This window comes from Pseudomonas sp. PWP3-1b2 (assembly GCF_049896045.1).
Taxonomy (GTDB): Bacteria; Pseudomonadota; Gammaproteobacteria; order Pseudomonadales; family Pseudomonadaceae; genus Aquipseudomonas; species Aquipseudomonas antarctica_B.
On sequence record NZ_JAFCTN010000040.1, the window covers coordinates 1 to 51971 of the forward strand.

A 51971-nucleotide genomic window follows, 5' to 3' on the forward strand; every position below is an offset into this window, starting at 1 on the left:
CGAATACGGTGTGTCAGTACCAGATAGGTTGACTGACGCACCGCATTCGCGAGCAAGCCCGCTCCCACATTGGAGGTGCAGTGTTTATGAGACCTCCATAAAAAATGCCCGACCTTCGCAGGCCGGGCATTTTTTTACGCCCTGAAAAAATCAGGACTGACTGGAGGACGTCGGGGTTACCGGCGTTGCAGTCGGGGTGGTAGCAGCGTGGCTGGGTGCGGACACCGAGTTGGCTGTCGAAGCGCTTGGCGCAGGGGTTGCAGGCTTGGCGGCAGCTGCCTTTGGAGCAGCCGGCTTCTTGGCAGCCGCAGGCTTTTTCGCCGCAGCCGGTTTGGCGGCTGGCTTGGCAGCAGGTTTCGCGGCAGCGGTTTTAGCCGCTGGTTTGGCCGCTGATTTTGCAGCAGGCTTGGCAGCAGTTTTAGCGGCCACGGGTTTCGCGGCAGGCTTGGCGGCTGGTTTTGCCGCTGCAGTTTTCGCAGCAGGCTTGGCGGCAGGTTTTGCAGCCGCTTTGGCTGGAGCTTTGGCCGCGGGTTTTGCAGCCGGTTTGGCGGCGGCTTTAACCAGAGGCTTGGCTGCGGTTTTGGCAGCCGGTTTGGCAGCAGCGGTTTTAGCGGCTGGCTTGGCAGCAGGTTTGGCCGCTGCTGTTTTAGCCGGGGCCACTTTAGCGCCGGTGAGTTTTTCAATTTGCTTGGTCAGAGTGTCGACCTTGCTGTGCAGCGTCTTCAGCTCTGCCTTGCTCGGCACGCCCAGTCGCGAAATGGCACTGTTGAGGCGTTTGTCGAATGTTTCTTCCAACTTGCCCCACGTGTCAGAAATGCTCGACTTGGCAGAACCGGCAGTTGCCTTGGCCGCTTCAACTTTTTTACCAACCGTGGTTTTGGTCAACTTCTCGGCTTTTTCACCGTCCTTGACCAGGGTCTCGAAGTATTTGCCGCCGTCACTGCTAACCTTCGAGTACACGCCTAAACCAGCAAGCCAGATCTTACGGGAATATTTTTCAACTTCCCCGACCCACGAGCTGCCTTCTTTCTGAGTAGTCTTTTTAACAGCCATCCCGATGTCTCCTTAGTGTTTACGCGCGACACGTTCTAGCAATGTCGTCAGCTCTTCGAGCTTAGCAGAGAGTGTCTCAACGTCATGTTTAGACGCAATGCCGATCCGATTCAAGGCACTGGCAATACGCGCGTCAAAAGCGTTTTCAACTTTATCCAGTTGAAGTTCAACCACACCTTTGACGCTCGAGACATTACTCTTTACTTGGTCAATCTGACTGTTGGCAGCATCAAGTTGTTCAACCACAACTTTTTTGCCTTTGCTTTCAACATGTTGACCACTCTTCACAAGCTCTTTGAAGTACTCGCTGCCTTCACTGCCGACCTTGGCATAGGCGCCAAGCCCTGCCAGCCAGATCTTGCGGGCATAGCTTCTAACGTCACTCAGGGCGGTGGACTGAACGTCGATTTTTTTCTTCAAAATAACTTTGGCCATGGTGCACCTCACGCAAAACAGGGTGGGGGAACGGCCCGCAGAGTTGAGGGCGTGGGCACAAAGTAGGGTGAAAAATTAGAATCGGCACCCTAAGAACTCGCGAATCAGGCCAGCGCCTTATCCAGGGCTTTCTCGATTTCGGATTTGATGGTGCCACTCATGGCCGACATCAACAGGCCGAGTTCCACATCAATGCGCAGTGAATCATCGGCGACTAATACAGTGCCTTTTACCCCCGAACGCTTGAGGTTCAAGGTATCGCCGGACCACGACGGCTCCAGGCCATATTGCTCCTTGAGTTTGCTCGCCAACTTCTCGGCCTTCGCCCGCGCGCCTTCTTTACCCAGGGAATGTGCACGTTCAACGGTAATACGGGCCATTGCTATGACTCCTTTTTATAACGACTGGAACACCCGCCATGCGGCAAAAGGTCTCGGTGACCGCCTATCTTACCTTCAGCCTTGCCAAGACAAAGAGGGTCGTGGGGATTATCATGTCCCGCATTCTCTTTTGGTGACAGCGATATGACTGATCAGCGCAAAGGCAGCGATGCCGAACCCACCACTCACTTCGGCTTCAAGAACGTTCCGGAAAGCCAGAAAGCGGAAAAAGTCGCTGAGGTGTTCCACTCCGTCGCCGCCAAGTACGACTTGATGAACGACGTGCTTTCAGGCGGCATGCACCGCCTGTGGAAGCGCTTCACCATCGAGTTGTCGGGCGTACGCACCGGCAACCGCGTGCTCGACATCGCTGGCGGCACGGGCGACCTGGCAGCCAAGTTCTCCAAGCTCGTTGGCCCTACCGGCCAGGTGGTGCTGGCTGATATCAATGGCTCGATGCTCAAGGTCGGTCGCGACCGCCTGCTGGATAAAGGCGTGGCCGGCAATATCGAATTCGTCCAGGCCGACGCTGAAAAGCTGCCGTTCCCCGACAACCATTTCGACTGCGTGACCATCGCCTTCGGCTTGCGCAACGTGACCCACAAGGAAGACGCGATCCGCTCGATGCTGCGCGTGCTCAAGCCGGGTGGCCGCTTGTTGGTGCTGGAATTTTCCAAGCCGACCAACGCGCTGATGTCCAAGGTCTACGACACCTACTCGTTCGCCTTCATGCCATTGATGGGCAAGCTGATCACCAATGACGCCGAGAGCTATCGCTACCTGGCCGAATCGATCCGCATGCACCCCGACCAGGAAACCCTGAAGTCGATGATGGTAGACGCCGGTTTCGACCGCGTGACCTACCACAACATGACCTCCGGTATCGTCGCCCTGCACCGTGGCATCAAGCCCTGATGCTGCTCAAGGGTCTTCTCGCCAGCGTTGAACACGGCCTCAACCGTGTACTGCGCCTGGACAGCACCGCCATGGCGCGGCTCGCGCACTTGAACGGCAAGGTGATTGCCGTCGACTGCCGCAGCCCTGCCTTGCAGCTGTTTATCCTGCCGAGTGATGAAGGCCTGCTGCTCGCCACCGACTGGGCGGCCGAAGCCGACTGCACCCTGCGTGCGCCGGCTTCGAGCCTGTTGCACCTGGCGGTAAGCCGCAACAAGACCGCCATCCTGCACAGTGCCGATGTGGAGCTGGAAGGCGACAGCGCGGCGCTGATGGACCTGGCCGCCGTGTTGCAAGACCTGGAGCTGGACTGGGAATACGAGCTGTCGCGCTGGATCGGCCCCGTGGCCACCCAGTTGATCAGCGGGCACCTGCGCAGCCGCTCGCGCTGGTACCAGCAGGGGTTTGCCAGCCTCAACCAGAACCTCGCCGAATACCTGAGCGAAGAATCGCGCACCCTGGTCGGAGAACGCGAAGCGCAAGCGCGCTTTCGTGAACTCGACAAGGCCAAAATCGACCTGGAACGCCTTGAGGCACGCTTCGAGCGCCTGAGCCGTTCCCTTGATCCAAGCGATAACGCATGAAGCTGCTCGCCGTCCGCCGTTTGTTTCGTATCCAGCGCGTGGTAATCCGCTACCGCCTCGATGACCTGCTGTTTGCCCTGCCGCTGCCGTGGTTCCTGCTGGCGGTGCGCTACGTGCTGCCGTGGCGCTGGTTCCCGCGCAAACAGCTGGAACTCACCCGTGGCGCGCGCCTGCGCCTGGCGTTGCAGGATCTGGGGCCGATCTTTATCAAGTTCGGGCAAATTCTCTCCACGCGCCGCGACTTGCTGCCGGAGGACATTGCCGACGAGCTGATGCTGTTGCAGGACCGCGTACCGCCGTTCGACTCGCAGCAGTCGATGAAGCTGATCGAAGAGCAACTGGGCAAGAAAATCAGCGAGGTGTTCAGCCGCTTCGACGTCGACCCGCTGGCCTCGGCCTCGGTCGCCCAGGTGCACGCGGCGCAGTTGAAGACCGGCGAAGAAGTGGTGGTGAAAGTGATTCGCCCCGGCCTCAAGCCGATCATCGGCCAGGACCTGGCGTGGCTGTTCATCCTTGCCCGCGCGGCCGAACGCTTCAGCGCCGATGCGCGCCTGCTGCACCCGGTTGATGTGGTCGCCGATTACGAAAAAACCATCTACGACGAACTCGACCTGCTGCGCGAAGCTGCCAACTCCAGCCAGCTCAAGCGCAACTTCGAAGGCTCGCAGCTGCTGTACGTGCCGCAGGTGTATTGGGACTGGTGCCGCCCGAAAGTGTTGGTGATGGAGCGCATCTACGGCGTGCAGGTCACTGACCTCGCCACCCTGGCCGACCAGCGCACCGACATGAAAATGCTCGCCGAGCGCGGCGTGGAGATTTTCTTCACCCAGGTGTTCCGCGACAGCTTCTTCCATGCCGACATGCACCCGGGCAACATCTTCGTCAGCACCGTCAACCCGTGGAGCCCGCAGTACATCGCGATCGACTGCGGCATCGTCGGCAGCCTGACCCCGGAAGACCAGGACTACCTGGCGCGTAACCTGTTTGCCTTTTTCAAGCGCGACTACCGCCGCGTGGCGCAATTGCACATCGATTCGGGCTGGGTGCCGGCGGAAACCAAACTTAACGAATTCGAAGCGGCGATCCGCACCGTGTGCGAGCCGATCTTTGAAAAACCGTTAAAGGATATTTCATTCGGCCAGGTGCTGATGCGCCTGTTCCAGACCGCGCGCCGCTTCAATATGGAAGTGCAGCCGCAGCTGGTATTGCTGCAAAAAACCTTGCTGAACATCGAAGGTTTGGGCCGCCAGCTGTACCCGGACCTGGACCTGTGGAACACCGCCCAGCCGTTTCTGGAACGCTGGATGCGCGAGCGGATGAGCCCGAAAACCATGCTGGGCAACCTGCACAGCCAAATGGAACAGTTGCCGCACCTGGCCAACATGACCCGCGACCTGCTGGAGCGCATGTCCCAGCCCCACGCCAAAGACCCCGCGCCGCCGTGGCAGAAGCGCAGGGACGACTGGTTCCTGCGCCTGCTGGGCGCCGCGCACCTGGTGGGCGGCGTAATGCTGGCGATCGGCGGGCCGTTGAATCAACTGGGCCACTGGCCGGCCGGTATCATGGTCGCCGTGGGCCTTTATCTGATCGTGCGTCGATAGCCAATCCGGTTATACACTGTCGCAAATTGCCGGAGCGGAACATGAAAGACTGGCTGGACGAGATCAAGTGGGACAGTGACGGCCTGGTGCCAGCCATTGCCCAGGACTACAAAACCGGGCGTGTGTTGATGATGGCCTGGATGAACCGCGAGGCCTTGAGCCTGACTGCCGCTGAGCAGCGCGCCATCTACTGGTCACGCTCGCGTGGCAAACTGTGGCGCAAGGGCGAAGAGTCCGGGCACGTGCAAACCCTGCACGAGATGCGCATCGACTGCGACGCCGACGTGGTAATCCTGATGGTCGAGCAAATCGGCGACATCGCCTGCCACACTGGCCGTCACAGCTGCTTCTATCGCGTGTTCGAGAACGGCGCATGGAAAGTCGTCGAGCCGGTGCTCAAAGACCCGCACGCCATCTACTCGGCAGGACACTGATATGAGCGATACCCTGAACCGTGTGGCCCAGGTGCTGGAAGACCGCAAAGGCGCGGACGCCGACAGCTCGTATGTCGCCAGCCTGTACCACAAGGGCTTGAACAAGATTCTGGAAAAGCTCGGCGAAGAATCCGTCGAGACCATCATCGCCGCCAAGGACGCGCAGATCAGCGGCGACTGCAGCGATGTGATCTACGAAACCGCCGATTTGTGGTTCCACAGTCTGGTCATGCTCGCCCAACTGGGGCAGCATCCACAGGCAGTGCTGGATGAACTGGACCGTCGCTTCGGCTTGTCCGGGCATGCCGAAAAGGCCTCGCGCCCGTCCGCCTGAATAACTTTCACAGAGGAATTGCAGCATGGGCATTTTTGACTGGAAACACTGGATCGTCATTCTGGTGGTGGTAGTACTGGTGTTCGGCACCAAGAAACTCAAAAACCTGGGCACCGATGTGGGCGAGTCGATCAAGGGCTTTCGCAAAGCCATGAACGACGATGAAAAGCCTGCCGACCCGGTGGTCAATCCGGTGCCGCCGGTCCAGCCTGTGCATCCGCAGGCCACCCAGCCAATCACCGAACGTCGTACCTTCGACGTACAGGCTGAGAAAGTCGAAGAGCCGACCCGCAAAGACTTGTGAGCACTGACTAATGTTTGGTATCAGCTTCTCTGAACTGCTCCTCGTCGGCCTTGTTGCCTTACTGGTGCTGGGGCCGGAACGCCTGCCCGGTGCCGCACGCACGGCCGGCCTATGGATCGGGCGCCTGAAACGCAGTTTCAACGCCATCAAACAGGAAGTTGAACGGGAAATCGGCGCTGACGAGATCCGCCGGCAACTGCACAACGAACATATTTTGTCGTTGGAGCAGGAAGCGCGGAACATTCTGAACCCGGTGAATGAGTCGGCCAAACCGGTCCAGCCGGTGGCTGAACACAGCATTGCGCCAACCCCCGTGGCCGAAGCCGCACCGGCGGTGGAACACACCCCGCCCGCTCCCGCCCCGACAGAGCATGCGCCGACGCCCGTTGCGTCGCCCGCGCCCCATGACCCTACATTGCCGCCGCGAGCCCCATGAGCGCTGATAAACCGGAAACCGACCAGCACATGCCGCTGGTCTCGCACCTCACCGAGCTGCGTACCCGCCTGCTGCGCTGCGTAGCGGCAATCTTCATCATCTTTGCCGGGTTGTTCGCCTTTACCCAGCAGATCTACACCTTCGTCTCTACGCCCCTGCGCCAGTATTTGCCGGCGGGCGCGACGATGATCGCCACCGATGTGTCGTCACCGTTCCTCACGCCGTTGAAGCTGACCATGATGGTGTCGCTGTTCCTGGCGATCCCGGTGATCCTGCATCAGATCTGGGGCTTTATTGCACCGGGCCTGTACAAGCATGAGAAGCGCATCGCCGTGCCATTGCTGGTATCGAGCATCCTGTTGTTCTACACCGGCATGGCGTTCGCCTACTTCCTGGTGTTCCCGTTGATCTTCAAGTTCTTCGCTGCCGCCACCCCGGCCGGCGTGGAAATGATGACCGACATCACCAGTTACCTCGACTTCGTGATGACCCTGTTTTTTGCCTTCGGCGTGGCCTTCGAAATTCCGGTGGCCGTGGTGCTGCTGGTGTGGATCGGCGTGGTCGACGTCAAATACCTGAAGAAAATACGCCCGTACGTCATCATCGGCTGCTTTGTGGTCGGCATGATTCTGACGCCGCCGGACATCTTCTCCCAGACGCTGCTGGCCGTGCCGATGTGGATGCTGTTCGAGATCGGCATTCTGTTCAGCGGTTTGATCAGCAAGCGTGGCGAACACCCGGATGACCAAACCGCCGACGACGACCAGCCGCCTGCGACCCAGCCGTGAACCTGCTGCTGCTTGAAGAGGCCGATTTTATCGCGCCCGACCGGGTGATCCTGCGTGATCGGCGCCTGGTGCACATGCAGGACGTCCACCGCGCAGCCGTCGGCGACAGCCTGCGCGTCGGGCGAGTCGGCGGGCTGATGGGCAAGGCGCACCTGCTGCGCCTGGAACCCGGTGAAGCCGAACTGCAGGTCGGCTTCGACCAGCCACCGCCAGCCAAATTGCCCCTGACCCTGCTGCTGGCCCTGCCGCGCCCGAAAATGCTGCGCCGGGTGCTGCAAACCGTGGCGGCCATGGGCGTGCCGAAAGTGGTGCTGCTCAACAGTTACCGGGTGGAAAAAAGCTTCTGGCAAACGCCATTCCTGGAACCTGAAGCCGTGCGCGAGCAATTGATCCTCGGCCTGGAACAGGCGCGCGACACCGTGCTGCCCGAGATCATCATCGAAAAGCGCTTCAAGCCCTTCGTCGAAGACCGCCTGCCGGCCATGACCGAAGGCACCCTGGGTTTGATCGGCCACCCCGGCGATTACCCGCCCTGCCCGCGCGGGCTGGAGACGCCGGTGACCCTGGCTATCGGCCCGGAAGGTGGCTGGATTCCCTACGAAGTGGATTTGCTGACAAAGGCCGGCCTGCAACCGGTACAGCTGGGCGCACGAATTCTGCGCGTCGAAACCGCCGTCACCGCCCTGCTCGCCCGCCTGTTCTGACACCACGCCAAACCCTGTGGGAGCCAGCTTGTGTGGGAGCTGGCTTGCCTGCGATGCAGACACCTCAGTATCTCAGGCGAACCCGGTTGATGCCATCGCAGGCAAGCCAGCTCCCACAGTGGATCTGCTTGGCTACAGAATCTTCCTGTGTTGCCGATAGCCTTTGAATAAGTCCAAGCCTTGTTCCAAGGGAGATTGCAGCATGAATCGTCTGTTAGCCGAAAAACTGGGGAATGTGAGCGTCAATCGCAAGCTGAGCCTTGGCTTTGGCCTGGTATTGATCCTGACGCTATTGATCACTTTCACTGGTTGGAAGGGGCTCGACGACGTGACCAGTCGCGGCGATAAGCTCGGCTTTATCTCCAGCCTCAACGGCCTGACCAAAGACCTGCGACTGGCGCGCCTGGATTTCGAAATGCGCCGGGGTGAACAAGGCACTGGCGCGGTCAACGACCTGATCGCGAAACTCGACAGCGGCCTGAAAACCGCCGGCAACCTCATTGAGCAACCCAACGACAAGGCCCTGGTAGAACAGCAGCTCGACGCTTTAGGCCAATACAAAAAGGCTTTCGGCGCCATGGTTCTGGCTGGCCTGAAACGTGAAGGCGCACGCGGCAAGCTTGGCGAAACCGCCGACAACGCGGTGGCCAAGATAAGCCAAATCGAAAAAACGCTGCTGCAAGGTGAGAGCGTCACCCAGTTCAACAGCGTGGTCGACCTGAGCAAGCTGATTCAGCAAGCGCGCTTCCAGGTGCGCGGCTACACCTACAGCGGCAAGCCTGAAGCCGAGCAGCCCGCACTGGATGCCATCGACAACGCGCTGAAGAAAATCACCGAACTGCAAGGCCAGCTGCCAGAGCAGTACCAGGCAAACCTGCAAGAGGCCAGCACCTCGCTGCAAGCCTACCGCGAGGCTGTGAGCCAGTACCGCGATTCGCAAGTGGCTATGGCGGCGGCCCTGAAAGACACCGCTGCACAGGGCGACATCCTGCTGGGCCACAGCGACAAATTGACGATATCCCAGACGGTGGTGCGCGATCACGAAGCGGCACAGGCCAGGCAGCTGTTGTTGCTCGCGGCTGTGCTGGCGCTGATCTTCGGCATCTTCGCCGCCTGGGCCATCACCCGCCAGATCGTCATCCCGATGAATCAGGCCCTCAAAGTCGCCGAGCGTGTGGCCTCCGGTGACCTGAGCCAGAACCTCGATTCCACGCGCAAAGACGAGTTGGGCCAACTGCAACGCGCCATGCAAAGCATGACCGTGGGCCTGCGCGAGCTGATCGGCGGCATCAGCGACGGCGTCACCCAGATCGCCAGCGCCGCCGAGCAACTGTCGGCCGTGACCGAACAGACCAGCGCCGGGGTCAACAGCCAGAAAGTCGAGACCGACCAGGTGGCCACCGCCATGAATGAAATGGCTGCCACCGTGCAAGAAGTGGCGCGCAACGCCGAGGAAGCTTCCGAAGCCGCTGTGGCCGCTGACCAGCAGGCCCGCGAAGGCGACAAGGTCGTCGGCGAAGCCATCGCCCACATCGAACGCCTGGCCACCGAGGTCGGCAATTCCACCGAAGCCATGGGCCACCTCAAGCGTGAAAGCGACAAGATTGGCAGTGTGCTCGATGTGATCAAATCCGTGGCCCAGCAAACCAACCTGTTGGCGCTTAACGCGGCCATCGAAGCGGCACGCGCCGGGGAAGCCGGGCGTGGTTTTGCGGTGGTGGCCGATGAAGTGCGCAGCCTGGCCCAGCGCACCCAAAAGTCCACCGAAGAGATCGAAGAGCTGATCGTCGGCCTGCAAAGCGGCACCCAGCAGGTGGCGACCATCATGGACAACAGCCGTGGCCTCACCGAGAGCAGCGTCGAACTGACCCGCCGCGCCGGTGCGGCGCTGGGCAACATCACTCGTACGGTCTCGACCATCCAGGCGATGAACTCGCAGATCGCTACCGCCGCCGAGCAACAAAGCGCCGTGGCCGAAGAGATCAACCGCAGCGTTCTGAATGTACGTGATGTGTCGGAACAGACCTCCTCGGCCACTGAGGAAACCGCCGCCTCCAGTGCGGAGCTGGCACGTCTGGGGGTTTATTTGCAAACCCTGGTCGGGCGCTTCCGCGTCTGAACCACCTCTACACGGCGGCCTATCGAGGCCGCCGTGCACCGCAATTTGTGAAACTTCCTACGCAATTACCAGCACACTACGACTCCAAATCGATCTAGCGTCTCACCACGTGTTTATCTGATTTGGAGTGCCAACATGTTTTCCCGGCTGCCCTGTTTGCTGGCCAATGCCAGCGTCCGCGTCAAGCTCGCCCTGGGTTTTGGCCAAGTGCTGATCCTCAGCCTCATCATTGCGGTGACCGGCTGGCAGGCTTTAAATACCGCCCTGTTCCGCTCAAGCAACTTGACTGTCCTCGGCGAATTGACGGCTGTCGCCGAAGCAATGCGTGCCGACCGCATCGTGTATCGCACCCTGACCGACACGGCCAGCCTGGGCAAAATGGAGCTGCAGATCGAAAAACTCGACGGCCGCCTCAGCTACTTGTCCAGCCACGTGATCGACCCGATTGACCTGCAACGCCTGAGCGATGCGCAGCAACTGGTGGTGGAGTTCAAGGCCGCTCTCGTGGCATTGCCGCCCTTGACCGAGCAACGCGAGAGCATCCGCCCTGTCCTGCATGACGCCGCCCTGCAGGCCAGCGACACCCTCGCGCAACTGGCCAGTACCCTGCCGGACCGACAGGATCCGCGCGCACTCGACGCCATCAAGAACCTGCGCCAGGCCATGAAGCAGTCCGAGGATCGCGCCCAAAGCCCCGCGTGGGCCGCCGAGTCGTCGCAAGCCTATGCCGAGACGATCGGCAAAACGCTCGACGCCCTGGACATCGCCGAAGCCGCTGTGACGACGTTGCCCGCGGACTCCACCAGGCTTCAAAAAGACCTGGCGGACTATCGCGCGCTGGTGATCAAGCTCAAAGACGCTCAGGTCACCACTGAAACCGCGCAGAACCGCTTTGAGCAGCAACTCAACACCTTGCTCGACCACAGTGAACGGGTGAGCCAGGCCCAGAACTTCAAACTCGACAGAGGGGCGGAGCACACCCGCACGCTGCTGATCAGCGTCACAGGCATCGCGTTGTTGCTGGGCTCTCTGGCAGCGTGGTGGCTGGCCAGGCAGATCGCCACGCCGTTGCGCCAAGCGCTGGTGGCTGCCAACCGCATTGCTGAGGGTGATCTGAGTGAAAGCCCGACGGTGGACCGTCACGATGAACTGGGCCAACTGCAGCAGAGCATCGGAAAAATGACCCGAAACCTGCGAGGCCTGATCGGCGGCATTGGCAACAGCGCCCGGCAAATCGCCAGCGCCGCGACGCAGTTATCGGCCGTGACCGAGCAGAACCGCGCCGGAGTCAATAACCAGAAAGACGAAACCGACCAGGTCGCCACGGCCATGAATGAAATGCTCGCGACCGCGCAAGAGGTGGCGCGTCACGCGGAACAGGCGTCCGTGGCCGCCAACGAGGCGGACCAACAGGCGAGCATGGGTGAACAGGTGGTCACACGGGCGGTTGAGCACATCGGCCATCTGGCCCATGAAATGGGGCGCTCCAGCCAGGCCATGCTGGCGTTGCAGCACCAGAGCCAAAAGATCGGCAGCGTACTGGACGTGATCAAATCAGTGTCCGAGCAGACCAACTTGCTGGCGCTCAACGCCGCCATCGAAGCCGCGCGGGCTGGCAGTGCCGGCCGAGGTTTTGCCGTCGTCGCCGATGAGGTGCGCAGCCTGGCCCAGCGTACGCAGGCCTCGGCAGAAGAAATCGAAGAGCTGATTCTCAGCCTTCACACGGGCACCCAACAGGTGGCAGACATCGTGGACAGCAGCCGCAACCAGACCCAAACCAGCGTTGAACTGACCCGTGATGCCGGTGAAGCACTGGCGGCGATTACCCGCACGGTGTCGGTCATCCAGGAACTGAACCCGCAGATCGCTGCCGCTGCCGAGGAGCAAAGCGCCGTGGCGGAGGAGATCAATCGCAGTGTGTTGAAGGTACGCGATGTGACGGAGCAGACAGCGGCCGCCAGCGAGGAAACCGCAGCGGCCAGCGTGCAGTTGACCAAGTTGAGCCTGGATTTGCAGGGGCTGGTGGGCAAGTTCAGGCTTTGAGTCTGACAGGACTTGCGCGGGGCTTGTTTGTGGGGGCGGGCGGGTTTGCTCGCTCGCCACAACAAGCGCGCCTTCCACAACAAGCTCGCTCGCCACAACAGGCAGGTTTACAGCACCTGACGCAGGAAGGCTTGGGCTCGAGGGTCTTTGGGCGCGTCGAAGAACTCAGCCGGGGAGGCGTCTTCGAGCAGCTTGCCGTGATCGAAGAACAGCACGCGGTCTGCCACTTCGCGGGCGAAGCCCATTTCGTGGGTGACGCAGACCATGGTCATGCCTTCCAGGGCCAGGGTCTTCATCACATCCAGCACTTCACCGACCATCTCCGGGTCGAGGGCCGAGGTGGGCTCATCAAACAGCATCACCTTGGGTTCCATGGCCAACGCGCGGGCAATCGCCACCCGTTGTTGTTGACCACCAGAAAGTCGTGAGGGGAATTCGTTGGCCTTTTGCGCAATACCAACCTTCTCCAGCAGCGCCAGGGCCTTGGCCTCACGCTCTTTCTTACCACGCTTGCGCACCACTTTTTGCGCCAGGCACAGGTTTTCCAGCACGGTCATGTGCGGGAACAGGTTGAAGTGCTGGAACACCATGCCCACTTCGCGCCGGTAGGCGTTCACGTCGGTCTTGGGGTCGGCCAGTTGCAGGCCGTCGATGCTCACCGAGCCCGAATCGAATTCTTCCAGGCCGTTAAGGCAGCGCAGGAAGGTGGATTTACCGGAACCCGACGGGCCGATCACCACCAGCACCTCGCCCCTGGCGACTTGCGTGGTCACGTGGTCCACCGCGCGCACCAGGTGGCCACGGGTGTCGAAGACTTTTACCAGATCGCGGACTTCAATCACTTTGCGCGAGCCTCCGCTCAAGCCGGCTGGCCATTTTCGACAGCGGCAGGTTGATCAGCAGGTACAGGCCTGCCACACAGAACAGGATTTCAAACGGCGAGAACGAGGTGGTGATCACTTCGCGGCCGCTTTTGAGCAGTTCGGTGATCGCGATCACCGAGACCAGCGAGGTGTCTTTGACCAGGCTGATAAATTGCCCGGCCAACGGCGGCAGCACGCGCTTGAAAGCCTGCGGCAGTACTACGTGGCGCATTGACTGGCTGGCACTCAAACCCAAAGAGCGCGCCGCTTCGTTCTGGCCACGGGTGATTGACTGCACACCGGCGCGAACGATTTCCGCCACATACGCGCCGGTGAACAGCGACAGCGCAGCGATGCCAGCGAACTCCCGCGACAGGTTGAGCACCGTGCCGATGAAGAAGTAGAAAATGAAAATCTGCACCAGCAGCGGCGTACCGCGTACCAGCTCGACGTAGATCGTCGACAAATCGCGCAGGGTTGGGTTGTTCGACAGCCGGCACAAACCCGTCGCCAAACCAATCGCCAGCCCCAGAACCCCCGAGATGACCGACAGCCACACGGTGGTCCACAACCCCCACATCAGCGGGCCCAGCGCCCAATGGCGGGTTACACCGACCACGTCGCCTTCGGCCACATCATCACCGCGCGACACTTGCAGGCTGTTGTCGGCAACGGTGAGTTTTTGCTCGGCGCCAGCGTCATTACGCAGGGTGACTTCGGCGATATCGCCTTTGCGCACCAGCTCCACCACGGTGGAGATGTCGGCCGCGCGCTGGGACTCTTCAGCCTGATAGGCGAAGTACTGCGGCACACGATTCCAGCGCCATTCGTAGGACATCAGCGAAGTGGCGTAGTACAACGCGCCGGCCAGGCCGACCAGCACGACCACGGTCAGCAGGTGCCAGGGCCATTGGGCTTTTTTCGGTTTCATTTCACTTTCCGGGATTGATGTCGCCTGTCAGGCCGGCATCGCAGGCAAGCCAGCTCCCACATTTGACTGTGCGTACAGATCAAAAGGTGGGAGCTGGCTTGCCTGCGATGGGAGCGACTCGGTATTCAGCCAGCCTTATTCCATGTCCTTGAGCCACTCGGAGCTCTTGAACCACTTGTCATGGATGCGATCGTAGGTGCCATCGTTGCGGATCTGGTGCAGGAAGTTGTTGATGTAGTTGAGGCTGTCGTAATCGCCTTTTTTCAGGCCGAACGCCAAAGGCTCAAACGTGAAGGGTTGGTCGAGGAACACCAGCTTGCCGTTGCCGACTTTTTTCTCGGCGACCACGTTGTACGGCGCGTCATACACAAAGGCATCCGCCTTGCCATTGACCACGTCCAGCACGCCTTCCTGCTCGTTGTCATAGCCGTGGTACTTGGCTTTGGAGATCAGCTTTTTGGCGACCATCTCACCGGTGGTGCCGAGCTTGGAGGTCAGGCGGTATTTCTCGTCGTTCAGGTCTTTGTAAGACTTGATGGTGCCTTCCAGGTCCTTGCGAATCAGCAGGGTCTGGCCCACCACGATGAAGGGTTCGCTGAAGTTCAGGCGCAGGTTGCGTTCCTGGGTCAGGGTCATGCCGCTGCCGATCATGTCGAACTTGCCGGTCAGGAAGGCCGGAATGATGCCGTCGTAGCCGGTGGATACCAGCTCCAGCTTGACGCCCATGGACTTGGCCAGCGCCTTGAGGATGTCGACTTCGAAACCGATGATTTCACCGCGTTTGTCTGTCATTTCGAACGGCATGTAAGTCGGGTCCATGCCGACTTTAAGCGAGCCGCGCTGGACCGCATCGTCGATGGCGCCGGCCTGGGCCGTAGTGGCGGCAACCAGCGCGCTGACGCCGAGCAGCAGCATCGAAAGATACTTTTTCATCATCAAGTCCCCTGAACGATTCTTGTAAAGTCGGCGCGCAAAAGGGCTGCACCAATTCGGGGAGCGATCCTACCCCACTCGCCTGCCGTCACAAAGGTTTCACGGGTAATTGTTATCGACGCATGTCGGAAAAGCCCCACAACGGTGCAATCAAGCACAGGCGGTAGACACGTCAGCGCGGACGTTTTCCAATCCATTGATGTGTAAGCAGTTATGACTTTCAGTCGATCTCCGCCATCCAGGCAGTGTCCTTGAACCACTTGTCGTGCAAACGATCGTAGGTGCCATCCTGGGCGACTTGATTGAGAAAATGATTGATCCAGTTGAGGCTGTCGTAATCGCCTTTTTTCAGGCCGAACGCCAGGGGCTCAAACGTGAAGGGTTGCTCCAGCGCCAGCAACGTACTGTTCTGCGGCTTGGCCATCGCGATCAGGTTGTAGGGCGCATCATGAATAAAGGCGTCGGCCTTGCCCTCCACCACCTGGCGCACGGCTTCTTCGGAGGTGGCGAAACTGGTTAACCGCGCCGCCCCCAAAAATCGTTGCGCGGCGGCTTCCCCGGTGGTGCCCTCAGTGGCGACGATTCTGTAACCGGCTTCATCGAGGTCTTCGATACCTGACACCTTCCCGGCCAGGCTGGGATGCAGGAGCACGGTTTGCCCCACGACGATAAAGGAGTCGCTGAAATTCAGCTTGAGGTTGCGTTCCTGAGTGACCGTCATGCCGCTGCCGATCAAATCAAACCTCTTCGCCATCAACCCCGACAGCAAGTCGGTATACGGCACCGAGACCAGTTCAAGCTCCACGCCCAGGGCACGGCTCATCGCTTGAAGCAGGTCAATTTCAAAGCCGACGATGCGGCCCTTTTTATCGGTCATTTCAAAGGGAACGTAGGTGGGCGTGGTGCCGACTTTGAGCACGCCACGGCGCACGGCATCGTCGAGGGCGCCAGCGCCGACCATGCCTGTGTAAACCGATGCGACAGCGCCGAGCACCAGCGCCAAACAATACCTGTTGATCATGAATCCCCCGTGGCACATCAAATCTGGGGGGCGATGCTACCCCAGCCACAGGCACGGCAGTACGCCTCGAACAAAGGTCTTTTGTTTCGAAATAACAAGGTGTTAGGAATAAAAAGAATAGGCGTGAAACGCTGTAGGACCAGCGCTTCGAACACCCCCGAGGTGAGCCCCTCGGGGGTGTCTGAATCAGGCCGGTTGGGCCTGGGACGACAGCGGTTGCAGCGGCAGCAATGGCGCGTGCGGATCAGCCTTGATCGATGCACGCCAAGCGCCGAGCCACTCGGCGTGGCCTTCGCTCCAGACCTGCTCATGCAGGCGAGCCAGGGCGACCGGGTCGCTGAGCAAGGCCACGCGTTCGCCGTTGTTGAGGCCGGCAGGGCCGACTTTCAACGCATGACGCACACGCTCAAGGCGCAGGTGCTCAATCGGCTCCGCCTCACGGTGACGCGAGGTCGCCAAGGCGCAGGCCAGGGCGTTCTGCTGCGGGTCGACCACCGACCGCACAAACCCGTCATTCAGGGCGTGCCAACGGTTTTCGTGGGTGTACTTCTCAGTCGACAGCAGCGCTTGCGGCGGATTGTATTCCTCGGGAATCAGGAACAGGCTCTCGTCGCGGGACTTAAGACCCAGCTTGACCCGGCTGGAAATTACCGACACCGGAATCGACAGCATCAGCGAACCGACAATCGGGACCAGCCACCACAGGAAACTCGGGTTCAACCACACCACCAGCAAGGCCCACAGGAAGCCGAGCAGGGTTTGCGGACCGTGGCGTTTGACCGCCTCGCTCCATGGCGTGGAGTCGTCGTCACGTTGCGGCGAGTTCCAGGTCGCAGCCCAGCCGAGGAACGCGGCGAGTACGAAACGGGTGTGGAAAATCATCCGCACCGGCGCCAGCAGCATGGAGAACAGCATCTCCAGCAGCATCGACAAGGTCACCTTGAACTTGCCGCCGAACTCTTTCGCGCCCTTGAACCAGATCAGAATGATACTGAGCAGCTTAGGCAGGAACAGCAGCACGATGGTGGTGGAAAACAGCGCCACCGCCTTGTCCGGATGCCATTGTGGCCACAACGGGTACAACTGGCGTGGCGCCATGAAGTACTGCGGCTCCATCAGCGTATTGACCGCCAGCAAGGCCGTCGACAGCACCAGGAACAGGAACCACAACGGGGCCGACAAGTACGACATCACGCCGGTCAGGAACACCGCGCGGTGCACCGGGTGCATGCCTTTAACGAGGAACAGGCGGAAGTTCATCAGGTTACCGTGGCACCAGCGACGGTCACGCTTGAGTTCGTCCAGCAGGTTCGGCGGCAGTTCTTCATAGCTGCCCGGCAGGTCGTAGGCAATCCACACGCCCCAGCCGGCACGGCGCATCAGCGCTGCTTCAACGAAGTCGTGGGACAGAATCGAACCGGCGAACGCGCCTTTACCGGGCAACGGCGCCAGGGCGCAGTGCTCGATGAACGGCTTCATACGGATGATCGCGTTGTGACCCCAGTAGTGGGATTCACCCAGCTGCCAGAAGTGCAGGCCGGCCGTAAACAGCGGGCCGTACACGCGAGTGGCGAACTGCTGCATGCGCGCATACAAGGTGTCCATGCCCGACGCACGCGGCGCGGTCTGGATAATCCCGGCATCCGGCGTCGCTTCCATCAAGCGCACCAGGCTGGTCAGGCATTCGCCGCTCATCACGCTGTCGGCGTCGAGCACCACCATGTACTTGTAGTCACCGCCCCAGCGACGGCAGAAGTCGTCGAGGTTGCCGCTTTTGCGTTTAACGCGACGGCGACGACGGCGATAGAAGATTTTGCCAAAGCCACCGGCTTCGCGGCACACGTCGAGCCAGGCTTGCTGTTCGGCGATGCAGATGTCGGCTTCGTTACTGTCGCTGAGCACGAAGAAATCGAAGCGGTCCAGGTCGCCCGTGGCCGCCACCGATTCAAAGGTAGCGCGCAGACCGGCAAATACCCGGGGCACGTCTTCGTTGCAGATCGGCATCACCAGCGCGGTGCGGGCATCTTTCGGAATCGGCTCGTCACCGGCACTTTTACCGGAGATCCGGTATTTATCGTGGCCGGTCAGCAGTTCGAGGAAGCCCATCAGCGCGGTCCAGAAACCCGCCGAGACCCAGCAGAACAAGATCCCGAACATGATCAGGATGCTGGTTTGCAAGGCGTAAGGCAGTACCTGCATAGCGGTTTGCAGCAGGGTCTGGTTGCGGATTTCGTCGAACGAAACCAGTGACCAGCCCTGGTACGGCATGATGCCTTTCATGTACCAGCCAGCCACAATGGTCTGGCCGAGCATCAGCACCAGCAAAATGTAACGACGGATCGAACCCACGGTACGCCAGCGCGCGGCCGGCAATACGCGCTCATCTTTCGGCGGGGCCGGAGGGTTGCTACGACCGGTCATCCGGCGCCAACCGCGCACCAGAATGTTGGTACGCCAAGGCTCTGGCACCACACGGGTACGGCGGATCGGCGGCGTGGCCTTCAGGCAAACCCGGCCGTTGGCGTCGAGTGCCAGCATTTCCGCGTCTTGCAGCTCTTCGGCGGAATTAAGGGTCAGCCGGCGGCCAACCGACGCTTGGGCAGCGTCGGTCGGTGCGTCGAAGGTTGCAGACGACAAACGCTGGTGCAGTTCACTGAAGGACGTGCAGCCCGCCAGCTCGGCGCGCTGCTCGGCAGTCATCGGGAGATGCGCCAGATACTCGGACAGAGTCTCTGGCATGGCTTGAGAATTACTCATCGGCAGGCAACTGATAGCTCCAGGTCTCGGTCAGGACTTTTTCAGTCTTGGTCGGTTCCGGAGTAGAGAGTGGCGTAGCAGGAGCAGCTTCTGGCTGCTTGGCTTCCTTGTCTTTCGCATCTTTGGCGTCTTTAACGTCTTTCGCCTCTTTTGCGTCTTTCTTGGCCTGCTTCTCGTGTTGCTTGGCCAGCAGCTTGTCAGCCTTGAGCACCTGGGTCGAAGCCTTCTCGGGCTCAGCCTGCGGAATATCCTGAACCAGGGCTGCACGCATCTCGGTCGGCTTGCCTGCGTCTTTAATCTTCATGCGCAGGGTCAAACGCCAGCCTTGGGTGTGCTCGTTGTAACGCACGCTGTTTTCAACGATTTCGGCGTTGTCGCCAACGCTGACTTCGCTGCGAACCGGGGCATCTGGCGGCAGGGCTTTGAGGGACGGGCCTTCGAAGTCCACCAGGTACGCCACGCTGCCATCAGGCTGACGAATCAGGTTGGACTGTTTCACGTCACCCGTAGAGCGCAGGGTCTGCTTGACCCAGGCGCTGTCGGCCGGGTGCAGGGCTTTTTCGTCCATGGTCCAGTGCAGGCGGTAGGACACGTCCAGCGGCTTGCCGACTTCCGGCAGCTCGGCCGGGCTCCAGAACGCAACGATGTTGTCGTTGGTTTCATCGGCGGTCGGGATCTCTACGAGGTCCACGGAACCCTTGCCCCAATCACCTTCAGGCTCGATCCAGGCGCTTGGGCGCTTGTCGTAGTTGTCGTCGAGGTCTTCGTAATGGCTGAAATCGCGACCCCGTTGCAGCAGGCCGAAACCACGCGGGTTTTCGACGCTGAAGTTGCTGACCGACAGGTGTTTAGGGTTGTTCAGAGGGCGCCAGATCCACTCACCGTTACCGGCATGGATCGACAGACCGCTGGAATCGTGCAGCTCACGACGGTAGTTGAGCACCTTCGACGGCTGGTTCGCGCCGAACAGGTACATGCTGGTCAGCGGAGCAACGCCCAGCTTGGTGACCTTGTCGCGCAGGTACATCTGCGATTTGACGTCGACAATGGTGTCGGTGCCAGGGCGCAGGGTCAGGCGATACGCGCCGGTAGCCCGTGGCGAATCCAGCAGGGCATAGATCACCAGCTGTTTTTCACCCGGCTTCGGACGCTCGATCCAGAATTCGGTGAAACGCGGGAATTCTTCGCCGGACGGCAAGGCAGTGTCGATCGCCATGCCACGGGCGGACAAGCCATAAGCCTGGCCTTTGCCGACGACGCGGAAGTAGCTCGCGCCGAGCATGGTCATGATTTCGTCTTGCTTGTCGTCTTTGTTGATCGGGTAAAGCACACGGAAACCGGCATAACCCAGTTGCTCAGTGGCTTTGGGATCAAACTTGACGTCGCCGAAATCGAACCGCGTCGGGTCGTATTTGATTTCGCTGACGTTGTCGGCGGTCACTTCGTTGATTTTCACCGGTGTATCGAAATGCATACCCTGGTGATAGAAGGACAGCTTGAATGGGGTGTTCTGGTCAGCCCACTCGGCTTTTTCGTTGCGGAAACGAATCTTTTGATAGTCGGCGAATTTCATTTCACGAAATTCGTTGGGCAAATTGCTGCGCGGCGCTTCGTATTTCTGCCCGGCAAGCTCTTTAGCCTTGGCCGACACATCATCCAGACTGAATGCCCACAGTTGACTCGCGCCGAACAGGCAAAACAGGGCCGAGCCCGTTACCAGTGCGTTTCGTAACCGTTTGGCTGACAATTTTGGTGCATTACAGGGACTAACAATCACGAGCAACCCTCGCCGAAAACAGATCATAAAACCAACGGCCAGCTATCTATATGCCAGGTTGGCGAGCATTGTTCCGACTCCTTTGGGTCAAAATGATTCCCCAATGGACGTCGGACAAGTCTCTACCTAAGTCAAAAATGGACCAAACAACGCTGATCCCCATAGCGCGCGATTATCTAGTAGCCCGCGAAACAACGCATCAGGGGCAGCGAAGTATTTGTAGCGAAACCCTGCGTTTTTGGGCATTAAAGTCGTTTTTAATACATTCATGTCTGTAAGAGGAATGTCACAGGGCCATCATTGACCAGATGCACCTGCATATCCGCGCCAAAACGCCCTGAAGCTACCTTGCCATGCAATTGTTGCGCTTGTAACAGCAAGTGATCAAAAAGCGCTGCACCAAGGGCCGGAGGGGCCGCTTTGGAGAAGCTGGGCCGTAACCCGCTTTTGGTATCCGCCGCCAGGGTAAACTGCGACACCAGCAGCAAACCGCCGCCGATGTCCTTCAAGGACAGGTTCATCTTGCCCTCGTCGTCGCTGAACACCCGATAGTTAAGCAGCTTGTGCAACAGTTTGTCGGCACTCTGCGGCGTATCCTCAGGTTCGACGGCCACCAGCACCAGCAAACCCTGATCGATTGCCCCGACAATTTCGCCGGCCACTTCCACCCGGGCGCCACGCACCCGTTGCAACAGGCCCTTCATGCTTCTTCAGGTGGCAGATCAAGCAGGCGCCGTGCCATCTCGCCGGTCGCACGTACCAGTGCGTCGGTGATACCCGGCTCGGACGCAGCATGGCCAGCCTCACGGATCACCTGGAGTTCACTGTTGGGCCACGCCTGATGCAGCTCCCAGGCGTTGTCCAGCGGGCAGATCATATCGTAGCGGCCATGAATGATTACGCCAGGCAGATGGGCGATCTTGTGCATGTCGCGAATCAGCTGGTCAGGTTCCAGGAAGGAGTTGTTGGTGAAGTAGTGACACTCGATACGTGCAATCGACAGCGCACGCTGCGGCTCGGCGAAGCGCTCGATCTGCTGCGGGTTCGGGCACAGGCTCAGCATGCGACCTTCCCAGGTGGACCACGCCTTGGCGGCGTGCATCTGGGCAATCTGGTCGTTGCCGGTGAGGCGTTTGTGGTAGGCCGTGAGCAGGTCGTGGCGTTCGTCCTGTGGGATCGGCGCCAGGTAGTCCTGCCAGTAATCCGGGAACATACGGCTGGCGCCGGCCTGGTAGAACCACTGAATGTCTTGGGGGCGGGCCAGGAAAATGCCACGCACGATCAAGCCATGCACACGCTCGGGATGGGTTTGCGCGTAGGCCAGCGCCAGGGTCGAGCCCCAGGAACCGCCAAACAGCACCCATTTGTCGATGCCCAGGTGCTCGCGAATGCGCTCCAGGTCGGCGACCAAGTCCCAGGTGGTGTTGTTTTCCAGGTTGGCGCGCGGGGTAGAGCGGCCGCAGCCACGCTGATCAAAAGTAACAATGCGGTATAGATTCGGGTCGAAATAGCAGCGGCTGTTGGCGTCGCAACCGGCGCCCGGGCCTCCGTGGATGAAGACAACAGGCAAGCCTTCGGGGGAGCCACTTTCATCGACATACAGCGTATGGATGTCATCGACTGCCAGATCGTGCCGGGCGTAGGGTTTGATCTGCGGGTACCAAGTCTGCATTGCGCGCTCCGTAGGGTGTCGGGTTCATCCCTGAGGGGACGTCTATTATTCTGCCGTTTGGCATCATAAACCCGAATTGTGCAATGAGCATGTCCTTGAGCACTTAGACCTGTGTCAGCCCTTCGCGCTTCAGGTAATCCAGCACGGCGTCGTACAGCACGTCCACTTCCCGCACCTGGCCGCGCGCGCGCAAACAGCCGTGGACGAGGCCCTTGCCCGGGTACAACAGCGTCTGAACACCGGCCTCGCGCAGGCGCTCGGCGTAGAGCATGCCGTCGTCACGCAGAGGGTCGAACTGGGCCACCGCGATCAGCGCTTTGGGTAAACCGCTGAAATCCCGGGCCAGCAGCGGCGTGGCAAAGGGTGACGGGTGGCGCGTGCCGCGCAGGTAGAGCGCCAGGTAACAGTCAGTGTCGGCGGTGCTGAGCAGTGGCGCGTCCATGCAGTCTCGACGCGATGGCAAATCGGCCGGGCCGCCCAATCCGGGGTAAATCAGCACCTGGGCTCGGGGTAACGGCTGGCCGTCATCGCGCAGGCCCATGCACAAAGCCGCCGCCAGATTGCCACCCGCACTGTCGCCGATCACGGCCAGGCGTTGCGGGTTTATGGCATGCGGCCCCTCCCCCGCCTGGATCGCCTGCCAGACCGCGCGGCAATCTTCATACGCGGCGGGGAACGGATGTTCGGGGGCCAGGCGATAGTCGATAGCAATCACCAGCACTTGCAGGGTGTTGGCGAGTTCGAAGCAGATGAAGTCGTGGGAGTCCAGGCCGCCGACTACCCAGCCGCCGCCGTGCATATAAAGGAGGCAGGGCCAGCCTCCAGCCGGAGCCTCTGCGGTGGGCAAGTAACTGCGCACGCCGACGCCGCCGAGGGGAAAGTCGGAAACCGCCAACCCTTTCGGCACTGGCGGGGTGAAGGCTTGGCACATGCGATCGTAGCTTTGGCGCAAACTCGCCAGCGACGAGTCGGCGCTGGTGAAGGATTCGGTTTTAGCGACGAAGGCTGCAAGCTGTGGAGAAATCGGGTACATGCGCAATTATCCCCAACGATGAAAACCTGAATGTGGGAGCTGGCTTGCCTGCGATAGCGGTTTTTCAGCCACCGTTCCATTGACTGCCACACCGCCATCGCGGGCAAGCCCGGCTCCCACATGGCTCTCTAGTGTTTGGTCTGGCGGAGAAGGCTCAGGGTTTGAGGCTGGCCTGCACCGCCGCTACGCCATCGTTGCCATCAAACGCCGTCACACCTGTCAGCCAGCGCTGCAAGTCTTCGGGATGGTCACGCAACCATTGCCTGGCCACATCCTGCGGCGACTGGCGCTCCATGATCGGCACCATCAACTGGCTTTCCTGTGCCGCCGTGAAGGTCAGGTTTTCCAGCAACCGGTTGGCATTCGGGCAACGCTGGGCGAAGTCCGGCGCGGTGACGGTAGACACAGTGGCGCGGCCTTCGTCAGGGCCGAACACGTCTTCACTGCCGGTGAGGTAGGCCATTTTCATGTTGATGTTCATCGGGTGCGGGGTCCAGCCCACAAACACCACGAACTCCTTGCGGTTCACCGCACGCTGCACCGCCGCGAGCATGCCCGCTTCACCGGAGGCGACCAGCTTGAAGCCGCCGAGGCCGAAGCGGTTTGTGTCGATCATTTTCTGGATATCGGAGTTGGCGCCGCTGCCGGGCTCAATGCCGTAGATCTTGCCGCCCAATTGGTCCTTGAAGCGCGCAATGTCGGCGAAGGTTTTCAGGCCAGCGTCCGCCACGTATTGCGGCACGGCCAGGGTCGCCTGGGCGTCGGCGAGGCCGGGTTTGTCGAGGACCTTGACCTGCCCCGCCGCGAGGAACGGTGCGATGTTGTTGTCCATCGCCGGTTTCCAGTAGCCGAGGAAGATGTCCAGGCGTTTGTCGCGGATGCCGGCGAAGATGATCTGCTGCACGGCGCTGGTTTGTTTGCTGTCGTAGCCCAGGCCCTTGAGCAACACGTCGGCCATGCCGGAGGTGGCGATCACGTCGGTCCAGCTGACGACCCCCATGCGCACGGTTTTGCAGGAGGCCGGATCGGCGGCCATGGCGTTGGCGCTGATCAGCGCAGCGCAGGTGAGGGTCAACAACAGTCGTTTCATGGATGAGGTCTCACTCGGCAGCTTTTATTGTGGGGAGTGGCGTCTGACGCGCCGTACTCACAACCTTACCGAGCAGGAACCCTGTTAACACGACCTGTGGCGACCGGCAGTTGCACTGCGGCGACGGTGAGGCCCTCATCGCAGGCAAGCCAGCTCCCACACTTGAAGGTGTTCACAATTCAAAGGTGGGAGCTGGCTTGCCTGCGATAGCGATTTCAGCGGTAACGCTTCTGCCCCCAAGCCAGCAACCCTTCCAGCAACTGCTTCAACACCCCCTGCGTCGGCTCAGCCAGGTCCGGCCGATAGCGGAACGGTTCAAACTCTTCCATATACGCGCTCTGGCACAACTCCAGCTGCACCGCATGAATATCCTGCGCCGGGTTGCCGTAGTGACGGGTGATATGCCCGCCCTTGAAGCGCCCGTTCAGCACATGGGTGTACTGCGGATGCCTGGCGCAAATGGCTTCGAGCTGGCCTGCCAGCTCGGGATCACAGGCCGCCCCGTTGAAGGTGCCCAGGTTGAAGTCCGGCAGCTTGCCGTCAAACAGATGCGGGATCACCGAACGGATCGAGTGCGCGTCAAACAGCAGCGCGTAGCCGAACTCGGCCTTGAGGCGTGCCAGTTCTTCCTGAAGCGTGCGGTGGTAAGGCCCCCATATCTTTTGCAGGTAGGTCGCGCGTTCTTCTTCAGACGGCGCCAAGCCTTCGCGGAACAATGGCACGCCGTCAAACAGCGTCGCCGGGTACAGCCCGGTCGTGGCGCCGACGTACAACGGTGTGTCGTCGGACGGCCGGTTCAGGTCGATGACAAACCGCGAGTACTGCGCCGATAAGGTGCTGGCACCCAGCGCTTCGGCAAAGTCATACAACCTGGGGATGTGCCAGTCGGTGTCCGGCAGGCTTTGCGCCTCGGGGATCAGCCCGGCCTCTACGGCTGGCGTCAGGCGCAGGCCCGCGTGGGGCATGCTGATCAGCAGCGGCACACGGCCTTTCTTGAAGTTCAGAACCTTATCCACAACGGTACTCCTTAAACGGTGACATCGACGCCATGGCGCACGACGCGTTTATCCAGTTCGCCGCCCAACCAGTAGGCCAGGTCGGCGGGGCGATCAATCTGCCAGGCGACAAAGTCGGCGACCTTGCCCACTTCCAGCGAGCCGTGGGTATCGCCCATGCCCAGCGCGGTAGCCGCGTGCTGCGTGGCGCCGGCCAGGGCTTCTTCCGGCGTCATGCGAAACAGGGTGCAGGCCATGTTCAACATCAGGCGCACCGACAACGCCGGTGACGTGCCGGGGTTGAGGTCGCTGGCAATGGCGATTTTCACGCCGTGTTTGCGCAGGGCCTCCATCGGCGGCAACTGGGTTTCACGCAGGAAGTAGAACGCGCCCGGCAACAACACCGCGACGGTGCCGGAGGCGGCCATGGCGATGGCGTCTTCTTCGGTCATGAATTCCAGGTGGTCCGCCGACAACGCGTGATAGCGCGCCGCCAGGCTGGAGCCGTGCAGCGACGACAATTGCTCGGCGTGCAGCTTCACCGGCAGGCCGAGTTGCTGGGCAACCTTGAACACGCGCTCGACCTGCTCGGTGGAAAACGCCAGGTATTCGCAGAATGCATCCACCGCGTCCACCAGCCCTTCTGCCGCCAACGCCGGCAGCATTTCGCTGCAGATGTGCTCGATGTAGTCATCGGCGCGGTCCTTGTACTCCGGCGGCAACGCGTGCGCCGCCAGGCATGTGGCGCGCACGCTGACCGGCAGCGCTTCGCCGAGACGACGCGCAACCCGCAACATCTTGCGTTCGTTCGCCAGGTCCAGGCCGTAGCCGGATTTGATCTCCACCGTGGTCACGCCGTCGCGCAGCAAACTGCGCAGGCGCTTGTGCGCGCTGGCAAACAGCTCATCTTCAGTGGCGGCGCGAGTCGCCCGCACGGTGCTGGCAATACCGCCACCCCTGGCGGCGATTTCGGCGTAGCTCACACCTTCAAGGCGCTGCTCGAATTCGCCGCTGCGATTGCCACCGAACACCGTGTGGGTGTGGCAGTCGATCAGCCCGGGGGTGACCCACGCGCCTTGCAGGTCGTGAACCTGCGCATAGTCACCCTGGGGCAATTGCGCCAAAGGGCCGATCCACTCAATGAGCGAACCGGCGGTGACCATGGCGGCATCCTCGATGATCGAGTATTTGCCCTGGGCCATGGTTGCGACGTGGCAGTGTTGCCAAAGCGTTTTCATCAACGCCTCCCTAAGTTATCGATGAGACAAAGCCGGGTCGTAATGGACCCTGGCCGCTTGCCCGGCGGCGGGTTTGACCCACAGCAGGTAGGCAACGACCAGCAGCACGATCCATACAGCGCCGACCAGCAAGGCCGCCTGGGTATCCGGGAAATAACCCAGCACGCCAAACACGAACAGCATAAAAACGATGGCCGCTGCAGGCGCATACGGCCAGAACGGAACCGGGAATTTCAGCTCGGCCACCTGCTCCTTTGTCATTGAGCGGCGCATGGCGACCTGGGTGAACAGAATCATCAGCCACACCCACACGGTGGCGAAGGTGGCGATCGAAGCAATCACCAGGAATACGTTTTCCGGAATCAGGTAGTTCAGCACCACGCCGCCGAGCAGCGCCGCGCCCATCACCACCACGGTCATCCACGGCACGCCGTGTTTCGACAGCTGGGCAAAACCCTTGGGCGCCTGCCCTTGCTGGGCCAGGCCGTACATCATGCGGCCAGCGCCGAAGATGTCGCTGTTGATGGCCGAGACCGCCGCAGAGATCACCACGATATTGAGGATGGTCGCCGCCGAGCCGATGCCCAGGATGCTGAAGATTTGCACGAACGGGCTGCCCTGGCTGCCGATCTGCGGCCATGGGTAGATCGCCATCAGCACGAACAGGGTCAGCACGTAGAACAACAGGATGCGCAGCGGCACGGCGTTGATCGCTTTGGGGATCACGCGTTGCGGGTCTTTGGCTTCACCGGCGGTGATGCCGATGATCTCGATACCGCCGAAGGCAAACATCACCACGGCAAACGAGGCGATCAAGCCGCCAATGCCGTTGGGCATGAAGCCGCCGTGGGCCCACAGGTTGCTGATACCGCTGGCCTGGGTTTCACCGGCCGAGTGGATACCGAACAGCATGATGCCGAAACCGCCGAGGATCATCGCCACGATGGCGCTGACCTTAAGCAACGACAGCCAGAACTCCATCTCGCCAAACACTTTGACGTTGCACAGGTTCAGGCCGCCGATCAAAAACACGATGCCGAGCACCCAGATCCAGCGCGCGACCTCGGGAAACCAGAAGCCCATGTAGATGCCGAAAGCCGTTACGTCGGCGAGGCAGACGATGATCATTTCAAAGGCGTAGGTCCAGCCCAGGATAAACCCGGCCATGGGGCCCAGGTAGGTGCTGGCGTACTGGCCGAAGGAGCCGGACACCGGGTTGTGCACCGCCATTTCACCGAGGGCGCGCATCACCATGAACACGGCGGCGCCACCGATCAGGTAGGCCAGCAGCACGGCGGGGCCGGCCATTTGGATGGCGGAGGCGGAGCCGTAGAAAAGCCCGGTGCCGATTGCCGACCCCAGTGCCATGAAGCGAATATGTCGGGCGTTTAGCCCGCGTTTCAAACCCTTTTCTTGCGTGTGCATTTCTCGTCCCTAATTATTTTTATCCTGAGAGAACTTGAATCCGCTGAAGATCAAATGTGGGAGCTGGCTTGCCTGCGATGGCGGTGTATCAGTCACACATGTTTCAACTGACAGATAGCTATCGCAGGCAAGCCAGCTCCCACACTGGATCTGCGTCAGCCTTAGAGGCTTGGAAGCAACTTGGCCGGCACCAGCTCATTCAGGCAGCGGCTGGCGAGCAGTTCGCTGGCGGCGTTGATGTCGGGTGCGAAGAAGCGGTCTTTCTCATAGAACGCCACTTTTTCGCGCAGGATCGCGCGGGCTTTTTCAAGCACCGGCGAGGTCTTCAAACCGTCGCGCAGGTCCAGGCCCTGGCACGCGGCCAACCATTCAACGGCCAACACACCACGGGTGTTCTCGGCCATTTCCCACAAACGCTTGCCCGCAGCCGGGGCCATGGACACGTGGTCTTCCTGGTTCGCCGAGGTCGGCAGGCTGTCCACGCTGTGTGGATGCGCCAGTGCCTTGTTCTCACTGGCCAGTGCCGCCGCCGTCACCTGGGCGATCATGAAGCCGGAGTTCACACCGCCATTGCCCACCAAAAACGGCGGCAGTTGCGACATGTGCTTGTCCATCATCAGCGAGATACGACGTTCGCTCAGGGAGCCAATCTCGGCAATCGCCAGCGCCATGTTATCAGCGGCCATGGCCACCGGTTCCGCGTGGAAGTTGCCACCGGAGATCACGTCGCCTTCGGCTGCAAACACCAGCGGGTTATCCGACACGGCGTTGGCCTCCACCACCAGCACTTCGGCGGCCTGGCGGAACTGGGTCAGGCAGGCGCCCATGACTTGTGGCTGGCAACGCAGGGAATACGGGTCTTGCACCTTGTCGCAGTTCTCGTGCGACTGAGACACCTGGCTGCTTTCACCGAGCAGGGCGCGGTAGGCCGCCGCTGCATCGATCTGCCCTCGCTGACCGCGCGCGGCATGAATGCGGGCGTCGAACGGCGAGCGCGAGCCCAGCACCGCTTCCACGGTGAGGGCGCCGCACGCCAGCGCGCCGGCGAACAGGTCTTCACCTTCGAACAGGCCACGCAAGGCATAGGCGGTGGACACCTGAGTGCCGTTGAGCAACGCCAGGCCTTCTTTGGCGGCGAGGGTCAGCGGCGTCAGGCCAGCGACTTTCAGCGCGTCGGTCGCTTCCAGCCATTCGCCCTTGTAGCGGGCCTTGCCTTCGCCCAGCAGTACCAGCGACATGTGCGCCAAGGGCGCCAGGTCACCGGAAGCACCGACCGAACCTTTCAACGGAATGTGCGGGTACACCTCGGCGTTGATCAGCGCGATCAGCGCGTCGATCACCTGGCGGCGGATCCCGGAGAAGCCACGGCTCAGGCTGTTGACCTTGAGCACCATGACCAGCCGCACCAGCGCATCGCTGATCGGCTCACCGACGCCCGCGGCATGGGACAGCACCAGTGAACGCTGGAGGTTTTCCAGGTCTTCACTGGCGATGCGGGTCGAGGCCAGCAGGCCGAAACCGGTGTTGATGCCATAGGCGGTGCGGTTCTCGGCGAGAATCTGCTCCACGCAGGCCACACTGGCTTCGATCTGCGCCGAGGCGCTGTCATCCAGGCTGAGGGTTACCGGCTGCTGGTAGATGGCCCGCAGTTGGGCGAGGCTCAGTTGGCCTGGAATCAGAGTTAGCGCAGTCACATTCATGCTCCTTTGAATTGTTCTTTAAAAAGTGTCAGTGCAAATGGGGTAATACGCGGTGCAGCAAAGCGGTGTCGTGGAGCAGCGCCGCGGCGGTCGCGATGTCCGGCGCCAGCCAGCGGTCCTGTTCATACGGCGGGATGTGTTCACGCAGCAAACGCCAGGCGCTGTCGGTGCCCGCGCCGAAGCGCTGCTCCTTCAAAAATTCGAAGGCCTGGGCCGCCAGCAGGTACTCGATGGCAAGAATCTGGGTGACGTTGGCCAACAGTTGATGCAGCTTGAGCGCGGCATTGGTGCCCATGCTCAGGTGGTCTTCCTGCAGGCCCGAGGTAACGAAGTTGTCGAGCACCGCCGGTTGCGCCAGCTGGCGGTTTTGCCCGCACAGGGAGGCGGCGACGTATTGCACGATCATCATCCCGGAGTTGACCCCGGGGTTGCTGACCAGAAAGGCCGGCAAGCCGCTGACATGCGGGTTGATCAGGCGGTCCAGGCGGCGCTCGGCCACCGAGCCGATTTCGGCCATGGCAATGGCGAGCATGTCGGCGGCCAGTGCCACCGACTGACCATGCGGGTTGGCCTGGGAGACCACGCGATAGCTGTCCGGGGTGCCGAGCAGCAGCGGGTTGTCGGTGGCGCTGTTGAGTTCGGTCTCGATCTGGCGCGTGGCATGTTCAACCTGATCGCGGGCCGCGCCGTGGATCTGCGGGATCGAGCGCAGGCTCAGCGCGTCCTGGGTGCGAAGGCCTTTGCTGCTGGCGATCACTTCGCTGCCGTCGAGCAAGGCGCGCAGGTTGATGCCGACGTGCTGCATGCCTGGGTGCGGCTTGAGGGCAATGATGGCTTCGTCGAAGGCGTCGATCTGGCCGCGCTGGGCCTCGAAACTCATGGCGCCGATCACGTCGGCCCATTGCAGCAAATGGTGCGCGTCGGCCAGGGCCAGGCAGCTCAGGCCGGTCATGCACGGCGTGCCGTTGACCAGGCACAGGCCGTCCTTGGCGCCGAGTACCACGGGCTGCAAACCTTCTGCGCTCAAGGCTTGTTGCGCCGGGACGACCTGACCCTTGTAGCTCACGTTGCCGACGCCGAGCAAGGCCACGCCGACGTGGGCCATATGGGTCAGATAACCCACCGACCCCTGGGAGGGCACTTGCGGCGTGATGCCGTGGTTGAGCAGCGCCAGTAGCGAATGCACCACTTGCGGGTGCAGGCCGGATTTGCCGTGGCTGTAGTTGATGATGGCAGCGCAGATGATTGCGCGGGTTTGTTCGTCGCTGAGCACCGGGCCGACGCCGCAGGCGTGGCTCAACAGGGTGTTGCGCGACAGCTGGCTGAGTTGCTCGCCCTTGAGCGATACATTGCACAGCGCGCCCAGGCCGGTGTTGACGCCATAGGCGCGCTCGCCGCTGGCGACGATGCGCTGCACGATGGCCTGGGCATTGTCGATACGCGCCCAGGCCTGGCCCGAGAGTTCGAGTACGGCGCCGTGTCGGGCGACGGCGACCACGTCCTGCCAGCGCAGCGGGGCGTCGGCGATGATGATTTTTGCTGCCTGGGACATCTTTGTACCTTCTTCAATTCTTGTGCAGCCTTACCGGCCTCTTCGCGAGCAAGCCCGCTCCCACAGTTGATCGGGTTTACACAGGGCCAGTGTGGTGAAGCTGCTGGCCCTATCGCGGGCAAGCCCGGCTCCCACCGTTGAACGGTGTGAACCCGATCAAATGTGGGAGCTGGCTTGCCTGCGATAGGGCCAGCCGGCTCACCACAACACCCGGATCAGACCACCGCCGCCCGTCGCTGAACAAACCGGTCCACATACTCATCCGCCGGCGAATGCAGGATCTCGCGCGGCGTGCCGACCTGGATCAGTTTGCCGTCCTTGAGGATCGCTATGCGGTTGCCGATGCGCACGGCCTCGTCGAGGTCGTGGGTGATGAATACGATGGTTTTGTGCAGGGTCTTTTGCAGCTCGAGCAACTGGTCCTGCATCTCGGCGCGGATCAGCGGGTCGAGGGCGCTGAAGGCTTCGTCCATCAGGATGATGTCGGTGTCAGCCGCCAGTGCGCGGGCCAGACCCACACGCTGGCGCATGCCGCCGGAGAGCTGGTGCGGGTATTTGTTTTCGTAGCCCTTGAGGCCCACGGTTTCGATCCAGTGCAGCGCGCGCTCGGCGCACACCTGCTTGGTTTCGCCGCGCACTTTCAGGCCGTAGGCGACGTTGTCGAGCACGCTCTTGTGGGGCAACAGGCCGAAGCTCTGGAACACCATGCTGATCTTGTGTCGACGGAATTGGCGCAGGGCTTCCATGTCCAGTTGCAGGATGTCTTCGCCGTCCACCAGGATCGCGCCGCTGGTAGGGTCGATCAGGCGGTTGAAGTGGCGCACCAGCGTGGACTTGCCGGAACCCGACAGGCCCATGATCACAAAAATCTCGCCGGTGCCGATGCTCAGCGACAAGTCATTCACGCCGACCACGCAGCCGGTCTCGGCCAGCACCTGGTCCTTGGTCTTGCCCTGGCCAATCATGGCCAAGGCGTCCTTCGAACGGTTGCCGAAGATCTTGAAGACGTTTTTAACTTCAATTTTGCTGACAGTAGTCATTTGCTCGCCTCATGCCGTGGACGACCATAGGCCTGGGTAATGCGGTCGATGACCACTGCAAGAATCACAATCGCCAGCCCGGCTTCGAGGCCACGGCCAACGTTGAGGGTCTGGATGCCGACAAGCACGTCTTCACCCAGGCCACGCGCGCCGATCATCGAGGCGATCACCACCATCGACAGCGCCATCATGGTGGTCTGGTTGATACCGGCCATGATGCTCGGCAAAGCCAGCGGCAGTTGCACGCCGAACAGTTGCTGCCAGCGGTTGGCGCCGAAGGCGTTGATGGCTTCCATGACTTCGCCGTCGACCTGGCGAATGCCCAGGTCAGTGAGGCGAATCAGCGGCGGTGCGGCGTAGATCACCGTGGCGAAAATCGCCGGCACCTTGCCCAGGCCGAACAACATCAACACCGGGATCAGGTACACGAAGCTGGGCATGGTTTGCATGATGTCGAGCAGCGGCATCAACACCGAACGCAGGCGATTGCTGCGTGCCGACAGAATGCCCAGCGGAATGCCGATCAGCACCGAGATCACCGTGGCGACCATCATCAATGCCAGGGTTTGCATCAGCTTGTCCCACAGGCCAACGGCGCCCACCAGGAACAGCAAACCGACGATCACCGCGGTGGTCACCAGCTTGCGGGTGGCGTGCCAGGCAATGCCGCCGACGATGGCCAGCATCAGCCACCAGGGCGCCGCGCGCAGCATGCCTTCCAGGTTGACGATGGCCCATAGCAGGGTGTCGGAGATGTGCCGGAACACGTCGCCGTAGTTGGTGACCAATGAGTCCACCCAACCGTTGACCCAGTCGGCGATGGAAAACGTAAAACTCTCAGGGAACATAGCGTGCTCTCGATCCAGTGGGTTGTGGCCGGGCGCCCGGTTGTCGGTTGAGACAACCGGGAACGCTCAACCTACAAGGCCGCGTCGATTTTCTTGGCTGCGTCGTCGCTCACCCATGCGTGCCAGACCTCAGGATGTTCCTTGAGGAAAATTTTCGCCAGTTTTGGCGACTCAATTCGCTCTTTGGCCATGCGACCGAGGTTCTGATTCAGCAGATCGATGGGCAGGTTGACCTTCTCAAGCACCGCCACCAGTTCAGGCGCTTGCTCGTGGAAGGCCTTGGACAGGCCCACCTTGATGCTTACGCTTTTATCCACACCGGGTTTTTCTTCCAGCTTGACCAGGTCGACCTGGCCCATCAGCGGGGTTGGCGACCAGTAGTAGAACAGGATCGGCTCGCCACGCTTGTAGCTCGACAGCACCGCCGCATCCAGCGCCGGGCCGGTGCCTGGGCGGAAGTTGGTGTAGGTGCTTTCCAGGCCGTAGCTCTTGAGCATTTCGCTGTTGTCCAGCTCGCAGGTCCAGCCGGCCGGGCAGTTGTAGAAACGGCCCTTGGACGGTTCTTCCGGGTCCTTGAACACCGAGGCGTACTTGGCCAGGTCAGCGATGTTTTTAAGGTCCGGGGCCTTGGGTTCAAGCTTGCGCTTGGCGTCGCCTTCGATCACGTAACGCGGCACGTACCAGCCTTCGATGGCACCCACGATTGGCGCGCCGACGCCGACAACTTTGCCGGCCTTCTCGGCCTTGTTCCAGACTTCGCTGCGGCCCACCCACTCTTCGGCAAACACCTGGATGTCGTTGCTGCTCAAGGCGTTTTCCATGGTGATGGAGTTGCCCGGCAGGCTGTCGGTTTTGCAGTCGTAGCCTTTTTCCAGCACGGTTTGCAGGATGTCGGTGAGCAACATGCCGCTTTCCCAGTTCAGGCCCGCAAACTTCACCGGTTTGCCGGATTCGCACCAGCCGGCCGCCTGGGCGCCAGCACTTGCCAACACACTGGCTGAGAACAACGTGGCCAACAGGGTCTTATTCATGTTCATTGTTGTGACGCTCCCAATCTTGAAATGGATTACGGCAGTCAGTAGGCATCCTGCCCTGTCCACGTCCCATCAGGCCTGTGCAGCCAGCCCGTTTGTCGTTGTGGGTATAGCGCCCTGCTCTACCGGCAGGATCAGGTGTTCAGGGACCGCGCCGTGCCATTTTTTGGCACACACGTAATACAGGGCTGCGGGAAGTACCAGACCGATGATCCAGGAAATATCCACATCACCCAGTGCGGCCACCAAGGGGCCGGTGTAGAACTTGGTGGAGATGAACGGCAATTGCACCAGCACACCGAAGACATAGACGCTGATGCCGAGCGGGTTCCAACGGCCGTAGCGGCCCTTCGGATCGGCCAGCGCCGGCACGTCATAACGCTCGCGAGTGATGCAGTAGTAATCCACCAGATTGATCGCGCTCCAGGGCGTGAAGAACGCCAGCAGGAACAGGATGAATGACTTGAATGCACCGAGGAACGAGTGCTGCCCGAGCAATGCAATCAGGGTCGCAGTGCCGACGATGACGAGCACGAACACCAGGCGCTGCAGGCGCGTGACCTCCAGGCGACCACGAAAGCCGCTGATGATGGTCGCAATGCACATGAAGCTGCCGTAGGAGTTCAGCGTGGAGATGGTCACCTTGCCGAACGCGATGCTGAAATACAGCAGCGCAGCGGTGGCGCCCGTGCCGCCCAAGCCCACGATGTAGGCCACTTCGTGACCGGCGAACTGCCCGTTGGACATGGCCGCGGCAAACACACCGAGGACCATCGCCACCTGCGCACCCATCACTGAACCGGCGCCAGCGGCGAAGAAGGTTTTCACCGAAGACGTCTTGCTCGGCAGGTAGCGCGAATAGTCCGCCACATAAGGACCGAAAGCGATTTGCCAGGATGCCGCCAGCGACACCGCCAGCAGAAAACTGCTCCAGCTGAAATGGCGGATTTGCAGAAGCGCGCCGATGTCGGTCTGGCTCACTAGGCGACTGAACAGATAGACAAAGGCGATCACGCCAATGACGCTGGCGACGCGGCCGATAAAATGGATCACCCGGTAACCGAGCACCGTGACCAGCACGATGACACTGGCGAAGATCAGAATACCGACGCTGTCGCTGACACCGAACAACTGGCCCAGCGCCTGACCGGAAAGCACCGTGCCGGTGGCGGTGAAACCGAGGTACATCAGGCACACCAACACGATCGGAATCGCCGCGCCATACACGCCGAACTGCACCCGGCTGGAAATCATCTGCGGCAGGCCCAGCTTGGGCCCTTGCGCCGCGTGCAACGCCATCACGCCACCGCCAATCAGTTGGCCGATCAACAGACCGATCAACGACCAGAACACATCACCGCCCAGCACCACGGCCAGGGCCCCGGTGACAATCGCGGTGATTTGCAGGTTGGCACCCATCCATAGAGTGAACTGGCTGAACAGACGACCGTGTCTTTCCGCTTCCGGGATGTAGTCGATCGAACGCCTTTCGATCAACGGGGTGGTGTCATTTGCAGCCATGAGTGTTCAACCTCTGATGGATTGTTTACCTGTACACATTGCTCTTCTGTGGGAGCTGGCTTGCCTGCTCCCACACAAGACTGGCTCCCAGAGCCCGTCGTTACTTGATCATCGGGAGGTTGAGGCCCTGCTCTTTGGCACAATCGATAGCGATCTGGTAGCCGGCATCTGCGTGACGCATCACACCGGTGGCCGGGTCGTTGTGCAGGACGCGGGCAATGCGCTCGGCCGCTTCGTCGGTGCCGTCACATACGATCACCATGCCGGAGTGCTGTGAGAAGCCCATGCCCACGCCGCCGCCGTGGTGCAACGAGACCCAGGTCGCGCCGCTCGCGGTGTTAAGCAGGGCGTTCAGCAGTGGCCAGTCGGACACGGCGTCGGAGCCGTCCTGCATCGCTTCGGTTTCGCGGTTCGGGCTGGCGACCGAGCCGGAGTCGAGGTGGTCACGGCCGATCACCACCGGTGCCGCCAGCTCGCCGCTGCGCACCATTTCGTTAAAGGCCAGGCCCAGCTTGGCGCGCTGGCCCAGGCCGACCCAGCAGATACGCGCCGGCAGGCCCTGGAAGCTGATGCGCTCGCGGGCCATGTCCAGCCAGTTGTGCAGGTGGGCGTCGTCCGGGATCAGTTCTTTGACTTTGGCGTCGGTCTTGTAGATGTCTTGCGGGTCGCCCGACAGTGCAGCCCAACGGAACGGGCCGATGCCACGGCAGAACAGCGGGCGAATGTACGCCGGCACGAAACCCGGGAAGTCGAAGGCGTTTTCCACACCCACTTCTTGCGCCATTTGGCGGATGTTATTGCCGTAGTCGAAGGTCGGAATGCCTTGTTTCTGGAAGTCCAGCATCGCCTGAACGTGCACGGCCATCGACTGCTTGGCAGCCTTGATCACTTCGGCCGGTTCGGTTTTGGCGCGGGCGCGGTATTCGTCCCAGCTCCAGCCGGCGGGCAGGTAGCCGTTGAGCGGGTCGTGGGCGCTGGTCTGGTCGGTGACCATGTCGGGGCGCACGCCGCGCTTGACCAGTTCCGGCAGGATTTCTGCCGCGTTACCCAGCAAGGCGATGGAGATGGCCTTGCCTGCCTTGGTGTACTTGGCGATGCGCGCCAGGGCGTCGTCGAGGTCGGTGGCTTGTTCGTCGACGTAACGGCTGGCCAGGCGGAAATCGATACTGACTTGCTGGCATTCAATGTTCAGCGAGCAGGCACCGGCCAGGGTTGCCGCCAGAGGCTGAGCGCCGCCCATGCCGCCGAGGCCGGCGGTGAGTACCCAGCGGCCGGTCAGGTTGCTGTTGTAATGCTGACGGCCGGCTTCGACGAAGGTTTCGTAGGTGCCCTGGACGATGCCCTGGCTGCCGATGTAGATCCAGCTGCCGGCGGTCATCTGGCCATACATGGCCAGGCCCTTGGCATCCAGTTCGTTAAAGTGTTCCCAGCTGGCCCAGTGCGGCACCAGGTTGGAGTTGGCGATCAGTACGCGCGGCGCATTGCTGTGGGTTTTGAACACGCCGACCGGCTTGCCGGATTGCACCAGCAGGGTCTCGTCGTCGTTCAGGTGGGTGAGGCTCTCGACGATCTGGTCGTAGCACTCCCAGTTACGCGCCGCACGGCCGATGCCGCCGTACACCACCAGCTCTTTGGGGTTCTCGGCCACTTGAGGGTCGAGGTTATTCATCAACATGCGCAACGGCGCTTCAGTCAGCCAGCTTTTGGCGGTGAGCTTGGTACCGTGGGCGGCGCGGATTTCTACGTCACGGTATTGAGTAGGCTTGGTCACAAAAAACTCCTCGGCAATCGATGCGCATGCTGTGTTGGTGCGAAGACGACTCTTACGCACACATCTCTACTTGTACATACAAGCATATGCAATCAAGCGGCCAACTTTCTGCGGGAGCTGTTGAGATTTTTTTGGAATGCGTGCGCGGGCCTTTGAAATTAAGGCCTGCAGGCTCAATGAAATTTGTGTCGGAAGGGTTTTGCGGCGTAAGAAGCTTGTCACGGCAGCGTGGCTTTGCGCCACGCTGGGGCGTTAGGTAACAATTTGGTGCGAGGGCTGGAAACAGATTTTATGATCACCAGAAAACAAATGTGGGAGCTGGCTTGCCTGCGATAGCGGTGTGTCAGTCAGCACATCTGCTGTTGATACACCGCTATCGCAGGCAAGCCAGCTCCCACATTTTTTTAACCGCGTGCGGTCAGTTCGATAATGCAGCAACGGCCACTTACAGCGAGATCCAGCAGCCCAGTGTTACCGTCCACTTGCAGGCAGTCATGATGACCAAGCGTCTCGCCCAGCACTTTCACCTCATCCGCCACGCTGAACACCATCACCGTGTGAGCCGTGCTGAAAAGCCGCTGCACGCCATCCATCCACTGCAAGCGTGCGTGGTAACGCTCTGGCGAATAGATCAGGTTAAAGTCGCGGATCGGCCCGGTAATCAGGCGGCACGACACCTCGCTCTCTCCCTTGAACGCGAACGGCTGCAGCGGTAACAACCCGCGCTGCTCCTCGCCATCCACCGTCAACACCATGCCCGCGCCCTTGATCACGGTGATCACGCGCTGGTAGCCCGCAAAGGTCGAGAAGCCGCCGGACTCGGCGATGTCGGCAATCGACAGGCGCCAGCCAAAACCATCCAGCCCTTCGCCAGCGTCACGGGTAATTTCTTCGGTGCTGCCGCCGCCGTTTTTCCACGGCATGCGCACGTAATCGGTGGCGCGCCAGACTGTTACTGCACTCATTTACTGAAACGTCCTTCCAGGCTGTGACGGGAACCAGGGTGGATCAATCGCGCGGCGGTCACCGGCTGGCGGCCAGACCAGGTACGCCGGCGAATCAACAGGCATGGCTCGCTCGGCTCGATCTGCAACAGCTTGCACTCGGCGGCATCGGCGAGGATCGCTTCAACCACGTGCTCGCCTTCGGTCAATGGCGCGACCTGGTTCAAATACGCGTAGGGGGTTTGCAGGGTGAAATCCTGTTGCAGGTATTCCGGGGCGACCAGCGCGTTGACGAAGCGGTCTTCGATTTGCACCGGAATATCGTTTTCAAAGTGCACGATCAACGAGTGAAACACCCGCCCGCCTTCGCGCATTTCCAGGGCAACGGCACGCTCGGAACCGGCGGCCTCTTCGCACAGGTGGATGACCTGGCAGGTATGCCGGTGGCCGCGCGAGGCGATCTCGTCGGCAATGTTGTGCACTTCAAACAGCGCCGACTGGCTCTTGGGCTCGGCGACGAATGTGCCCACGCCTTGCATGCGCACCAGCAACCCTTCGGCAGTCAGCTCGCGCAGGGCGCGGTTGATAGTCATGCGGCTGAAGCCCAGTTGGCTGACCAGCTCGCTTTCGGACGGCACGCGGTAATGCGGCGGCCAGTTGCCGTTGAGGATCTGCTGGCTGATCATCTGTTTGACGCGGGCATACAAGGGCGCCGGACTTTCGTCCATGTGGGCAGCCAGCGAAGACTTGGCAGGCGGAGTCGGCACAGGGAATCCTTGCAGGGGAAAAAGATGCATAGATTGCCGGAGTTTACCGAGCAGGCAAACGTCTGTATATGTATATACAAATAAACACACGACCGGGGTGCCTTGATCATGTCCGCTTTCTTTGCTGAACGCGCGCTGCTGCCTAATGGATGGGCCAACGATGTACGTCTTGAAGTCAGCGCCGATGGCGTACTGACAAAGGTTGAGGCCAATGCCAGTGCAGACGGCGCCGAACGGCTGAGAGGCCCGCTGCTGGCGGGCATGCCCAACCTGCATTCCCACGCGTTCCAACGCGCCATGGCGGGCTTGGCCGAAGTGGCTGGCAACCCGAATGACAGCTTCTGGACATGGCGCGACTTGATGTACCGGATGGTCGGCAAGATCAGCCCGGAGCAATTGCAAGTCATCGCGCGTCAGCTGTATATCGAAATGCTCAAGGCGGGTTACACCTCGGTCGCCGAATTTCACTACGTGCACCATGACGTCAGCGGCCAGCCGTATGCCGACCGCACCGAGCTGTCGCGGCAGATCAGCCAGGCAGCGGCCAGCAGCGGAATCGGCCTGACACTGGTGCCGGTGCTGTACACCCACTCCGGGTTTGGCGGCCAGGCACCGAACGAAGGCCAGCGCCGGTTTATCAACAGCACTGAACACTACCTGGACCTGCAAGCGCAGCTCAAACCCATCCTCGCTGCGCAACAGGCGCAGCAGGTGGGGTTGTGTTTCCACTCACTGCGCGCGGTGACGCCGCAACAGATCAATGAAGTGTTGGCGGCCAGCGACAAGGCGTGCCCGGTGCATATCCATATCGCCGAGCAGCAAAAGGAAGTCGATGATTGTTTGGCCTGGAGCGGCAAGCGTCCGCTGCAATGGCTGTATGACAATGTTGAGGTGAATGAGCGCTGGTGCCTGGTGCACGCGACGCACGCCGACGCCGATGAAGTGGCGCGCATGGCCAAGAGCCGCGCGATTGCCGGTTTGTGCCTGACCACGGAAGCCAACCTGGGCGACGGAATTTTCCCGGCGGTGGATTTTCTCGCCCAGGGCGGGCGCATGGGCATCGGTTCCGACAGCCATGTGTCACTGAGCGTGGTGGAAGAATTGCGGTGGCTGGAATACGGCCAGCGTCTGCGTGACCAGCGGCGCAACCGGTTGTATCGAAATGATCAGCCGATGGTCGGGCGCACATTGTTTGATGCCGCACTGGACGGCGGCGCTCAGGCATTGGGGCAGCCGATTGGTCGGCTGGAAGTGGGTAAACGCGCAGATTGGCTGGTGCTGGACGGCAACGATCCGTACCTGGCAACGGCAAGCGAGGACGGGATTCTAAATCGCTGGTTGTTCGCAGGCGGCGACCGGCAAGTGCGCGATGTACTGGTGAATGGCAAGTGGGTGGTGCGGGACGGGCACCATGCCGGCGAGGAAGACAGCAGCCGGGCGTTTACTCAAGTATTGAGAGATCTGCTGGGTTAACAGGCAACACATAACACATGTGGGAGCGGGCTTGCTCGCGAATGCGGTGTGTCAGTCAGAACATCTGATACTGATACACCGCATTCGCGAGCAAGCCCGCTCCCACATTTTGATCGGCGACACGCTCAGGCTATTGCGAAGTCTTCGCCATCTGCTTGTCCGACGTACGCCAGATCAACCGCGTGGTGTCATACCCCTGCTGACGCGCCCTGCTCAGCAGGTCTTCGCGGGTGTCGGCATTCACCGTTGGCGTGCGCGACAGGATCCACATGTAGCGCCGGCTCGGGCTGCCCACGAGTGCGGTCTTGTAGTCATCGCTGACATACAGCACCCAGTAATCGCCCTTGGCGACGCCCGGCAGCAACGCCGTGAACCAGTTATTGAATTCCACCCAGAGCTTGTCGGTCTTGCCCGGCACTTGCGGCGTGGCCGTGCCCTTGGCTTCTTCCCACTTCCATTCGGTCGTCAGGCAGCGGTTGAACACCGACATGTCGCCATCAGGCAGCAGTGTGTAACGGGCTTCGGACTGCGCGCAGTTGCGCTGGAAGTACATCGGCAATCGAGCCAACTCATACCAGGTGCCCTGGTAACGCTTGAGGTTGACGTTGCTCACGGTCTTGGGTTGCAGATCATCGCCAGAATGGCTGGCGCAGCCCGCCAAAAACAGGCTGGCGCAAAGAAACAAAACAAAACGCATCATTCTTCTTCTCCCGCAGGCTCGCGCCCCGGTTTACTTCAGGCCTTGCCCGGAAAACATCAAAACTTTGTCACCGGCGTATTGCACGCTGATAAAGCTGGTTTTATCGCCCCAGGTGCAACTGGACATACCCAGCGCGCCGGAACAATCGGTTGGCTTACCCAGCAACGACTCCACATCGACCTTGTCCATGCCAGCCGACAGCTTCGCGTAGTTTTCTTGATTGACCTTGCTGCAAGCGGCCAACAGCACGCAAAAAGCCAGCAGGGCGAGACGGCGTAACGACATGGAAAAACTCCTGGAGGGACGAAGCAGTTGGGGTATCTGCCAGAAGCTTAGAAGGGAAAAGGGGTGTCTGGTTCCCGATGGGGGGTGGTATTTCTTTTTTGTGCAAACAACCTCTTTTCATCACATTTTTAGAGCCAAATATCCCCCCTTTCGTCGGCCACCTTCTCTATAGGACTGAATAAAGACTAAAATCGGTCGCATTGTTGAGCGAGGGCTAATCCATGAAATTCTCATCCCAGATAAAACCTATCAGCTATCTGAAAAGCCATACCGCTGAAATTGTCAAAACACTTACTGAAAGCCGAGAGCCTCTGGTGATCACCCAAAACGGTGAAGCAAAGCTGGTGGTGATGGACGTGAGGAGCTTTGAAGAGCAGGCAGAGACCATGGCGCTGTTAAAGCTTTTAGCCTTGGGCAACCGGCAGATCGAATTGGGGCAGTTCCAGGACATGGAGGATGTGTTCTCAGAACTGGATAAGGACGACGCTCAATGACATTCAGGGTTGTGATTCTCTACTCGGCAAAAAACGACCTTAAAGATCTCAAGTCTTATCTAATTCGGCAGTTCTCTGCATCGACCTGGCAACAAACCTATGAGTCTTTGAAACAAGCTATGCGTCGCCTTGAAACGCAGCCTTATGCGGGATCGATACCGGAAGAAATCGAGAAGCTGAACCTCAGCCAGTATCGGCAAGTTGTCAGCGGTATGAACCGAATCATCTATGAAATCCGAGACACCATTATCTACATCCACATCATTGCAGACACTCGGAAAAACCTGCAGGCGCTGCTGCTGAAAAATCTCATCCAATAAACAAAAAGCCCCGAAATGCGATAAGCACTTCGGGGCTTTTTGTTACGACCAAGTTGTTACGAAAAAGGCTTACTTTTTGTGATAAGCCGTCACACGCTCAACTTCTTCTTTCGACCCCAGGAACACCGCCACACGCTGGTGCAGGCCTTCGGGCTGGATGTCGAGGATGCGCTGGTGGCCGTCGGTGGACGCACCGCCCGCCTGCTCAACCAGGAACGACATCGGGTTGGCTTCGTACATCAAACGCAGCTTGCCTGGCTTGGACGGCTCGCGGCTGTCGCGCGGGTACATGAACAAGCCACCACGGGTCAGGATGCGGTGCACGTCAGCGACCATCGCGGCGACCCAGCGCATGTTGAAGTTCTTCTTCAACGGGCCTTCTTCGCCAGCCATCAGCTCGCCGACATAGCGGGTCACCGGCTCTTCCCAGTGGCGCTGATTGGACATGTTGATCGCGAATTCCTGGGTGGACGCAGGAATGGTGATGTCTTCGTGGGTGAGTACGAAGCTGCCCATTTCGCGGTCCAGGGTGAAGCCTTTGACGCCGTCGCCCAGGGTCAGTACCAGCATGGTCTGTGGGCCGTAGATGGCGTAACCGGCAGCGACCTGCTCGGTGCCTGGCTGCAGGAAGGCCTTTTCGTTCAAGGCTTCGTTCTGGCTCAGGTATTCGTTCGGGCAACGCAGTACCGAGAAGATGGTGCCGACCGGTGCGTTGATGTCGATGTTGGACGAACCGTCCAGTGGGTCGAACACCAGCAGGTAGGCGCCTTTAGGGTACTTGCCCGGGATCTGGTAGGCATTGTCCATTTCTTCGGACGCCATGCCGGCCAGGTGACCGCCCCATTCGTTGGCTTCGAGCAGGATCTCGTTGGAGATCACGTCGAGCTTCTTCTGCACTTCGCCTTGGACGTTTTCAGTGCCCATGCTGCCCAGGACACCACCCAATGCGCCTTTGGAGACGGCGTGGCTGATTTCCTTGCAAGCACGCGCCACCACTTCGATAAGGAAGCGCAGATCGGCAGGCGTGTTGTTGCTGCGGGTCTGCTCGATCAAATAGCGACTCAGGGTAACGCGGGACATGTAAGGCTCCGGAGAATGGGGGGCTTGAAAACCCGCGCAGTTTAACGCGAGTCGAGGGTTATTTCCTCTAATCAGAGGATTTAACCCCAATAGAGTTCACGGTCTGGCCACAGGCTTGCGCAACAAACTGTAGGCCATCGCCCCCAGTGCTGCCACACCCAGCAGGAGCACGGCCCATAAGCCGAGCTTCTTCCAGTCGGTGCCGACAGCGGGCGACGCGGCAACAGCGGGCGGCTTGACCACCACCTCCCCCGCTACGGCGGCTGTGCCCAGGGTTTTGAGACGCTCGGAGCTGGCGTCAGGGATCAGCGTGGACAGCGGCAGGTTCGCCGCCTTCACCGACGCATTGCCCACTGCCAGGGTAAACGGCGGCTCACCCCGCGCCAGGAACACCAACTGCGTGGCACGCACGGCAAACCGCAGTGCTGGCGCGTCGACGCCCAAACCACCCCCGCGCTCGTCCACTTGCAACTTGAGTTCGGCCACCGTCTGGCCCGGCAACTGCAATTCATCCTGCACCACGTCCTGGCCGTTCTGGGTCAGGCGGTACAGCAAGCCATTGCTCAGCGGCTGCCAGGCTTGACTGGCTTCACGACGGCCCGAAAAGGTCACCGGCGCCAGCGTGTTGGGTTGCTTGAGGTCGATGCGCAAACGCTCGACATTCAGCCCGGTCGGCAACTGCCAGCTGTATTCCCCGGCCTTGAGCCGCGTGCCCGCCAACGGCTGCGACCACATCAACGGCGCCGGCAAACGGCTGGTGGTGGCGCTTGTCAGTTTGGCGGAGGTCAGTTGCGGCGCTTCCTGGCCCTGCCACACCAGGCGCAAGTAGCGCGCCGATTGGCCCGGCAAACTCACGTCGTGTTGCTCCACCCGCTCCTCGGCGAAGGACAGACGCGCCACCTGGCCATCGCCCCAGGATGCCCAGTGCTGCAAGTCATCGCTGGCTTCAATGCTGAAACGCTGGAAGCCGTCGCGCTCGCGGCTCCAATCCAGGCTCAGTTGCTGCAACGGTGCCTTGATCGCGCTGGCGTCCAACACCCAGCCGCGCAGCACCTGCTTGCCCGATTTGGAGGGGCGCACTTCCAGCAGCGTGCCCTCGGCAGTCGACTTCATGACCACATCCGGCAACGCCTCATGGGTATCGGCGGCGTACAACGCAAACCATTTCACATCCGCCACGTTACGACTCTCCGAGCGCTGCACAGATTGGCGGGATAACGCATAGGCCTGTGGCTCGCCGGCCGCGTTGAACACGCGCACATCGCTGAGATCCGCCTGGCGCGCACTCAACTGCACGGCCAACGGCAGCTCCAGGCGATACCAGGGGCCGCTGCCACTCACGGTCAGCGGCACGTGCGTGGTGAAATCCGCCGGACCTTTCTGGGCGTAAGCCGCCGAACACACCAGCCACACCGCCAACCCGCTTAGACTCAGCTTGCCCATCAAGAAGACGCTCCTTCGGTTTCAATCACAGGTTCGGCACGTTTGGGCGGCAGTGGCGCAAAGTAACCCACCACCAGCAACAGAGCGCCCACGCCGATAAACGACACGATCCGCGCCAGCCCGCCGCGGTTGCTCAGCTCAACAAAGAACAGCTTGGCCACCACCAACGCAATCAGCGCCGCGCCAATCAGCCACACTTCGCGACGATGGCGCAGGTGACCGCCGATCATCAGGCCGAGTGCGATCAGGGTCCACACAATCGACAGGCCCGCCTGCACCAGCATCGACGCCAGCAACGCATCCAGGTCGAACGGCACGCCGCCCCAGTGGTGAGCCGTGCGCATCACCAGCGCGGTAAAAAATGCGAACAGCGAGATACCCGTAACGCCCTGAGCGATCAGCTCGGCACGCGGCCCGCGCTCCGGCGCCACGCTGCGCGACCACAGGTAAACGCCCAGCAGCGCGAACAGCAAGCCCAGGTCCAGCGGGTTGAGCAGCGGCATATAGGGCAGCGGTTCTGCCGTGCCGTCACTGAAGATATTCGCCAGCCAGAACCAGCCGAGCATCAGCACCGCCAGCGGCAAGGCCGCCAACACGCGGTATTCACGCGGGTACGCCGACACCGGCCACGGCCAGGTGCGCGGCGCGGCGGCCAGCACCAGATACAGGCTTGGCAGAATCGCCCAACCCAACCAGCGCCATGCGTTGTATTCACTCGACAGCAACAGCAGGCTGTAACGCAGCTCCAGCGCCAGCACGCCGATCAACATCCAGCAGCCCAACACGTGCGCCACGCCCAACACCTTGGCCGGGACCAACGCCGCCAAACGGCGCAGCGAGATGAAATGCACCACGAATACCGCCAGCCAGGCCAGCCAGCCAAAGTGCGCCGCCGGGTGGTAAAACTCAGTCCACGCACCCCACAACACGAGACCCGCCGCTGGCATCAGCAACGTACTGGCGACACCCAGAGCCACCCAGCGCAAACGCAGTGCCAGTGCCGTCCAAATCACCACGCTCAGCGCAGCCGCCAGCACCAACAGCGGAGCGTGCAACGCCGCAGGCGCCAGGCGCCACACTTCAATGATCACCGCCAAAGCCCACCAGGCCACGCCCCAAGCCAGCAAACCTGTAGACAGCCGGCCACGGGGCAAGCGCCACGCGCCGAGCATGGCTGCCAAGGCAATGATCAGCGGCGTCCAGGCGTTGGCCACTGGGTCGAGCGCAAAGAGCACGCCGCCCAGCACCTGCCCAACCACACCACAACGCACAACCGCTGGCGAGCCGATACGCTGGCCCGCCCACAGGGTCGCCAGGCCAGCAACGGCCCAACTGACGATGCTGCCTTGCGTCGAAAATAACAGCGGCGCCAGCAAGTAAGCGCAGCCCAGGCCAAGTACGGCGAGCCAGGGCGCACCCAGCCGTTCCCAGCGCCGGGTATGTTCCGGCGCAGCGGTGTGGAGTTGATAAAAGCTGAACAACAGCGCCGCGCCCAACAACAACGCCCCCAATGGCGGCCCCTGCAGCAACGTGTCCTGGCTGTCGCGCAGTTCGCCGAGGAAGGCGAGCAATGAACCCAGTTGCAGCAATAAAGCGAACGCCCGCGCCAAGGGCCGCTGCTGACGCAAGCCGAGCCAGAAAATCCCGGCGCCTTCCACGGCCCAGGCGGCGGCGGTCCAGCGTGCGTCGAGGCCTAACGGAATCGCGAGGCTGGCAAAGATCACGCCCAGCGCCAAGCAGGTTTCGGCCAACAACAAAGCCCGGCCGCCGCTGAGCAGTCGCGCCAGCCCCATGTAGATAATGCCAAGGCCAAGCGCACTGAACGCCGCGGCAAACTCAAGGTGCTGCACCAGCGCGAACTGCAAGCCAAAACCCACCAACGGCGGGCCGAACAGCATGCTGCCGTCGACGTAATCGCTCTTGGCCGCCGACCAGCGCAGCAACGCGTCACGGCCTTCAGGCGCGTCACCCCTCTCCAACAACTTGCGCCGGGCGAACAACAGACCGATGGCCAGGTACATCAGGAAAAACAGAACCAGGAACGGCTCGGTACTCCACAACAACTCCGGCGTGTAGGACCGCATGCCCCAGGCGAAGCCGATGCCGAAGGTGCCGACAAAACCGATCAGGTTGAGCAAGCGCCAGGCCTTGAACCAGGCGATGGCGAGGATGCCGGCGTTAAGCAAGGCGAAGTAACTGAACAGCGCCACATGGTTGCCGGCGCCGGTGGAGGTGAGAATTGGCGCCGCAAAACCACCGAGGGCCGCCGCGCAGGCCAGTCCGAGCGCATCCTGGGTAATCGCCAGAATCGCCGAAAACACCGTGACGGCCACCAGTAAACCCAGCGCCGCGCCCGGATCAATCAGCGGGTGCAAACGCATCGCGGCGAACACCGTGAGGTACAACACCGCGATGCCGGTGCCTTGCAGCATCAGGCCGTAATGGCTGTTACGCAGGCGCAACCACCAGCCCAGGCCCAATAAGGCGATGGCCGCTGCGGCCACACCGGCATAACGCAGTTCGATCGGCACTACCACGCCTTCGGTGGCATACCGCAGCAGGAAAGCCAGGCCGAGGAACAACAGCACCACGCCGACGCGCAGCACGGTATTGCCGCCAAATAGCCAATTGCGCGCGCCATGGATGGCGCGCTCGATCAGATTCGGCCCACGGGCAATGGCAGGTTGTGCTGGGCGCGGGGTTGGAGCAGGAGCCCAAACGTCAACCGGCAGTGGCTGGCTGGGCGAGGTGTGCATGGCGACGGGCGCCAGTTCGGCCGGCAATTCCCAGACGAGGTCGGGTGCCTTGGCAACAGGTGTGGGTTCAGAAACAGGCGGTTCGACGATGACGTGGTGTGTCGTCGCGGGCACTTCCAGCTGCCGCAGGCGTTCACCCAGGGCTATCAGCGCCTTCTGCGTGGTTTCCAACTGGCGGGCCTGCTGTTCTGTTTTGGTCGACAGCATCGACAGGCGAATCGCCTGGCCAATGCCCAACCCCAACAGCGCACCGAAACCGGCATCGGTGAACGACTCATCGAGCGTCCAGCCGAGCGCCAGGCCAATCAGCATGAAAATCCATTGCATGGTCGATATCCCTAAGCAAACCGAGGCCTAGTATATCGACGCGAACCTAATGTGGTAGCAGGCTTGTGTGGGAGCCGGGCTTGCCCGCGATGCAGACACCTCGGAGTTTCAGTCACACCGAGGTGATGCTATCGCAGCGGTGCGACGATTCGACAAGCCAGCTCCCACACAAGCCCGCTACTATTTTGGTGTTGCGGTGGTTAGTCGAGGGCTTTCCAGATCTCGGTGGCGTATTCGCGGATGGTGCGGTCAGAGCTGAACCAGCCCATCCGCGCTGTATTCAACACCGCCGAACGCCACCACGCCTTGGAGTCGTGCCAATGCTTCTCGACCGCCGCCTGGGCGTCCCAATAGGAGTCGAAGTCGGCACACACCAGGAAGCGATCGTAGTCGATCAACCCGTCGATCAAGCCCACATAACGGCCCGGATCATCCGGTGAGAACACCCCGCCACGAATCGCTTGCAGCACATCGTTCAAACGATGGGACGCGGCAATGTCCGGCCCGGCGTTGAACTCGCCGGCGTGCTTGCGGGCTTCCACCTGCTGCGCACTGAGGCCGAAGATAAACATGTGCTCGGCGCCGACGCGCTCGTGCATTTCCACGTTGGCGCCGTCCATGGTGCCGATGGTCAGCGCGCCGTTGAGGCCGAACTTCATGTTACTGGTGCCCGAGGCCTCAAAGCCGGCGGTGGAGATCTGCTCCGACAAGTCCGCCGCCGGAATAATGCTTTCCGCCAGGCTGACGTTGTAGTTGGGCAGGAACACCACCTTGAGCAAACCGCGCACGGTCGGGTCGTTGTTGACGGTGCGGGCGATGTCGTTGGTCAGCTTGATGATCAACTTGGCCTGGTGATAACTGGCCGCCGCCTTGCCGGCGAAGATCTTCACGCGAGGCACCCAGTCGGTGCCCGGCTCGGCACGGATCGCCTGGTACAGCGCCACGGTGTGCAGCAGGTTCAACAGTTGGCGCTTGTACTCGTGGATACGCTTGACCTGCACGTCGAACATCGCCGCCGGGTTCACCGAAATGCCCAGGCGCTCGTGAATGATGTCGGCCAGCGCACGCTTGCTGTGCAGGCGTTGCTCGGCGAAGGCTTTGCGGAAGGATTGCTTCTCGGCGAAGGTTTCCAGCTCCGTGAGGCGGGTTTCCATGGTGTCGAGAATGTCCGGGCCCAGCGCCTCCACGAGCATTTCGGTGAGTTGCGGGTTGGCCTGGTACAGCCAGCGGCGGAAGGTGATGCCGTTGGTTTTGTTGTTGATGCGCTCCGGGTAGAGCTTGTGCAGTTCGGAGAACACGGTGCTGCGCATCAGTTGGGTGTGCAACCCGGACACGCCGTTGACGCTGTGGGAACCCAGGAATGCCAGGTTGCCCATGCGCACGCGGCGGCCGTTGTCTTCTTCGATCAGCGACACGGCGCGCAGTACGTCGAAATCGTGGATGCCTTTGGCGCGCAGCGAATCGATGTGCTGGGCGTTGATCAGATAGATGATCTGCATGTGCCGCGGCAGCATGCGTTCCATCAAGCCGACGGGCCAGGTTTCCAATGCTTCGGGCAACAGCGTGTGGTTGGTGTAGGAGAGGGTTTCGACGGTGACGTCCCATGCCGCTTCCCACGGAATATCGTGCAAGTCCACCAACTGGCGCATCAACTCGGCCACGGCGATGGACGGGTGAGTGTCGTTAAGCTGGATCGCGGCGTGTTCGCCCAGGCTCAGCACTGAGCCGTGCATGTTCTTGTGGCGGCGCAGCAAATCCTGCAGCGAAGCAGAGACAAAGAAGTATTCCTGGCGCAGGCGCAGCTCCTGCCCCGCCTCGGTGCTGTCGGCCGGGTAAAGCACACGGGAAATACTTTCGGCGCGGGCCACTTCGGCAACGGCGCCAAGGTGGTCACCGGCGTTGAAGCGCTCCAGGTGCAGGTCTTCCACGGCCCGTGCACGCCACAGGCGCAGGGTGTTGACGCTGGCACCGCGCCAGCCGACGACCGGGGTGTCGTAAGCGACGGCGCGCACGGTTTCGTTGGGCGTCCACACTTGAATCATCTTGCCGGAGGTGTCCGGCAGGGTTTCAACGCTGCCGCCAAAGCCGATCGGGTAGATCACTTCGGCCCGCTCGAACTCCCACGGGTTGCCGAAATCCAGCCAGCGCTCGGTTTGCTCCTGTTGCCAGCCATCGACAATCGCCTGGCGGAACAAGCCGTGCTCGTAACGAATGCCATAACCGTGACCGGCAATGCCCAGGGTCGACATGCTTTCCATGAAGCACGCCGCCAGACGGCCCAAGCCACCGTTGCCGAGCGCCGCGTCGGGCTCCAGCAGGCGGATGCGCTCAAGGTCCACACCCAGCTCGGCCAAGGCGTCGCGAGCGATCTCCAGCACGCCGAGGTTGCTCAGGCTGTCGTAGAGCAAACGGCCGATAAGGAATTCGAGGGACAGGTAGTACACCCGCTTCTGACCTTTGCGGTAGATGCGTCGGGTGTGGTTCATCCAGTGGTCGACCATCTGGTCGCGCGCAGCCAGGGCAATGGCTTCGAACCAGTCGTGGTCGAAGGCGTGGTCGGGGTCTTTACCCACCGCGTAAGTGAGTTTGGTCAAGACAGCCTCGCGAAATGCGGCTACCTCTGCTTCTCGTGCAAGCGGTTCCTGAGACATCAATGCGACCTCGAGCGAGATTGAAGGAGTTGCTAGAGCCTAGTCGGTCTGACAGACGGTAGACGCGCTGGTTCGGCAGTTTTTTAACTCATTCACGTTTATCGTATTTAGATGCAGGGGCCGTGCCCGATCACACACTTGCGCAGCCTTTGAGCTGAAATCCGCAAAATATTGTTCAAAAAACCACCAATCCCGGTATGATCGCGCGCCCAGATACAGCCCCACCTTTTGGAACCCTGATGAAGCCTCAACTGATCGCCGCCGCGGAACTCGACCGTCTTGAAACGTGGCAGAAATACTCCGCACACATGTGCGGCGGCTGCGTGTCCAGCTGCTGCACGCTGCCGGTCGAAGTGAAGATCAAGGACCTGATCCGCATTGGCATCGTCGATGAATTCGAGCTGGGTGACCCGGCGAAAAACATCGCCAAGCGTTTGCAGAAAGAAGGCATCGTGGAGCGCTTCAATTCCAAATCCGAAATTTTTACCCTGCAGCGCATGAGTAACAACGACTGCCTGTACCTGGATCGTAAGACGCGCTTCTGCACTATTTATGACAAGCGCCCGGATACCTGCCGCAACCACCCGAAAATCGGGCCACGGCCTGGGTATTGCGCGTATAAGCCCAAGGAAGTGGTGCGCGAGACCAAGTTTCGGACGCTGGATAAGTTCTGATCTGGATTTTGTGAGGCTTTTGAGGGCCTCATCGCAGGCAAGCCAGCTCCCACATTTTGATGTGTGAATACATTCAAGTGTGGGAGCTGGCTTGCCTGCGATAGGGCCAGACCAGACACCACACAAACTGCAGACATAAAAAAACGCCCCCGGCCTTTCGACCGGGGGCGTTTTTCATTCAGCCTGAGTTAACTCAGTTCTTGGCTTTCTTGGCAGCGCGGGTACGCTCGCCTTCGTCCAGGATCTTCTTACGCAGGCGGATCGACTTAGGCGTGACTTCGCACAGCTCGTCGTCCTGGATGAATTCCAGGGCTTGTTCCAGGGTGAACTTCACCGGTGGAACCAGAGCGATGGTTTCGTCTTTACCCGAAGCACGCATGTTGTCGAGCTTCTTGCCTTTGGTTGGGTTGACGCCCATGTCGTTGTCACGGCTGTTCAGACCAACGATCTGACCGTTGTAGATCTCTTGACCGTGTTCAACGAACAGCTTGCCACGCGCCTGGAGGGTTTCCAGGGAGTAGGTCAGCGCCTTGCCGGTTTCTACCGATACCAGAACACCGTTCTGACGGCCGGACATGTCGCCGGACTTCATGGTGTCGTAGCGATCGAAGATCGAGGTCAGGATGCCAGCACCGTTGGTCAGGGTCAGGAACTGGTTACGGAAACCGATCAGACCACGAGCAGGGA

Annotated in this window: 45 protein-coding genes and 2 pseudogenes; 15 read left to right on the forward strand and 32 right to left on the reverse strand. The window is 60.8% G+C overall.

Annotated elements, in window-relative coordinates:
- Nucleotides 1–150: 150 nt before the first annotated feature.
- The 3 genes from ACP7A2_RS21570 to ACP7A2_RS21580 form a co-directional block, all read right to left on the reverse strand.
- Nucleotides 151–1053 carry a phasin family protein gene (locus ACP7A2_RS21570; RefSeq protein WP_426135870.1) on the reverse strand — a complete coding sequence of 301 codons (903 nt, stop codon included), beginning with the start codon at nucleotides 1051–1053 and terminating at the stop codon, nucleotides 151–153.
- Between the two features lie 12 nt (nucleotides 1054–1065).
- A complete protein-coding gene (locus tag ACP7A2_RS21575) occupies nucleotides 1066–1488 on the reverse strand; it encodes a phasin family protein (RefSeq protein WP_426135871.1) in 423 nt (140 codons plus the stop codon).
- A 104-nt stretch (nucleotides 1489–1592) separates the two neighbouring features.
- Entirely contained in the window at nucleotides 1593–1868 is a 276-nt protein-coding gene (locus ACP7A2_RS21580) for a polyhydroxyalkanoic acid system family protein (RefSeq protein WP_348056089.1), read from the reverse strand.
- 144 nt (nucleotides 1869–2012) lie between these two features.
- Between ACP7A2_RS21580 and ubiE the strand changes: the two genes are divergently transcribed.
- From ubiE to ACP7A2_RS21635, 11 genes are all read left to right on the forward strand, one after another.
- Nucleotides 2013–2783 carry a bifunctional demethylmenaquinone methyltransferase/2-methoxy-6-polyprenyl-1,4-benzoquinol methylase UbiE gene (ubiE, locus tag ACP7A2_RS21585; protein ID WP_106577513.1) on the forward strand — a complete coding sequence of 257 codons (771 nt, stop codon included), beginning with the start codon at nucleotides 2013–2015 and terminating at the stop codon, nucleotides 2781–2783.
- Entirely contained in the window at nucleotides 2783–3406 is a 624-nt protein-coding gene (locus ACP7A2_RS21590; protein WP_426135872.1) for a ubiquinone biosynthesis accessory factor UbiJ, read from the forward strand. The genes ubiE and ACP7A2_RS21590 overlap by 1 nt, the downstream gene beginning before the upstream one ends.
- Complete coding sequence (ubiB, locus tag ACP7A2_RS21595) at nucleotides 3403–5007, forward strand: ubiquinone biosynthesis regulatory protein kinase UbiB (RefSeq protein WP_426135873.1); 1605 nt, start codon at nucleotides 3403–3405, stop codon at nucleotides 5005–5007. The genes ACP7A2_RS21590 and ubiB overlap by 4 nt, the downstream gene beginning before the upstream one ends.
- A 41-nt stretch (nucleotides 5008–5048) precedes the next feature.
- Nucleotides 5049–5441: a phosphoribosyl-AMP cyclohydrolase gene (gene hisI, locus ACP7A2_RS21600; RefSeq protein ID WP_348056095.1), complete on the forward strand. Its 393-nt coding sequence runs from the start codon at nucleotides 5049–5051 to the stop codon at nucleotides 5439–5441.
- A gap of 1 nt (nucleotide 5442) precedes the next feature.
- Nucleotides 5443–5775 carry a phosphoribosyl-ATP diphosphatase gene (locus ACP7A2_RS21605; RefSeq protein ID WP_003209299.1) on the forward strand — a complete coding sequence of 111 codons (333 nt, stop codon included), beginning with the start codon at nucleotides 5443–5445 and terminating at the stop codon, nucleotides 5773–5775.
- A 25-nt stretch (nucleotides 5776–5800) separates the two neighbouring features.
- Entirely contained in the window at nucleotides 5801–6079 is a 279-nt protein-coding gene (locus tag ACP7A2_RS21610) for a twin-arginine translocase TatA/TatE family subunit (RefSeq protein ID WP_426135874.1), read from the forward strand.
- A gap of 10 nt (nucleotides 6080–6089) precedes the next feature.
- Nucleotides 6090–6515 carry a Sec-independent protein translocase protein TatB gene (gene tatB, locus ACP7A2_RS21615; protein ID WP_426135875.1) on the forward strand — a complete coding sequence of 142 codons (426 nt, stop codon included), beginning with the start codon at nucleotides 6090–6092 and terminating at the stop codon, nucleotides 6513–6515.
- A complete protein-coding gene (gene tatC / locus ACP7A2_RS21620; protein ID WP_375066867.1) occupies nucleotides 6512–7303 on the forward strand; it encodes a twin-arginine translocase subunit TatC in 792 nt (263 codons plus the stop codon). Before tatB ends, tatC begins: the two co-directional genes overlap by 4 nt.
- Complete coding sequence (locus ACP7A2_RS21625) at nucleotides 7300–8007, forward strand: 16S rRNA (uracil(1498)-N(3))-methyltransferase (RefSeq protein WP_426135876.1); 708 nt, start codon at nucleotides 7300–7302, stop codon at nucleotides 8005–8007. The genes tatC and ACP7A2_RS21625 overlap by 4 nt, the downstream gene beginning before the upstream one ends.
- A 202-nt stretch (nucleotides 8008–8209) precedes the next feature.
- A complete protein-coding gene (locus ACP7A2_RS21630; RefSeq protein WP_426135877.1) occupies nucleotides 8210–10126 on the forward strand; it encodes a methyl-accepting chemotaxis protein in 1917 nt (638 codons plus the stop codon).
- Between the two features lie 135 nt (nucleotides 10127–10261).
- Nucleotides 10262–12169 (forward strand): methyl-accepting chemotaxis protein, encoded by a 1908-nt coding sequence (locus tag ACP7A2_RS21635; RefSeq protein ID WP_426135878.1) that lies wholly within the window; start codon nucleotides 10262–10264, stop codon nucleotides 12167–12169.
- A gap of 107 nt (nucleotides 12170–12276) precedes the next feature.
- Here ACP7A2_RS21635 and ACP7A2_RS21640 read toward each other — a convergent pair whose 3' ends face one another.
- The 22 genes and pseudogenes from ACP7A2_RS21640 to hutC all read right to left on the reverse strand — a co-directional run bounded on the left by ACP7A2_RS21640 (nucleotide 12277) and on the right by hutC (nucleotide 39042).
- Entirely contained in the window at nucleotides 12277–13011 is a 735-nt protein-coding gene (locus ACP7A2_RS21640) for an amino acid ABC transporter ATP-binding protein (protein WP_426135879.1), read from the reverse strand.
- Nucleotides 13004–13963, reverse strand: a complete 960-nt coding sequence (locus ACP7A2_RS21645; protein WP_426135880.1) for an amino acid ABC transporter permease — start codon at nucleotides 13961–13963, stop codon at nucleotides 13004–13006. The genes ACP7A2_RS21640 and ACP7A2_RS21645 overlap by 8 nt, the downstream gene beginning before the upstream one ends.
- Before the next feature lie 135 nt (nucleotides 13964–14098).
- Nucleotides 14099–14896, reverse strand: coding sequence for a transporter substrate-binding domain-containing protein (locus tag ACP7A2_RS21650; RefSeq protein WP_426135881.1), 798 nt, complete (start codon nucleotides 14894–14896; stop codon nucleotides 14099–14101).
- Nucleotides 14897–15116: 220 nt separating this feature from the next.
- Nucleotides 15117–15917, reverse strand: a complete 801-nt coding sequence (locus tag ACP7A2_RS21655) for a transporter substrate-binding domain-containing protein (RefSeq protein WP_426135882.1) — start codon at nucleotides 15915–15917, stop codon at nucleotides 15117–15119.
- Between the two features lie 184 nt (nucleotides 15918–16101).
- Nucleotides 16102–18674 (reverse strand): annotated as a pseudogene (gene mdoH / locus ACP7A2_RS21660) (glucans biosynthesis glucosyltransferase MdoH); the annotation flags it as partial.
- Nucleotides 18667–20451 (reverse strand): glucan biosynthesis protein, encoded by a 1785-nt coding sequence (locus ACP7A2_RS21665; RefSeq protein WP_426135883.1) that lies wholly within the window; start codon nucleotides 20449–20451, stop codon nucleotides 18667–18669. The pseudogene mdoH and the gene ACP7A2_RS21665, both read right to left, overlap by 8 nt.
- Before the next feature lie 266 nt (nucleotides 20452–20717).
- Nucleotides 20718–21155: a D-aminoacyl-tRNA deacylase gene (dtd, locus tag ACP7A2_RS21670; RefSeq protein WP_426135884.1), complete on the reverse strand. Its 438-nt coding sequence runs from the start codon at nucleotides 21153–21155 to the stop codon at nucleotides 20718–20720.
- Nucleotides 21152–22123 (reverse strand): prolyl aminopeptidase, encoded by a 972-nt coding sequence (gene pip, locus ACP7A2_RS21675; protein WP_426135885.1) that lies wholly within the window; start codon nucleotides 22121–22123, stop codon nucleotides 21152–21154. The genes dtd and pip overlap by 4 nt, the downstream gene beginning before the upstream one ends.
- A 103-nt stretch (nucleotides 22124–22226) precedes the next feature.
- The gene (locus ACP7A2_RS21680; protein WP_426135886.1) at nucleotides 22227–23156 is read right to left on the reverse strand and encodes an alpha/beta hydrolase; all 930 of its coding nucleotides are present in this window, start codon (nucleotides 23154–23156) and stop codon (nucleotides 22227–22229) included.
- Between the two features lie 154 nt (nucleotides 23157–23310).
- Nucleotides 23311–24246, reverse strand: coding sequence for a choline ABC transporter substrate-binding protein (locus ACP7A2_RS21685; protein ID WP_426135887.1), 936 nt, complete (start codon nucleotides 24244–24246; stop codon nucleotides 23311–23313).
- A gap of 215 nt (nucleotides 24247–24461) precedes the next feature.
- Nucleotides 24462–25262: an N-formylglutamate deformylase gene (hutG, locus tag ACP7A2_RS21690; protein ID WP_426135888.1), complete on the reverse strand. Its 801-nt coding sequence runs from the start codon at nucleotides 25260–25262 to the stop codon at nucleotides 24462–24464.
- A gap of 11 nt (nucleotides 25263–25273) precedes the next feature.
- Nucleotides 25274–26479, reverse strand: coding sequence for an imidazolonepropionase (gene hutI / locus ACP7A2_RS21695; protein WP_426135889.1), 1206 nt, complete (start codon nucleotides 26477–26479; stop codon nucleotides 25274–25276).
- Nucleotides 26480–26494: 15 nt separating this feature from the next.
- Nucleotides 26495–27904, reverse strand: coding sequence for an amino acid permease (locus ACP7A2_RS21700; RefSeq protein WP_426135890.1), 1410 nt, complete (start codon nucleotides 27902–27904; stop codon nucleotides 26495–26497).
- Between the two features lie 161 nt (nucleotides 27905–28065).
- Complete coding sequence (gene hutH, locus ACP7A2_RS21705) at nucleotides 28066–29604, reverse strand: histidine ammonia-lyase (RefSeq protein ID WP_426135891.1); 1539 nt, start codon at nucleotides 29602–29604, stop codon at nucleotides 28066–28068.
- A gap of 28 nt (nucleotides 29605–29632) precedes the next feature.
- A complete protein-coding gene (locus tag ACP7A2_RS21710) occupies nucleotides 29633–31156 on the reverse strand; it encodes an HAL/PAL/TAL family ammonia-lyase (RefSeq protein WP_426135892.1) in 1524 nt (507 codons plus the stop codon).
- Between the two features lie 215 nt (nucleotides 31157–31371).
- The gene (locus ACP7A2_RS21715; protein ID WP_426135893.1) at nucleotides 31372–32196 is read right to left on the reverse strand and encodes a quaternary amine ABC transporter ATP-binding protein; all 825 of its coding nucleotides are present in this window, start codon (nucleotides 32194–32196) and stop codon (nucleotides 31372–31374) included.
- Nucleotides 32193–33044, reverse strand: coding sequence for an ABC transporter permease (locus tag ACP7A2_RS21720; protein WP_426135894.1), 852 nt, complete (start codon nucleotides 33042–33044; stop codon nucleotides 32193–32195). Before ACP7A2_RS21720 ends, ACP7A2_RS21715 begins: the two co-directional genes overlap by 4 nt.
- 71 nt (nucleotides 33045–33115) lie before the next feature.
- A complete protein-coding gene (locus ACP7A2_RS21725; protein ID WP_426135895.1) occupies nucleotides 33116–34081 on the reverse strand; it encodes an ABC transporter substrate-binding protein in 966 nt (321 codons plus the stop codon).
- 69 nt (nucleotides 34082–34150) lie between these two features.
- Nucleotides 34151–35599 carry a purine-cytosine permease family protein gene (locus ACP7A2_RS21730; protein ID WP_426135896.1) on the reverse strand — a complete coding sequence of 483 codons (1449 nt, stop codon included), beginning with the start codon at nucleotides 35597–35599 and terminating at the stop codon, nucleotides 34151–34153.
- Between the two features lie 100 nt (nucleotides 35600–35699).
- The gene (gene hutU / locus ACP7A2_RS21735; RefSeq protein WP_426135897.1) at nucleotides 35700–37370 is read right to left on the reverse strand and encodes a urocanate hydratase; all 1671 of its coding nucleotides are present in this window, start codon (nucleotides 37368–37370) and stop codon (nucleotides 35700–35702) included.
- Between the two features lie 404 nt (nucleotides 37371–37774).
- Nucleotides 37775–38335 (reverse strand): HutD/Ves family protein, encoded by a 561-nt coding sequence (locus tag ACP7A2_RS21740; protein WP_426135898.1) that lies wholly within the window; start codon nucleotides 38333–38335, stop codon nucleotides 37775–37777.
- The gene (gene hutC, locus ACP7A2_RS21745; RefSeq protein WP_348062226.1) at nucleotides 38332–39042 is read right to left on the reverse strand and encodes a histidine utilization repressor; all 711 of its coding nucleotides are present in this window, start codon (nucleotides 39040–39042) and stop codon (nucleotides 38332–38334) included. The genes ACP7A2_RS21740 and hutC overlap by 4 nt, the downstream gene beginning before the upstream one ends.
- Before the next feature lie 147 nt (nucleotides 39043–39189).
- Here hutC and ACP7A2_RS21750 point away from each other — a divergent pair, with 147 nt between their 5' ends.
- On the forward strand, nucleotides 39190–40554 hold the full coding sequence (locus tag ACP7A2_RS21750) for a formimidoylglutamate deiminase (RefSeq protein WP_426135899.1): 1365 nt from the start codon (nucleotides 39190–39192) through the stop codon (nucleotides 40552–40554).
- 130 nt (nucleotides 40555–40684) lie between these two features.
- Here the strand turns inward: ACP7A2_RS21750 and ACP7A2_RS21755 are convergent, their stop codons facing one another.
- Both ACP7A2_RS21755 and ACP7A2_RS21760 read right to left on the reverse strand, forming a co-directional pair.
- Nucleotides 40685–41254: a lipocalin family protein gene (locus ACP7A2_RS21755; protein WP_426135900.1), complete on the reverse strand. Its 570-nt coding sequence runs from the start codon at nucleotides 41252–41254 to the stop codon at nucleotides 40685–40687.
- 30 nt (nucleotides 41255–41284) lie between these two features.
- Complete coding sequence (locus ACP7A2_RS21760) at nucleotides 41285–41539, reverse strand: hypothetical protein (RefSeq protein WP_426135901.1); 255 nt, start codon at nucleotides 41537–41539, stop codon at nucleotides 41285–41287.
- A gap of 221 nt (nucleotides 41540–41760) precedes the next feature.
- On the opposite strand from ACP7A2_RS21760, the gene ACP7A2_RS21765 reads away from it, so the two are divergent.
- Both ACP7A2_RS21765 and ACP7A2_RS21770 read left to right on the forward strand, forming a co-directional pair.
- The gene (locus tag ACP7A2_RS21765) at nucleotides 41761–42033 is read left to right on the forward strand and encodes a type II toxin-antitoxin system Phd/YefM family antitoxin (RefSeq protein ID WP_426135902.1); all 273 of its coding nucleotides are present in this window, start codon (nucleotides 41761–41763) and stop codon (nucleotides 42031–42033) included.
- Entirely contained in the window at nucleotides 42030–42353 is a 324-nt protein-coding gene (locus tag ACP7A2_RS21770; protein WP_426135903.1) for a type II toxin-antitoxin system RelE/ParE family toxin, read from the forward strand. Before ACP7A2_RS21765 ends, ACP7A2_RS21770 begins: the two co-directional genes overlap by 4 nt.
- Before the next feature lie 69 nt (nucleotides 42354–42422).
- Here the strand turns inward: ACP7A2_RS21770 and ACP7A2_RS21775 are convergent, their stop codons facing one another.
- The 4 genes from ACP7A2_RS21775 to ACP7A2_RS21790 form a co-directional block, all read right to left on the reverse strand.
- A complete protein-coding gene (locus ACP7A2_RS21775; RefSeq protein WP_003237460.1) occupies nucleotides 42423–43433 on the reverse strand; it encodes a class 1 fructose-bisphosphatase in 1011 nt (336 codons plus the stop codon).
- Between the two features lie 96 nt (nucleotides 43434–43529).
- Nucleotides 43530–44876, reverse strand: coding sequence for a DUF3999 domain-containing protein (locus ACP7A2_RS21780; RefSeq protein WP_426135904.1), 1347 nt, complete (start codon nucleotides 44874–44876; stop codon nucleotides 43530–43532).
- The gene (locus ACP7A2_RS21785; protein WP_426135905.1) at nucleotides 44876–47959 is read right to left on the reverse strand and encodes a DUF2339 domain-containing protein; all 3084 of its coding nucleotides are present in this window, start codon (nucleotides 47957–47959) and stop codon (nucleotides 44876–44878) included. Before ACP7A2_RS21785 ends, ACP7A2_RS21780 begins: the two co-directional genes overlap by 1 nt.
- 200 nt (nucleotides 47960–48159) lie before the next feature.
- Entirely contained in the window at nucleotides 48160–50610 is a 2451-nt protein-coding gene (locus ACP7A2_RS21790) for a glycogen/starch/alpha-glucan phosphorylase (protein ID WP_426135906.1), read from the reverse strand.
- Nucleotides 50611–50849: 239 nt separating this feature from the next.
- Between ACP7A2_RS21790 and ACP7A2_RS21795 the strand changes: the two genes are divergently transcribed.
- Nucleotides 50850–51284: a YkgJ family cysteine cluster protein gene (locus ACP7A2_RS21795; RefSeq protein ID WP_426135907.1), complete on the forward strand. Its 435-nt coding sequence runs from the start codon at nucleotides 50850–50852 to the stop codon at nucleotides 51282–51284.
- Nucleotides 51285–51477: 193 nt separating this feature from the next.
- Here ACP7A2_RS21795 and ACP7A2_RS21800 read toward each other — a convergent pair.
- Nucleotides 51478–51971 (reverse strand): annotated as a pseudogene (locus tag ACP7A2_RS21800) (translational GTPase TypA); the annotation flags it as partial.

Coding starts and splice junctions, on each gene's coding strand:
- ubiE (WP_106577513.1), top strand. CDS start 2,013: ATGACTGATCAGCGCAAAGGCAGCGATGCCGAACCCACCACTCACTTC.
- ACP7A2_RS21760 (WP_426135901.1), bottom strand. CDS start 41,539: ATGTCGTTACGCCGTCTCGCCCTGCTGGCTTTTTGCGTGCTGTTGGCC.
- ACP7A2_RS21710 (WP_426135892.1), bottom strand. CDS start 31,156: ATGTCCCAGGCAGCAAAAATCATCATCGCCGACGCCCCGCTGCGCTGG.
- hutC (WP_348062226.1), bottom strand. CDS start 39,042: ATGGACGAAAGTCCGGCGCCCTTGTATGCCCGCGTCAAACAGATGATC.
- ACP7A2_RS21785 (WP_426135905.1), bottom strand. CDS start 47,959: ATGCAATGGATTTTCATGCTGATTGGCCTGGCGCTCGGCTGGACGCTC.
- ACP7A2_RS21685 (WP_426135887.1), bottom strand. CDS start 24,246: ATGAAACGACTGTTGTTGACCCTCACCTGCGCTGCGCTGATCAGCGCC.
- ACP7A2_RS21755 (WP_426135900.1), bottom strand. CDS start 41,254: ATGATGCGTTTTGTTTTGTTTCTTTGCGCCAGCCTGTTTTTGGCGGGC.
- ACP7A2_RS21610 (WP_426135874.1), top strand. CDS start 5,801: ATGGGCATTTTTGACTGGAAACACTGGATCGTCATTCTGGTGGTGGTA.
- ACP7A2_RS21790 (WP_426135906.1), bottom strand. CDS start 50,610: ATGTCTCAGGAACCGCTTGCACGAGAAGCAGAGGTAGCCGCATTTCGC.
- ACP7A2_RS21575 (WP_426135871.1), bottom strand. CDS start 1,488: ATGGCCAAAGTTATTTTGAAGAAAAAAATCGACGTTCAGTCCACCGCC.
- pip (WP_426135885.1), bottom strand. CDS start 22,123: ATGCAGACTTGGTACCCGCAGATCAAACCCTACGCCCGGCACGATCTG.
- ACP7A2_RS21650 (WP_426135881.1), bottom strand. CDS start 14,896: ATGAAAAAGTATCTTTCGATGCTGCTGCTCGGCGTCAGCGCGCTGGTT.
- ACP7A2_RS21700 (WP_426135890.1), bottom strand. CDS start 27,904: ATGCACACGCAAGAAAAGGGTTTGAAACGCGGGCTAAACGCCCGACAT.
- ACP7A2_RS21775 (WP_003237460.1), bottom strand. CDS start 43,433: ATGTCCCGCGTTACCCTGAGTCGCTATTTGATCGAGCAGACCCGCAGC.
- hutI (WP_426135889.1), bottom strand. CDS start 26,479: ATGAAAACGCTTTGGCAACACTGCCACGTCGCAACCATGGCCCAGGGC.
- ACP7A2_RS21740 (WP_426135898.1), bottom strand. CDS start 38,335: ATGAGTGCAGTAACAGTCTGGCGCGCCACCGATTACGTGCGCATGCCG.
- dtd (WP_426135884.1), bottom strand. CDS start 21,155: ATGAAGGGCCTGTTGCAACGGGTGCGTGGCGCCCGGGTGGAAGTGGCC.
- ACP7A2_RS21715 (WP_426135893.1), bottom strand. CDS start 32,196: ATGACTACTGTCAGCAAAATTGAAGTTAAAAACGTCTTCAAGATCTTC.
- ACP7A2_RS21780 (WP_426135904.1), bottom strand. CDS start 44,876: ATGGGCAAGCTGAGTCTAAGCGGGTTGGCGGTGTGGCTGGTGTGTTCG.
- ACP7A2_RS21680 (WP_426135886.1), bottom strand. CDS start 23,156: ATGTACCCGATTTCTCCACAGCTTGCAGCCTTCGTCGCTAAAACCGAA.
- ubiB (WP_426135873.1), top strand. CDS start 3,403: ATGAAGCTGCTCGCCGTCCGCCGTTTGTTTCGTATCCAGCGCGTGGTA.
- tatB (WP_426135875.1), top strand. CDS start 6,090: ATGTTTGGTATCAGCTTCTCTGAACTGCTCCTCGTCGGCCTTGTTGCC.
- ACP7A2_RS21750 (WP_426135899.1), top strand. CDS start 39,190: ATGTCCGCTTTCTTTGCTGAACGCGCGCTGCTGCCTAATGGATGGGCC.
- ACP7A2_RS21795 (WP_426135907.1), top strand. CDS start 50,850: ATGAAGCCTCAACTGATCGCCGCCGCGGAACTCGACCGTCTTGAAACG.
- ACP7A2_RS21765 (WP_426135902.1), top strand. CDS start 41,761: ATGAAATTCTCATCCCAGATAAAACCTATCAGCTATCTGAAAAGCCAT.
- ACP7A2_RS21655 (WP_426135882.1), bottom strand. CDS start 15,917: ATGATCAACAGGTATTGTTTGGCGCTGGTGCTCGGCGCTGTCGCATCG.
- hisI (WP_348056095.1), top strand. CDS start 5,049: ATGAAAGACTGGCTGGACGAGATCAAGTGGGACAGTGACGGCCTGGTG.
- ACP7A2_RS21605 (WP_003209299.1), top strand. CDS start 5,443: ATGAGCGATACCCTGAACCGTGTGGCCCAGGTGCTGGAAGACCGCAAA.
- ACP7A2_RS21630 (WP_426135877.1), top strand. CDS start 8,210: ATGAATCGTCTGTTAGCCGAAAAACTGGGGAATGTGAGCGTCAATCGC.
- ACP7A2_RS21770 (WP_426135903.1), top strand. CDS start 42,030: ATGACATTCAGGGTTGTGATTCTCTACTCGGCAAAAAACGACCTTAAA.
- tatC (WP_375066867.1), top strand. CDS start 6,512: ATGAGCGCTGATAAACCGGAAACCGACCAGCACATGCCGCTGGTCTCG.
- hutH (WP_426135891.1), bottom strand. CDS start 29,604: ATGAATGTGACTGCGCTAACTCTGATTCCAGGCCAACTGAGCCTCGCC.
- ACP7A2_RS21730 (WP_426135896.1), bottom strand. CDS start 35,599: ATGGCTGCAAATGACACCACCCCGTTGATCGAAAGGCGTTCGATCGAC.
- ACP7A2_RS21720 (WP_426135894.1), bottom strand. CDS start 33,044: ATGTTCCCTGAGAGTTTTACGTTTTCCATCGCCGACTGGGTCAACGGT.
- ACP7A2_RS21580 (WP_348056089.1), bottom strand. CDS start 1,868: ATGGCCCGTATTACCGTTGAACGTGCACATTCCCTGGGTAAAGAAGGC.
- ACP7A2_RS21635 (WP_426135878.1), top strand. CDS start 10,262: ATGTTTTCCCGGCTGCCCTGTTTGCTGGCCAATGCCAGCGTCCGCGTC.
- ACP7A2_RS21725 (WP_426135895.1), bottom strand. CDS start 34,081: ATGAACATGAATAAGACCCTGTTGGCCACGTTGTTCTCAGCCAGTGTG.
- ACP7A2_RS21645 (WP_426135880.1), bottom strand. CDS start 13,963: ATGAAACCGAAAAAAGCCCAATGGCCCTGGCACCTGCTGACCGTGGTC.
- ACP7A2_RS21570 (WP_426135870.1), bottom strand. CDS start 1,053: ATGGCTGTTAAAAAGACTACTCAGAAAGAAGGCAGCTCGTGGGTCGGG.
- ACP7A2_RS21590 (WP_426135872.1), top strand. CDS start 2,783: ATGCTGCTCAAGGGTCTTCTCGCCAGCGTTGAACACGGCCTCAACCGT.